This is a genomic window from Sphingobium jiangsuense, assembly GCF_014196495.1.
Classification (GTDB): domain Bacteria; phylum Pseudomonadota; class Alphaproteobacteria; order Sphingomonadales; family Sphingomonadaceae; genus Sphingobium; species Sphingobium jiangsuense.
Window position 1 is genome coordinate 1 of sequence record NZ_JACIDT010000022.1, and the last position, 52,095, is coordinate 52,095.

Here is a 52,095-nt window from a genome sequence, read left to right on the forward strand (position 1 = left end):
TCTCGGTCATGCACCTATCAATATGATAGGTACTAGCGCGGTGTCAATGAACAAAGCTTTAATGGCTGCTCCGAACTGGTACTGGCGAATTCGCGTGCTTGAGTTGGAGCGGCTAGATCAACACCCCCGCCCGCCCGTGTTCCATTTAGGAACATAAACCGCCATCTTGCGCCTTATCTGAACACAGGAGAGGTTCGCACCGTTCGCCCAGACATAGGCCAGTGTGCGCCCGTACCTGTCGCGGCCGTGGCGCTCGATCGTCAGGCGCTTGCCCTCGATCAGCTTGGCGAGGTGGCGCTTGCTGGCCTGACCATCCCCCGGCGCGCAGACGCGGCCCTTGCGGCAACCGTGGATCTCCGGGGCGTCGATACCGAGCAGGCGCACGCGTTCGGAGCCGCAGCGCAGCGTATCACCGTCGACAGCGTAACAGATCGGCGCCAGCGAAAGCAGGATGGGGAGGATCATTCAACCGGGACGATCAGCATCGGCCCCAGCACCAGCATGGCCCGCGCCAATGCCGCGCGCTTCAAGGACGGGTGCGGCAGCAGGATATCATCGACATTGACGGTGAGCGGCGCAAATGCCGCCCCATCGTCCAGATCATCCTGATCGCCGATGATGTCGTCCGCCGCCTGCTCGACCATCTCGAACAGGTCGGACAGGCGCTCGAACATCCATTGCTTGGCGGGGCGGTGTCCTGACGCGGCTTGCTTGATCGTGCCGACGCTCACGTCCAACAACTCTGCCGCGTCGGTGTGGCTCAGGCAGAGCGTCGAGAGGCAGGCGGAGAAGGCGGTCAACGATTGGCCTCCCACAGCGCGATGCCAGCGCGGTACAGTTCGAGCGTAGCGAGCGAGGATGGGCGCAAGTTGCCCTTGCCTTCCAGTTCCTTCACCGTCTTGCGAACCTGCCGGATACCAATGAAAGCGCGGCTACCGCCGTTGCTGATGAAAACCAGCTTGCCGTTTTCGATGACCGGGCGGGTTTCATTGTAGAAGTTGTCCATCTCAGCGTTCCTTTCGCTCTTGCAGTCGGCTAGTCCAACCGCGTTGATGACATATCTTTGTAACTTTTAGTTACGCATGTCAACAGGAAAATGCATTGCGCGAAATTATTTCAGCGCCGCGCGCGGGTGGCTCGTTCTAGGGCGGCCTTCATGCGTCAAGCTGCCAGCTTGTCGATCGCTTGCTTGGCAGAAGCGAACGGTAAAATAACTGCACCCGACATGTTCAGAAGGTTCAGGTCTGAGCTTTTCCATTCGACCCGATCGTCATAGACAATTTGCTGCACGATCTTGGGATCATGGGCCTTCGCTACGTCCAGATGCCGCACGACAGCCGAGCTGATGGCTGATTGGTCGGGAACGACTGCATCGAACAGCAGTTGCCTGTCATCACCAAGGCTGATCGAAAAATCAAAGGTATGCTTCTTGTTGCTGTGGCCGACAACCGCACGATCATGCGCCCATCGCTTAGGATATTCGTGCTCCAGCAAATCCTGCACGGCTTCCTTGAATTTCTTGCGGACAACAGGCTTCCAGCGATGCAGGAGATGATCGGAAGACTCGCGGGCGGCGTTGGCAACAACGGCGATTGTCGCCGCCAATTGCGGCAAGGTCACGCGTGGGGAGCTGATGACGCCGGTTCCCTTGTGAACATTCAACCCTCGGTCGCGAAGGAGCGAAGCCACCATCTTTGGTGCAGTTTTCAGATCGGCCCCGGCATCCTCGAATATGCGGATCGCAGCCCCATCGTCATGGACGACAAAGGAGTCATTGCCGCCCTCGACTACCACATGGATAATCTCTCCGCCGGACGTAATGCATTGCGTGGGCACGACAACGCGGGCGCCGAACGCCTTTGGAGCAGGCCAGCCTGCAAGCGCAGATTTTACCGTCTCGATCAGCATCACAACAACCTGTCTGGCAGCGGCAATATAGGCATTTGACCGTTTCCAATTTGTATATTCGTCTGGGTGCAAAACCACTCAAAGCAGGCGTTGAAATCGGTCAGTTCCGCCGGGAGAAAGTTCGCATATTTTAGATTCTTCGGCAATGCCGCATTGAGCGAAGCCGGTCGATTTTCTGCCCAAGGGTGATAATGCGGGGTATCGAAAGGGCCAAAAGGCAGGTGCGCCGGGCGGCTTAGCGGGTTCAGGTGGCCAGTGTCGGTTGCGTGGCAAATGCGCCAGACGCAGACCCCGTAGACAAGCATGATCGTGAATTTCAATTCCTCGTGATTGGGGAACGCCTTGATCACAATCCGCATATACGTGAGTTGACCACCCGCTGTCAGGGCCATCTCCGCTCGGCGTTCGTTATGCCGGTGATTGTCGGTCCACTCCCAAGTGCCAGCCATGACCTTCGTGGCGGCCAAGAGGGCATCAACTTCCTCGCATTGGCTCACCAAAAATCCCCCGCTTCATAGCCCCCCACCCCAATTTGACTACTATCTGGTCCCATTCCTCGTCCCGATTCGCAACAACAATCTGTGGATAACCCGAACCGGCCCGTTGCCTTTTGTTCCTCATTTGTTCCAATATCACTATGTCGATTCGCGGAGGGGGCATGCGGGAACAGGCACGCTATCGAGCAACATGTTTCGGTCGGGCAATCGGGCCTTGGCGATCGTCACGCGAGCGGGCGCGAGATGATCTTATTGCTGAAGATTTGGGCGATTATGACGAATGGGGAAATTTCTTCATCACCGTGCCGGGTGACATTGAATGTCGGTATGAGCGGGCTCAATCCAAGGCGGCCTGATCCGGGCGAGTAACAATAAGAACTACCCGCCCGACGATCGTGAAATCGCTGCTCGTAATCGGAATAACCTGATGCTCTGGATTTTTCGAGCACGGAACGAGGCGCGCCGGACCTTCTCTATATTGCTTGAATGTGACCTCGCCATCGCCATTCCGAACCACAAACAGGCGCTTGTCGAACAAATCCAAATCTTCTGGGTCAATGACAATCGTATCGCCATCATTGGCCAGTTTGTCCATTGAATCGCCCTTCACCTTTAGGGCGTAAGCGCTCTTTGGAGTATCGGAGATAGGGGTGGGAATCGACCGTCTCGACTTGGTAAGCGCCTCTCGCCACGGCCCGGCAGGAACATCGCCAAGCAGCGGGATATGTCGCACATCTTCCCTTTCCTCGCGTCGTTCGGTTGTCGCCGTCCCATCCAAAATGTCTCCGATGGCGACACCATAATGGGCGCAAATGACATTGAGAGATCGCGTTGATATCCCCTTCGCGCCTTCTGCCAGCATGTCACGGATGGCGGTTTCCCCCAACCCTAGCTTTTGAGCAAGCGGCTTGGGCTTGTCGCCCTTTTCTTCCATGAGGCGGCGAATTGCCTTCTGGGCATTCCGAATCGGGAATTCTGCTTTTGCCATGTGTGCCCTATCACACATGGTGAGCCCATCGGAGGATAGGTGTTCTTTCACACCTTGACGGTGTGATTTATCACACTTATAAACCTTCGCATGGCTGAAATTGTTCGAGACATTGAGCACTTCATTTCCTCCAACGGAATGGGGGCTGCGACATTTGGTGAGATGGCGATGAATGATCGCCATCTTGTCCGGCAGCTTCGCAATGGCCGCCGCCTCTGGCCCGAAACCGAGGCCAAAATCCGCGACTTCATGGCCCGATACGAAGCGCCCTCCCCCCACCGGGAGAGCGCGGGATGAGCGTGTGGCGCGTGGGTATGGAAGCCGTGTGTATTCACGATGGTCTTTGGCGATCCACAATCACCGGCGAAATATATCAGTCCATCGTCGAGAAGGGTGATGTGTTCATCGTCGCTCGTGTGATGAAGCGCCCCCGCGATCAGACCAGTTTGTGGAAGCGGACCTTCGGCAAGAAGGCGATCTATCTGGCCTTTAAAGCTTTCCCGGACACATGGTTCGAGGCCGTCGCCTTCCGCCCTGCTCAGCGCAGCAACAGCGAGATCATCGCGCGCATCAAAGCGTGCCGCCCCGCTCGCAAGCCGGTGGAGGCTTAGATGACCTGCCGCGCCTGCGCCTCCTCGGCTTACCTCTGCGACTGCAACCAGCTGGGCATAATCCCCCCGCCCGCGCGTAACGGGGCCGATACGTTCACCCCTGTTGGCATCGGCCCCGACCGTTCTCCGAATCGTCATGGCGCGCGCCGTACCACGCGGCCTTTTTTGCGGCCAAGCGCGCTAACCAAATCCGTTAATCCCATTTCGAAACAGGAGGTTAGCCAATGATCTTCGCTGTTATCTTCGTCGTGCTCATTCTCGGCGCTCTTGCTGGTCTGTGTGCGGGTTCACTGCTTGCCGGTGCAAAGCTCACCGAACTGGTGGAGGAGAACGTGGAACTGCGCGCTTCTCTGCCGGAGCGCGATGCTCGTGGGCGGTTCGTGTCGCGGAAGGCGGCGTAATGGCGAACCCTCATGCTAAAAAGCTGACTGAGGAGCAGGCTCGCGCGGTATTTGCGCGCTATGGCAATCCTGCGCCTGCCGGTTTTCGGAAGCCATCCTACAAAATGATTGGCAAGGAATTCGGCATCAGCGCCGTGATGGTCCACAAGATTGTTACGGGAAAAAGCTGGCGCGCTGCAATTGGTACCCCATCATGATGGGCCTCACCCCTCGCCAGTCCGAGCTGCTGGAGTTCATCCGCTCGACCTGGGAGAAATCCGGACGTGCGCCGCTGATCCACGAGATGATGGATCATCAGGACACCCGATCGATCAACAGCATTCAGCGCCGCCTGAGGGCGCTCGAAGCGCGTGGCCTGATCGAATGGGCCGGGCGCGGCTGGGGATGGAGGATACCGGAATGATGCAGCCTATCCTCGACCTATCCCCCTTCCTCGCCCCGACCAGCGTTCAGGGCTGGTGCGACGTTCTCAAGGCCCGCTCGACCGCCGCACGGCGCGGAGTGGCGCGGCGGACATCTTCACAACGAAAGGAAATCCAATGAGCGAAGGAAATGTTTCCGCTGAACGGTTGCGTCTGTTCATTGAGCGCATCATGCGGCTGGAAGAGGAAAAGAAGGGCGTAAGCGACGACATCAAGGATGTCTATCTGGAAGCCAAATCGACCGGCTACGACACAAAAACCATGCGCGCCATAGTCCGCCTGATGAAGCTGGCCCCGCATGATCGGCAAGAGGCCGAGGCACTGCTGGAAACCTACAAGAACGCGCTCGGCATCGACTGACCTGACCGGAGAGCGGGCCTCATGTCCGCTCCGAGGATCAGATCAGATCATGAGCGACAAGATGCAGGCAGATTTTCAACCTTGGCACGGCGACCGCCCTTTTCGGGGCGACAAGCTGTTGCGCGTGAAATTTCGCAACGGGCGCGTGTCGAAGGACGCGCTTCCGGCCTCGAAGTGGCGCGGGAAATGGGGAGAGCCTTTTCCTGACGGATGGGATTTTGATGTGGTGGGGGTGCAGCCGCAATGAGTCACATCCTCCTCCCGTGGCCCCCGCGCGTCGTCCACCCCAACCATCGCGGCCATTGGTCGCCAAAGGCCCGCGCGACGAAGCGCATGCGTCAGGATGCAGCATGGGCGGCGAAGTCGTCTGGCCTGACAGCGCCTGACGGTCCTCTGCATGTGGCCCTGACCTTCTATCCGCCCGATAAGCGCAGGCGCGACCTCGACGGCTGCATATCGGCCTGCAAGGCTTATCTGGACGGGTTGGCCGATGCGCTCGGTGTCGATGACAGCCGGTTCACCTTGTCGGCCAAGATGTCGGCCATTTGCGCGCATGGCGGGGAAGTGAAGGTCGAGGTGCGGGGATGAGCGGCTGGCTACGCCTCTGGCATGATATGCCCACCGATCCCAAATGGCGGACGATCGCGCGCAAATCAGGCCAGCGCATCGGCGATGTGATCGCCGTATTCAATTTCATTCTTGTCAACGCCAGCGAGAACGCAGCGGAACGCGGAGCGCTTTCTGCGTTCGATATTGAGGACGTTGCGAGCGCTTTAGACCTCGATGACAAGGACGTTCAGGCAATTATCGACGCCATGCAGGGGAAAGTCCTTGATGGCGACCGCCTTGCTGGATGGGATAAGAGGCAGCCGAAACGCGAGGATTCTACGGCTTCCGAGCGCAAAAAGGCATGGAAAGAACGCCAGAAGAACGCAGCGGAACGCAGCGGAACGCAAGGTAACGCACCAGATACAGATACAGATACAGATACAGATACAGAGTATCTGGAAGCTAAAGCTTCCTGTGCATCTGGCGAAGCACGCGAACCGGAAAATCCTGAATTTCAGTTGGAAGCTGAGCAGCAGACCGTCGATCGCCTCAAGCCTGAGCACTTTGTCGAGGCGTGGAATGACCTAGCTGGTCGCATCGCCAAGCCGAAAATCCGCGCGCTCACCCCAGAGCGGCGAACCCGGCTGAAAGCCAGAATTGCTGGATATTCGCTGGATGAGTTCCGGGAAGTGCTTGGGAACATAGAAAATTCCGCTTTTCTTCGTGGCGATAAGGGGTGGAGCGGCTGCACCTTCGACTGGGTGACGAAAAAGAACAATTTTCAGAAGATTCTGGAGGGCAATTACAATGCTTAACCCACTGAAAACAGGTGGCAACGGCAGTCGTAGCGGCGCAGGCGTGATAGATATTCGCGCCGGGGATCGCAGCTTTACGGTTGTTCGAACCGGCCGCGAATATTCGCAGGATTGGGCCGATGCGCTGAACGCAGCGAAAGCTCGTGATGATGTCGAGTGGGCAGTCGATACCAGCGGCAATGTCCGTCTGCGCGATGTGAAGGTGGTGACGCCGTTCGAGCAGTTCATGCATCGGGCCAAACTGCGCGTCCTTTCGCCCGACGAACTGCGCAATGCCAGTTTTCATTGGAAAAACATCGCGGTCGAGCGTGGTTATCTGCGCCATCTCGGAGACCATCGCTACGAGGTCCGGTATGAACCAAAGCGCGATTACGACGAAATGCAGGAGGCTGCGGCATAATGGCCAAAAAAAAACGGGGGAAAGCGCGGGCCAAAAAACTCGCGGCGCTGGACGGAAAAATCCGCCCGACCGATGAACAGCAGCAGCGAGGCCAGTTCGTAACCGCTGGCGCCTCTGTCCGCCGCGTCCCGGTCATCGAGACGCTGCACAAGACCGGGAGGCTGTCCGAGGACGAATATCGCGCGCTGGGCTATTACCGGGATCAGGCCAGCCTCGCGGACAGGTCTCCCACGCGGTCCTGTCTGGACGAGCATATCGGCGGTGGTCAGGGCCACGGACCCGGCGCTGCGGTCATATCGGCGATGCTGGAGACGGCCCGGATGGAGCGTGATCTGGGTAGCCTGCGCGACATAGCCCGCGCTGTCGCTGTCGATGACATGAGCCTCAGCCAGTGGTGCATCAGCCAGTATGGAGGCCGGGAGCGCTACAACGGCAAGGGCGAGTTCGTGGCGATGGTGCCGAATTTTGAAAGGAAAGCGATGAAGGTGGCGATCCTTGATATTCGGATGGCGGCGAGGAGGATTGTGCGATGACGATCTATGGTCGCCAGTCCGCTTGGAAAGGACTGGTCCCGTTCTTCGAGGCCGGGAAATTCTGCGCTCGCGCCACCTGTGAGACGTGTGGCGGTCATAACACCTGGAGGTCCGAACGCGGCGGCGATCCGTCCATATCCGTAAAGCGCGCCCGCCAGTCAGGGTGGAGGCTTGGGCGGATCACGTGTCCTGATTGCGTGGCAAAAGCGAAGGAGAAGAAAGTGAACACGAAGGCAAACGTCACACCGATAAAGGCTGATACCCAGATCCCCAGCCCAGACGCCCGCCAGAAGCGGCGAGACGCTCATGAGCTTATCGCATTGGCGTTCGACTTGGCTAATGGGATCTACAAGGATGGGTACTCTGACGCGCGCATCGCCAAGGAAACCGGGCTGTCGGAAGATTGGGTAGCCAAGCGCCGTGAAGATGAGTTCGGCCCACTGAAGGAGCCGGATGAATTGGCAGCGCTGCGGGCTGAACTGGTCGGTGCCGCGCAAACGATTGCGCAGGTGCAGGCCAAGTTCGAGGCGCTGAGCAAAAAGATGGGATGGGCCGCTTGACAGCTTGCGGTAAATATCGCAACACATAGCCATCGTGTCGAATTGCGACTTCAAAGGCTGGCCCTAACGGGCTGGCCTTTTTGCGTTGGAGGTGGATCGTGCGGAGGCGGCCATCTGTTCAGGTCCAGCCTCAACGTGTCGAGAGACTGCGTGGGCGCAAGGCTGTCGAGCAGAGGAAGCGCAGGCTGCAAGCGGAGCCGCTCTGCCGGGACTGCAAGGCCAAGGGCATCATCAGGGCCTCGACCGTGCCCGACCATATCAAACCGCTCGCATTGGGCGGCACGGACGAGGACAGCAACATTAGGTGCCTATGTGGCCCCTGCCATGAGGCACGGACCGCCGAGCAGTTCGGGCATCGGCAAAAGGCCCGGATCGGACCTGATGGATGGCCTGTTGTTGAGAGCCGGTCGCAATAATGGGAGGGGGTGGGTCAAAGTTGGAGGCCTTCCGGACGGGAAACCGGCGCCTCCCCTCCGAACCATTGCTAACACAGTTTTTCGGTCGCGCGCGGGCGCGCAGTGAGGTGGCTTGATGGCTCGAAAGCAGCGCGTCGACAGCACCACTGCGAAGGTCGCGATCATGACCAAGGCGGCGCTTGATTTGCAGCCCCCGGCGCATGTGCGGATGGACGACGAGGACCACCCTTATTGGGCGTCGGTGCTGGCGGAGTTCGCCCGGTCTGAGTGGACGAACCACCAGCTCGAACTGGCGGCGATGCTGGCGCGGACAATGGCCGACATGGAGCGTGAACAGTATCTGCTGCGTCAGGAGGGTTCGGTGATGGCGACGGAGAAAGGCACACCGGTCGTCAACCCGCGCAAGGCCATCGTCCAGATGCACGCAGGCACGATCCTGTCGATGCGCAAGAGCCTGAGCCTCCATGCTCGCGCCCAGCAGGGTGAGGCGCGCGATGTGGCGAAGCGGCGGGCGCAGGCGAAGGAAACCGAGGCGGGCAATCCGCTCGACGATGATCTGCTGGCGAGGCCTTCAGTCCAATGACGCGCGGCGAGAAGGTTATAGCCTTCATCGAACGATATTGCGTCGTGCCGGAGGGCAAGTTGGTCGGGCGCCCATTGCGCCTGGAGCCGTTCCAGAAGGACTTCATCCGGGCGGTATACGACAACGAGGCGGGGACACGGCGGGCGATCCTGTCGATCGCGCGGAAGAACGGAAAATCCGGCCTGATTGCCGCGCTCATCCTGGCGCATCTGGTTGGTCCTGAAGCTCGGTTGAATGCTCAGATTGTCAGCGGTGCCCGCTCGCGTGATCAGGCGGCGGTGGTATTCGGCCTCGCCAGCAAGATGGTGATGCAGAGTCCCGCCCTGTCGAAGATTGTCCGCATCGTCCCGTCGAACAAGCGGCTGATCGGCCTGACGATGAATACAGAGTACAAGGCGCTGGCGGCGGAAGGGAAAACCGCGCACGGCCTCAGCCCGGTTGTTGTGGTCCTGGACGAACTGGGACAGGTGCGCGGACCTTATGATGCTTTTGTGGAGGCGCTGGAAACCGCGCAGGGCGCGTATGATGATGGCCTGCAACTAGTAATTTCCACGCAGGCCCCGACTGACGCGGATATGCTGTCGATCTGGATAGATTCCGCGATCAGAACCGAGGACAAGAACACGATCTGCCACGTTTACGAGGCGGACAAGGAAGCTGATTTCATGGATCGGAAGGCATGGGCGGCGGCCAATCCGGCCCTCGGCTCATTCCGGTCCGATGTCGAGATGGAGCAGGCGGCGACACGCGCGACGCAGATGCCATCATTCGAGAACAGTTTCCGCAACCTGTATTTCAACCAGCGCGTCAACGTGGTGCAGGCGTTCGTGTCGCCGTCGGTCTGGAAACGCGGCAATCTGCCGGTCGATGACGAGGTATTCCTGCGAGGCCCTGTCTATGGCGGCCTCGATCTGTCGGCCACAACCGACCTTACCGCCTTCGTTCTGACGGCGCGGGATGGTGATGGCGTCCTGCATGTCCGCCCTTATTTCTGGATGCCGCAAAACAAGATCGCGGAAGCCACCAATCGGGACAAGGCACCCTATGATATCTGGGTGCGCGAAGGGCTGCTGCGCACGACGCCGGGGCAGGTCATCGATTATGCGTTCGTCGCGCGTGATATCGGCGTTCTGACGGCCGATCTGCCGATCGCGAAGATCGGCTTCGACCGCTGGCGGATGGACCGAATGCAGAGCGCTCTCGACGCTGCGGAGGTGATGCTGCCTCTTGAGGCGTTCGGACAGGGGTTCGTGAGCATGTCCCCAGCGCTCGATGCACTGGAGGCGGATCTATTGCAGAGCCGCCTGCTGCACGGCGGGCACCCGGTGCTTGCTCACTGTGCGCACAACGCGATTGCGGTGACGGACCCGGCTGAGAACCGGAAATTGGACAAGTCGAAAGCAACCGGCCGCATCGATGGGATGGTAGCGCTGGCGATGGCCGAAGGAGTTGAGGCGATGTACCAGGAAGCGCCCAGCTTTTCGCCGTGGGATGATCCCGATTTTTCATTGGTGCCGGCATGAGATTGTGGCCCTTCTCCCGCAGCACGGAAACGCGCAGCGCGAGCATAGAAAACCCGACCGTGCCGGTGAGCGCGGCGAACTTCCTGTCGTTCTTCGGCGTGCAGTCGGGCAATCTGCCGGTGGTGACGATCGACAGCGCGCTCACCGTGCCTGCGGTCTCGGCCGCCGTGACCTTTCTGGCGTCGAGCCTCGCCAATCTGCCGCTGCATGCCTACCGGGCTACAAAGGACAGCGGGGAGCGGACGGGCGGCACCCTGCAACGCATTCTGAACGAAGCGCCGAACGACGAATGGTCATCCTTCGGCTGGCGCAAATATTTCTGGTCGCAGGTCTTTACCGGCGGGCGCGCGTTCTCGTGGATTGAGCGCGCGGGGAACACGGTCATCGGCATCTGGCCGATGGACCCGGCGTCCACGCAGGTTAAACTGGTCAATGGCCGCCGCGTCTACACCTTCGGCGGGGTGAAGGACTATCCGGCGGCGGACGTGATTGACGTTCCGTTCCTGCTTAAGCGCGATCAGCTATCCTCCTATAGCCCGATCGTCATGGGCGCGAAGGCGATCCAGCTCGCGCTGGCGATGAACGACTATGGCAGCAATTTCTTCGCGGGCGGCGGGGTGCCGCCCCTGTCCCTGACTGGCCCCTTGCCGACCGGCCCCGATGCGATGAAGCGCGCCCAGGGCGACATCATGCGGTCGATATCGACGGCGCGAGAGAGCGACAGCCCGATCTTCCCGATCCCGCCGGGCTATGAGCTGAAACAGGTCGGTTTCGATCCGGACAAGGGCCAGATGACCGAGGCCCGGCTGTTCCAGATACAGGAGATTGCGCGGGTCTATAATATCCCGCCCGTGTTCCTTCAGGACTTGAGCCGGGGGACCTTCGCGAATGTCGAGCAGCAGGATTTGCACCTGATCAAGCACCTTATCGCACAGTGGGCGAAGGCCTTCGAGGATGAATTGAACCTCAAGCTTTTCGGGGCCGCGAACAACCGTCGCTATGTTGAGCATTCGCTGGATGGCCTGATGCGCGGTGATTTCCTTGGGCGGATGCAGGCGATGGCAATGGGTGTGCAGAATGGGCTCTTGATGCCGGATGAAGCGCGCGCGCTCGACAACCGGCCCGCCGATCCCTCAGGCAACGGGGCGCGGCTCTACATGCAGGGCGCAATGGCGCCGCTTGGCACGAACACCTATGGCGACCAGACGGACGCCGCCAATAATGGAGGCGTTGATGACGCTGGAAACTGAGCGTCGCTCGCTGGTTCTGCCGGTCGAACGGCGCGCCGATGGCGACGGCAAAGGCAACACGGTCGCGGGCTATGCGGTCGTTTTCGACAGCGAGGCGGATATTGGCGGATATTTCCGCGAGAAGGTCGCGCGGGGAGCCTTCACCGAGTCGCTCAAGACCTCTGACGTTCTCGCCTATTTCGATCATGACCGGGGGCGCGTGCTGGGCCGGTCCAGCGCTGGCACGCTCCGCCTCACGGAGGACGACAAAGGGCTGGCGGTGGAGATCGACCTGCCAGACACCACCGATGGCCGCGATGTGCGCGAGCTTATCGACCGGGGCGACATTTCCGGGATGAGCTTCGGCTTTATCGTGACCCGACAGGAATGGGACGAAACCGTCGATCCCCCCACCCGCACCATCCACGCGGTTGAATTGCGCGAGGTCAGCATCGTTTCTGAACCGGCATACGGAGATACGTCCATCGCCTTGCGTTCGCGTGATGCCGCGCGTCAGGAGCAGCGCGAACACCCGGCCAAGCGCCGCGTTGATGCGCGCCGCGCCGCGATGGAACAGCGTTTCCGCCGCATCTGATTCCCCGGCGACCGCCGGAGGCCGTGAGGGGCTGAAAACCTCGCCATCACATGAGGAGTGAAAACCATGAGCCTTGCAGATTTGCAGGAAAAGCGCGGTCGTCTTGTTACCGAGGCCCGCGCCGCCCTTGAGGAAATCAAGAGCAACACCGACGAAAGCCGCGCTGCCGAACTGGAACAGCGTCATGACGCGATCATGGCCGAGTTCGACCAGGTGGAGGCGAACATTGCGCGCGAAGAGCGTGTCGCCGCCGCCGAAGCCCGCGCTGCCGAGGCCCGCGAGCGCAACCGCCCCCACCAGCCCAATGGCGAAGCGCGCGGACAGGATCAGGGCGAGACGGTCGAGTATCGCACCGCCTTCGCCAAGGCGCTGTGCGGCCCGCTTGAGGACCTGACGGCGGAAGAGCGCGCCGTCCTGCAACAGGGGCGCGCCGAGTTCCGCGCTCAGACGGCAGGGACCACGACAGCGGGCGGCTTCACCGTCCCGACCGAACTGGCGAACCAGATCATCAAGTCGATGCTGGCCTATGGTCCGATGTATGACCCCGGCGTCACCACCGAGATGGTGACGGCCAGCGGCAATCCGATCAAAATCCCCACCGTCGATGATACGGCCGTGACTGCGGAAAAGCACACCGAGGCCACCGCGCTGACCGATGACGGCGGCAAGGACGTGACCTTCGGCCAGAAGTCGCTCGATGCCTATGCCTACGACACCGAGTTCGTCCGCTGGTCGTGGGAGCTGGATCAGGACAGCATCTTCAATATGGAGGCGCTGCTGGGCCAGCTGCTGGGCGAGCGTCTTGGTCGCATCGCCAACCGCGAACTGACCATCGGCGACGGGACTGGCGATCCGAACGGGATTGTCACGGCTTCTTCGCTGGGTGTCACCACCGCGTCGGCCACCGCCGTTACGGCGGACGAGTTGCTGGACCTGATCCACTCGGTAGATCCGGCCTACCGGATCGGCCCGAAGGTCGGCTTCATGTTCAACGACAGCACGCTGAAGGCGATCCGCAAGCTGAAGGACGGGCAGGGTAATTTCCTCTGGCAGATGGGCGACGTTCAGAAGGGCGTTCCCGGCAGCCTGCTGGGCTATAATTACCACATCAATCAGGCTATGGGTTCCATCCCCGCCGCTGCCGCCGCCACCCGCGTCGCGCTGTTCGGCGATTTCGGCAAATATTTCGTCCGGAAGGTCGGTTCGCCGGTCATCGGCGTGTTGCGCGAACGCTTCTGGCCCGACATGGGAATCGCCGGTCTGATCCGCTTCGATGGTGAATTGGGCGATACCGCCGCCGTCAAGCACATGATCACGAAAGCTACCTGATCAGGGAGGGCGGGGTTAGCCCCCCGCCCTTTTCTTGAATGGCGTGCGCGCCCTTCCAGAAAGGAGCATCCCATGAAGGTAAAGATGTTGGTGAGCGTTGCGGGTGCCGATTATGCGCTGGCGCCGGGCGATGAACATGAATTCTCGGCAGCCGAAGCGAAGAATATGATTGAGGCAGGTTATGCCGTGCCCGTTGCCGCCGAAAAGCCGGAAACCGCCGCCAAGAAAACCCTCGCGAAAGAAACGCGCTGATGTGGTTCCCAGCCCCGGATGCCGAACCAGTCACACTGGACGAGGCGAAAGCGCAGTTGCGCATCCTCGAAACCGATCAGGACGCGTTGATTTCGCGCCTGATCAGTGCGGCGCGGGCCTATTGCGAGGCCTATACCGGGCAACTGTTCGCCTCGCGCGACCTTGAGCTTGCCTCGGAGAGTTTCGCGGGTTTGGAGCGCCTGCCGGTTGCTCCGGTCACTGCCGTGACATCGATCGGCTATGTTGATAGCGCAGGCGAGGCCCAGACGCTTGACGCCTCGGTCTATGAGGTTCGGCTGAACGAATATCCGGCCTCGATTGTGCTGGCTCCCGGCCAGTCGTGGCCTGCCACGCAGAGCGGATCGCGCATTGCGGTGAATGTCACCGCCGGGCGCGCGCCGGAAGATGTGAAGCACGCAATCCTGCTGCACGTCGCAGAGAGCTTCGAGCGGGCCGAGAACGTCCCGGCGGAACGCTGGACGGCAGTTGACTGCCTGCTGGCCAACCACCGGGTGTATTTATGAAAGCGGGGCCGCGTAATCGCCGGATCAAGTTCGAGCGGTTCACCGAAACGCGCGACGCCTATAACGAGCCGGTCAAGGTATGGTCCGAGCATTGCAGGGAATGGGCCGCCGTCTATTTCGGCAGCGGGTCCGAGCAGCGCGAGGCCGCGCAGACGCAGGGGGCGCAGGCGGCCAGCTTTGAGGTGCTGTCGAACAGCAAGACGCGGGCAGTCACGGTGATGGACCGCATCCTGTTTGACGGCGGCGTATGGGACATCCGATCGATCGCGCCGATTGGCCTCAACCGAGGCGTGAAATTCAACGCTGTGCGGGCGGTGCCGTGATGGCGAGGAAATCGGGTCGGATCGAAGGCTTTCGTGAAGCCTCGCGGCAACTGAACACCATGAGCAAGGCCATGGCGCGGAGCATCGGCAAGCGTTCGCTGGCGTTCCCCGCCGAAATATTGGCACGCGCGGTTCGGGCGAATGTCGTTCCGCACAACCTCACCGGTGAAACCTATGAGAGTGTCGATGTCGAACCGGCCAAGCAGAAGCGCGGCGTCGCCGTTCAGGTCGTGCTCGCGGATATAGCCGGCGTTCAGTTGGAGTTCGGCAATGAGGACCAAATAGCGACGCCGGTTTTTCGTCCCGCCATCGATGCGAAGATGCGGGAAATGCAGGATGTTTTCGCCATTGCCCTTACCAGCGAGATCGATGACGGGGTAATCCGCAAAGCGAAGCGCGACGCCCGCAGGGCGGCGAAGGGATAGCATCATGGATTTTCAGGCCGGGCTGCTGGCCCGATTGCTTGCGGACCCGGCGGTCAGCGGCATTGCCGGAACGCGCGTCCACTGGCTGGATCGCCCGCAGGCCGAGGCTCTGCCCGCGATCAGCTTGCAGGTCATCAGCGACCCGCGTCCTCAGCATCTAAAGGGGTTCGATGGCGCGCGCGATACGACCGTGCAGGTCGATTGCTGGGCCGCCAGCTATGGCGAGGCGCTGGCGCTGGCCCGCGCCAGCATAGCTGCGCTTGCCCCACCGGCAACGATTTCGGGGAAGCGCTTCGGAGGCACGCAGGTCATCGGCCAGCGCGACCTTGGCGAGACGGTCGGCGGCGTCGGTTCTCGCTCAGGCGGAACATTCATCCACCGACAATCGGTGGATTTTCTTGTACGTCATATAGGAGATTGAAAAATGGCAGAAACGCAGGAAGCCACTGTCGGCTATATGGGGGAGGTCTGGCTGCATGACGGCACTTCCCTCTATGAACTTAATCAGGTGAAATCATTTCAAGTGCCGGGCGGCGGCCAGCGCGAGCAGGTGGAAACCACACATCTGAAATCACCGGGGTGGCGGCGCGAATATCTGTCCACCTTCTACGAGGACAGCGAATTCGAGGTTGTGCTGAACAGCCGCCCCATGTCGACCACGGACACGCTGCTCGAAACGGCCAGCAAGGCGGACGATGTTCGCGCGATGAAGGTTGTGCTGCCGGAGAATGGCGAGCCGGTGGCGCAGATCGAACTGACCGCCAAGTGCATCGGCTATGATCGCGGTGAAGTTACCCCCGATGGGGTGCTGGAAGCGACCGCGACTTTCCGCGTCGTCACCATCGAGGATATCGACGAATATGTCGCTCCCGGAGGAGGCGGCTGATGCCGAACATCCATAAGGGGGAGGCCTCTTTCACGACATCCGATGGAGAAACCTACCATCTGGTGATGGACTTCAACGCCTTCGCGATCGCGGAGGATGCGGCCGACATGGACCTGAACTCGCTGCTGAGGGCGGTGTCGCCGGACGTCGATCCCGCTACCGGAAAAGTTGTCCGGCAGCCTCGCATCAAGCATTTGGGAGCACTGCTCCATGGTGCGCTTCAGGCGCGCCATCCGGGCATCACCCACCGTCAGGCCATCAACCTGCTGGGTTCCGGTGAGGAAGTCGGAGCCGCGATCGCCAAGGCCCTTTCCGGCGCAATGCTGAAGGATGGCACCGAGAGTGCGGAGGGAAAGGCTCCGGCGGCGCCTGGGACTGGGACGAAGCCCAAGAAAGCTGGGCGCAGTCAGGACTAGACCCTGACGCCTTCTGGCGTCAGACGTTCCGATCCTACCACAATGTCCTGCGCGGTCGGCTGCGTGGCGAGCGGGAGCGCATCGTCACGCTGGCCCACCAGATCGAAGCGATGGCCCGCCAGAAGCATCTGCGAAAACTGTCGGCCTATCTGCCGCAGGAAAAGAAGCAGGGCGACGGGGCCGCATCGGTTCTGGCGATGCTGCGGCGGTTCAAGAAGCGGCAGGATGAAAAAAGGGGCGGAACATAGCCGCCCCTTAATCTCATTTTTCTTCTTTAATACCGACGCATTGCTTCCAGATGCCACCTATAGTCCCGAATTCCTTACGGTATTCGATACGGCTTCCTGTTCCTTCCGGGAAAACAGAAAAAGCCAGAGAGACGCCGCCGTAACCATTTTTGATGAGTACAACACGCGATCCATCGTCACGAGGCATCGGCGCGGTATTGTTCTTGTTCGCCAAGCAGAATGCTACTTCATCAGCGCTTTTCGGCGAGTGGAAAACTTCTGTAGGTGCTTTGCTCAACACCTTCTGAGTCGACGCGCACCCCTGAAGCGCAAGTCCGGCAACCGCTAAAAGTAAAACAATCCTCATATCGCCCCCAGTTGTTATTGGCGAAATTCGTGGAGACGATTTATGGCTCGAGGTCAAGGCCAAGGTGTCGTTCTTGGCTATCTCCGCTACATCCTCGGTTTCGACGCCCTCGCGTTCGAGGAAGGTCTGGCCGACGCGGAGAAGCGGATGAAGGCGGCGGAGCGCTCCATCCGCAAGATCGGCCAGAAGTTCGAGAGCGTCGGCAAGTCCCTGACCACCTATGTCACTTTGCCGGTGGCTGGCGCTGCTGCCGCTATCCTAAAGATGGGTGGAGATTTCGAAGCGAGCATGAACAAGGTCGCGATCTCGACGGAGGGGTCGGCGGCCGAGATGAAGGCCATGAACGACCTGGCCCTGAAGTTGGGCAAGGATACTGTTTTCGGCGCGACTGATGCTGCTGACGCTATGGACGAACTGGCGAAGAACGGCCTTTCCGCGCGCCAAATTCTCGATGGTGCAGCGACGGCTGCGGTCAATCTGGCCGCCGCCGCCGGTTCCGAATTGTCCCCAGCGGCACAGGCCGTCACCGACGTGATGCAGCAGTTCAAGCTCACAACCGATCAACTGCCTGATGCCGTCAACCAGATCACGGGCGCGGTGAACCAATCGAAACTGGATTTTTCGGATTTCGCGCAGGGCATCGCGCAAGCCGGTGGCGTTGCCGGCAGCGTTGGCGTTTCCTTTCAGGATTTCAATGCTGTGCTCGCCAGCACCTCCTCGCTCTTCGCCAGCGGATCGGACGCGGGGACGAGCTTCAAATCTTTTCTGACCGCCCTGCCCGGAAACTCGAAGCAGGCGATCGAGGCGATGAAGGAATATGGCCTACAATTCTATGACGCGCAGGGGAATATGCGTTCCATGGCGGAGATCGCCGAGGAATTGCGCACGAAGCTGGGCGGGTTGAATGATCAGGCGAAAACCAATGTCCTGAAAACTATTTTCGGCACCGACGCCATGAGGACTGCCATCGGCCTGATGGATCAGGGTGCAAAAGGCATCGACCTGATCAAGTCCAAGATCGCGGAAACCGATGCGGCCGCGCAGTCCGCCCAGCGTCTAAAGGGCTTTAATGGGCAGATGGAGCAGTTGAAGGGCGCAGTCGAGACGCTGGCGATCACCATCGCGCAGTCCGGCCTGCTGGAATTTGTTACGGGCATCGTCACCAGCCTCGGCAATTTCGTGGACAAGCTGGCCGAGGTGAACCCCACCATCCTGAAATGGGGATTGATACTCGCGGGCATTGCGGCGGTTGTCGGCCCCGTTGCCGTTGCCATCGGCGTCGTGGTCAATGCTCTGGCTCCGCTGGTGGCAATGATCGGCACCGCCGTGACGGCTGCCGGAGGAATAGGGGCGGTGATAGCAGCGCTTGCCCCGCCATTCTTAGCGGTCGCGGCGGCGGTCGCGGCGGTGTGGGTCGCGTGGAAAAATTGGGATAGTATCGGTCCTGTCCTCTCGGATATCGGGTCTGCGATCAAGGATGCCATCGGCCCGGCTGCGATTTCCATGTTCGAAGCATTGAAGGAGGCTGCCCTCGCGCTCTGGAACAGCGCGTTCATGGACCAGATCAGGCTGATAATCAGCGATATTGCAGCCTTCGGGAAGATCATTGCCAGCGTGATCGGCGCCGAAGCGCCTGGCGTCTTTCGGGCCTTTGCCAGCGCGGTCAGCGGCGTTTTCAATATCGTGGCAGAAGTCATCCGCGCCGTGGTCGCGTTACTGTCCGGCGATTTCGCCGGAGCGTGGCAGCATGTGCAGGGCGCCATTTCGGCGGGTGTGACGGCTATTCGCGGCGTGCTCGGCGGCCTCTACGATGCGGCGATAGCAGGCGTGAAGGCGTTGGTCGCAGGCATATCCGAATGGATGGGGGGCAAGCTGGACAAGATATGGGAAGGCGCCAAGCAAAAAATCCAGTCGGTTGCCGACAAGTTCAAATGGCTATGGGACGTGGTGGTCGGTCACAGCTACGTGCCTGACATGGTGGACGCCATCGGCGCGAACATGGCGCGCCTGAAAGGATTGATGGTCGATCCGACGGCGAAGGCGACCCAGACTGCGGCGGAAGCCTTTCGCGCCATGGCGGGCAAGATCGGTGATATTCTCGATGGCCTTTACCCCAAGGCGTCGGAGCTGCGCGAGGAACTGGAAAAGCTGGCGATCCTTCAGGCCGATACTACTCTTGATCCGAATGTTCGTCTGTCGGCAATCATCAAGCAGCAGCAGCGCATCGCCGCCGCGCGCACCGCCGCAAATGATGAAGTCAATCCGGCTCTGGTCGTCCCCGGTCTGGAAAGCGCCTATGCTTCTGTCGCCAAGGCCGGACAGGATGCCGCCGCGCAATTGCAGGCGGTGAACGACAATACCGGCCAGTCCTTCGTCGATATGGCGAACACAGCCCTGAATGCTCTCAGCAATCTGGCGCAGTCGATCAAGAACGGCGGCATTCTGGATATCATGTCGAACCTCTTCAATGCCTTCGGCTCGCTTGCCAAGACGGGTCTGCTCGGCAGTGGCCTTAAGGCAACCTTCACAGATTTCACCGGCATTTCCGGTTTTCGAGCGAATGGCGGGCCAGTGCGATCCGGCAGCAGCTATGTCGTAGGAGAAAATGGCCCGGAGTTGTTCACCGCCAATCGATCTGGCTATATCCATCCCTCGGCTGGTAACGATAATCCTCGGAGATTTTATTTCGACCTGCGCGGGGCAGTGATGACCGCCGATCTGGTAGCGCAGATGAACCGCATCGGCCAGACGGCGGCCGTCGGCGGCGCGCTGGCGGGATCGCAGCAGGCGCAGAGCAGCCTCGCCCGCCGCAGCCGGAACCGGATACCCTGATGGCGATCACCCTCCCTGCCGATCCCGCGCCCAACGGGGCGACGCCGTTCCTGCGCGATTTCGGGGGCGTGCTGACCCCGTCCCTTGGCGGCCCGGAACTGCGCATCAACCGGGTCGGAACCCGCTTCGGCCTGCGCGTGACGATGCCGCCGCTGCTGAGCGACGAGGCCGGGCGGCTGTTCGTCGCACGGCTGTTGCAGGCGCGCTTCGACCGCCTGTTGATGGAATGGCCGCTACTGGACTTCGACCCCGGCACGCCCGGCGCGCCGCTCATCAGCGCGGCGGTGTCGGGCGGCTCGGTCATCGGGATCAAGGGGCTGGCGGCGGGCTATCAGGTTCGGGAGGGCCAGTTCTTCAGCATCGTGCATGGCGGGCGGCGCTACATGCACATGTTCACTGCGGCGGCGACCGCCAGCGGGGCCGGAGTGATCGCTGCCGCGACCATTTTCCCGATGCTGCGCAGCAACCTTGCGGTCAATGACGTGCTGGAGATCGCGAAGCCGATGATCGAGGGCAATGTGCTGCCCGGTGATGAGCTGAGCTGGGAACTGGACGTTGCCCGGCTCGTGGGTTTGGCCTTTTCTGTGGTGGAGGCGGCGTGAATGATGTTTCCGAGGGTGCGGGCGTCCACCTCCGCACTGGCCGACCTTACCCGCTCCCATGCGCGGCGCCGCATGATCGTCGCATATCCCGCCTCCGGGCCTCGGAAGCGCGAGAATAGCTGAATTTCAGCATCATTGAAACTGACAGGGTCGCCCTCACCGGCGGCCCTTTTCTTTTTTGGGGGACCGTCTTGGACGCAGCATTGCAAGCCGCGCTCAGCCAGCCAGTTGTCTGGCTGTTCGGCGCGATCCGTATCGACATGGGCGGCATAGGCGGGCGGCTTTCGCCCCTGTGCCTGCTCGACGGCGCGGGGCAGCTCACGATCAACGGCGAAACCTATGTCGGCGCGGATGATTTCTTCGGCGCGATTGACAGCATCGATGTGATTTCGGAGGCGGACGGCGAGGAAGCACCGGAAATCCGCCTTTCCTTGCTGCCGCCCTCCACTTCCGCCGCCGCGCAGCTCGCCAGTCCGCTGATGCAGGGCCGGGAGGTCCGCGTGATGGTTGGCGCGATCGATCCCACGACCGGCCTGACGATCGGGCAGCCGGAAATCAAATTTCTCGGTGAAATCGACGTGCCGACGCTCTCCGTCTCCGAAGGGCAGCGGAGCCTCGAATTTACGGTGGTGAGCGCGTTCGAGCGGCTGTTCGAGGTCGAGGACGGCGTGCGGGCGCAGGATGGCTGGCACCAGTCGATCTGGCCCGGCGAGAAGGGCCTCGAATATATGACCGGCACCGACAAGAATTTATATTGGGGCGCGCGTCCTCCGGCTGCGTCCGGGCAGGTTGGCTGGAAGCAATATGCGATGGCGAACGCATGGGGGGCGAGCGCCAGCTTGCTGGCCCACCAATGACGCCGATCGAAAAGCGCCATCAGGCCACGACCCTCACGGTCGAGAAATACAAGGTTCGCGCTTTCCGCTGGGGTAGCTGCGACTGCGGCAAGATCGCGGCGTTCCATGCGCGCAAGTTCGGCTGGAAGGTACCGAAAACCGGGACGTACAAGAGCGCGATCGGCGCGGCGAAATATCTCAAATCGCTGGGTGTCGAGACGTTGCCGGAGCTGCTCGACCAGATCGGCTTTGCGCAGATCGCGCCTGCGGCCGCGATGATGGGCGATTTCGTGTCCTTCGCCTCCGACGATCCGATCGGCGGGGTAGGGATCGTGGTCGGAAACGGCAATATGATGGCGTTCCACGAGGCGCATGCCACCCCGGTCATCATGTCGATGGCGAACATCGATCGTGCATGGTCGATCCTGCCGGTGGAGATCGCCCATGGCTAAGGCGCTCAAGACGGTCGGCACAGTCGTGGCCGTGGTCGCGCTGGCGGCGACCGGCGTCGGCCTCGCCGCCGGTGGCGCGGTAGCAGCTGCGGCAGGATCGGCCACTGCGGCGACAGCGATGAGCGTCGCGGGCTATGCGGGCCTTGCTTCCGGCGTGCTCGGCGCGGTGTCGGCGCTGGCGTTCAAGCCGAAATTCACCTCGCAAGGCAGCCCGACACGGTTCACCACCAATCCGCAAAGCGGTATCCCCTATGCGTTCGGGCGCACCCGCATGTCGGGCCTGCGAATCTTCGCGGATACCTATGACGGCTTCAAGGTGAAGGCGGAGCATGACGTGCTGGCCTTTCTGGTTATGCTGTCGGCGGGCGGTCAGATCGACGCGATCGAGAAGTTCACCGCCGACAATGAGGTCGTGACGTTCAAGGCGAACGGAAACGCCAACGGCAAATTCGAAGATTATATGAATCAGGCTGTCCACCTCGGCGGCTATCAGGACACCGCGCTGCCATTCGCGTTCGGCGGCAAATCGCCTCCGGGCCTGACGGCCGCGCATAAGCTGTCCGGCATCACCCATGCGCGCTGGTCGCTGCGCTTCGATACGGACGGCAAGCTCTATGGCGCTGGCGTGCCGGAACCGGCGTGGATCGGGCGCTGGGTCCGGGTCTATGATCCTCGTCTCGACAGCGCCTATCCGGGCGGCTCCGGACCGTGCCGCGCGCTCGACGAGAGCACCTATGTCTGGTCGCGCAACCCGGCGCTGCACGCCCTGACATGGTGCCTTGGCCGCTGGCAGAACGGCAAGAAGGTGCTGGGCATCGGCGCTCCGGTCGCGAATATCCGCGTGGCCGATTTCGTCGAGGCGGCCAATGTAGCGGACGCTAATGGCTGGCATTGCGGCGGTGTCGAATGGTCCACTGACAGCAAATGGTCGATCCTGAAACGCATGCTTCAGGCGGGCGGCGCTGTGCCGACGATGACCGGCGCGATGATCGGCTGCCGGGCCGTGGCTCCGCGCATCTCCATCGCGACGATCACCAGTGCCGACCTGCTCGACGAATTGACCGTCGCGGCCACAAAGCCGCGCCGCGAGCGGTTTAACACGGTCATCCCGCGCTATCGCAGCGAGGCGCACGAGTGGGAGATCATCAGCGCCGCGCCGGTAAGCGTCCCGGCCTATGTGACGATGGACGGCGGCGTCCGGCAGAAGGAGATCGACTATCCGCTGGTACAGGCCGAGGTGGGACAGGCGGGCGTCGATGGCGATTTGCAGGCGGGGCAGCTTGCCGCCTATGATATCGTCAACAGCCGCGAGGCCGGGCCGATCAGTTGGACGACCGGGCCCAAGTTCATCGGACTGAAGACCGGCGATTGCGTCACGCTGCATGTACCGGACGAGGGCCTCGACAATCAGCCGGTCATCATCACCAGTGTATCGCTCGATCCCTCGACCGCGAAAATCAGCTTCACGGCGGAAACCGAGACGGCAAGCAAACATGCCTTTGCGCTGGGGCAGACGGCGGTTCCGCCCACCGCCTTCGCCCTGACGCCCCCGCCGGTGCCGTTGACGCCGGAAATCGAGGACTGGTCGCTATCGGCGGCGCTGGACGATAACGGGATGCCTTATCTCGCGCTGACCGGCGATGTGTCGGAAGTCTCGATTGGCAGCGTGCTGATACAATATCGCCGCGCAGCCGATCTGGAATGGAGCGCGGCGGGGATAGTCGTCATATCGTCCGATGATGAGGTGCACTACAGCATTTCAGGAGTGGACGGCGCGGCGGAATATCTGGTGCGCGTCGCCTATCAGACGGGCACCGCGCTTGGCGACTGGCTGGAATTGGGGCCTGTCACAGCGCCAGCCAACGCCATCACCGCGCTGATCGATGATCTGCAAACGACGATCGACGCGAAGCGCACCGTGTTCATCCAGCCCAACGCCCCCAGCGCGGCCGAGAGCGAGGAGAATGACTGGTGGCAGCAGACCACCGCCGACCGCTCGCAGGTCATCGCCACCTATCGGCGAGTGGCCGGGTCGGGGCTGTGGGGGCTTGGCGGCGATACATGGGCGATTGACGGCGACCATCTGGTGATGGCCTGGACGCCGGTCGAGGATGCACGCATCAGCGATGCATTGCAGGCGGCGACCGATGCCAGCAACCTTGCGGACAGCAAGGCGGTGGTGTTCACCATGTATTCGGCGGGCGATGCGGTGCCGGTCGGGACCGATATCGGCGACATGCTGGTGCGGGCCTATCTCTCGCCGGTGCAGGTCGATTACTGGAACGGCACGAACTGGGCTGCGGCTGCGACCTTCGGCGCGACCAGCGCGCAGGTGGCGAGCATCGCGCAGGCGCTGACCGACGCGGCCAATGCGCAGGCGACGGCGGATGGCAAGATCGACAGCTTCTATCAGGCGAGCGCGCCGTCGGGCGGAAGTCTCGGCGATCTGTGGTTCGACACCGACGACGGCAACAAGCAATATCGTCATGACGGGTCATCATGGGTCGCGGTGCAGGACGAAGCTATCGGCGCCGCGATCAGCGCCGCCGCTGGCGCTCAGGCGACGGCCGATGGCAAGGTCACGACATTCGTCGGGGAGGCCACGCCTACCCCCGAAGGCGATGGCGACCTCTGGTACAAGGCCAGCAGCCAGACGCTGAGCCGGTGGAACGGATCGGCCTGGGTGGTGGTGTCCTCGCTGGGCGCGCCCGCAGGCACGAATGTCGGCTCCACGCCCTCGACCACGGTCGAGAGCGGCGCCAATGCGGCAAATAACGGCGTCAACAGCGACGGGACGATCAAGACGGACAAGGTCGACACGCCCGCGATAGTCGACAATGCGGTGACATCGCTCCCCAGCGTGGCGGGGACATCCGTGTTTTTCACCAACAGCCCGACATTGGCGGCGTCCTACACGTTCACGCCTGCGGGGCCATCGAGCAACCTGCTCGTTTTGATCTCAGGCGTCGTTCGGCTCGACGGCGACAATGTGGCGGGGACGACCGCCTATGTCTCTCTGCTCCGTGACGGTGGCACGGACCTGATCGCTTCGCTCACCGTCACAGACGACCGCGACAGGCGAGTCCCCTTCTGCTTTTTCGCGACGATCAGTGGGCTGTCGGGGGCGCAGACCTTTTCGCTCTACGTCCGGAAAAGCACGTCGGGAAACACCAACGGACAAATTTCGCGGCCAGCGATCGCGATTGTGGAGGGTAAAAAGTGAGCGAATATTTCATAACCTATGAGATCGCCAGCGGAGAGGAACGGTGGCGCGGCAGTGGCGAGGCTGGTGTGACCGCCATTCAGAAGCTGCCGGTCGGTTTTGGCATTGTCGAAGTTTCGGCCGCGAGTTTCAGCCTCGGCCTAGAGGATATTCCTGTCACGGAAATCCGCGACGCATTGTGGCGTCAGATCAAGGCCCGCCGTGCGGCCGTGATCGACGGCGGCGCACCAACGCCGTTCGGACCGGTCGACAGCTGCGAGACGGAGGAGGTCCCCGCCCGCACCAACATCATGGGCGCTGTTCTGGCGGCCGTGATCGCCAAGATGGCGGACGCGCCATTCGCAAAGACATGGACGATGCTCGACAATAGCGTCCAGACTTTCGGCGCAGACGAGATGATCGCGGTGGGCCTTGCGGTGATGGCGCATGTCAATGCCGCCCATGACCGCGCGCGGGATTTGCGCGCCGCGATCGACGCGGCGGAGGACGCCGCGACGCTGCTCCAGATCGACATCGCCAGCGGGTGGCCCTCGCTATGATGGCGCGCCTCAAGAGCTGGCTGCTCTGCCTGTTCGTCGCGTCGGACCAGCTGGCGCACATGCTGTTGGCCGGGCCGAAATATGTGCTGGTCGGCGGGCCTCGGCCCGATCCTGACGAGACGATCAGCGGCAAGGTGGGCCGCCGCGCCAATGCGGGCGCGCGTTGGGCACTGGCCTGCGAATTCATCATCGACGCTCTGGTCCGGCTGCTGACCGGCGAGCGGGAGCATTGCCGCGCGGCCGCCGCGCGCGAGGCACGGAGAAAATGCAATGGCTGACACCAATCCTTTCGCCTATTCGGTCCCGGCGCTGGAATATGCGGCCGAGGACGATATCCTCGTGCTCGGCCGTGGCGCGGGGGCGGTTAACGTCTATGCGCGAGGCTTTCTGCGGCGTGACGGCAGCGGCGTGTACACCACAAGCGGAGAGGCGCTGGTCGCTGGCGCGATCGGCTGCACGGTCCTCACCCTGCGGGGACCCAGCACATCGGCCTGGCAACAGGCCGTCCAGTGGACGGATAGCGCAGGGGCGCTCAAGTGGAGCATCGGGCCTGACGTTCTGAATAACGGCGGCCGCAATTTCTATATCTGGGATGCGGTTGATTCGAATGTGCGGCTGCTCATCGAGGCAGATGATGCGCGCCTGCGCGCCAATCTCCTGCCCGCCTATGACAACGGCTTTAATCTCGGATGGTCCTCGCTGCGCTGGAAGGACACCTATCTGGTCAACAGCCCGACCGTCACCTCCGACGAGCGCGAGAAGCTGTGGATCGGCGTTCGGGAGGACAGCCGCGCCGTCTGGCTGCGCATCGCCGCACGGATATTCGAGGAGCTGGGTTTCTACCAGTGGCGCGATGCGGTCGAGGCCAAGGGTGAGGATGGCGCGCGGTGGCATTTCGGGGCGCGCGCGCAGCGCGTGTGGGCGATCGTCGCGGATGAGGGGATGGCGCCGCCGCTGATCGACGGTCTGCCCGATCCGGCATGGGCGGGGCCGCCCGCGCCTGCCTTCCTGTGCTTCGACCGGTGGGACGCGGAGCACGAGGAGGAGCCGGTCTATTCCGAGGCGCTGGTCGGCGAGGATGACAAGCCGCTTCAGATCGCCACGCGGACGGTCGTTTCGCGCGAGGCGGGTAACCGCTTCGGCTTTCGCGTCGATCAGCTGGGGCTGCTGCTCGACTGGTCGCTGCACATGGAGCGCGAGGCCGACCGGGTGGAGATAGCGGAATTGCACGCGCGGGTCGCGGTGTTGGAAGCGGCATAGGGGGAAAAGGGTGCATTGGGATGAATGGCTGGCGATCGTTCGCGCGAATATCTGGTGGATCATCGCCGGGATAGGAGGCCGCATGATCTTTCATGGACGCGAGGCGCAGGCCGGGCGGCGGCATTTCTGGGGCAAGGAACTGCCGTTCGAGATGCTGGTCGCCGTCGGCATGGCCTTTGTCGGCAAGGCCGTCGCCACCTATTCGGGCCTCGGCCCGGAACCTGCGACTGCGGCGGCTGGCATCGCCGCCTATCTCGGCCCCCGCGCCATCGACGCGCTCTACGACAGGGCCACGAAGCGGGCTTAGCGGCACGGCATCAGACAGGATTTCAGAGGCGCCGTGGGCGCTTTTTTTTATTGGCAGAAAGGATGTGAAGGATGGCGCAGAGCTTTCCCGATTTCGCACTGAGCGAGGGGTGGTCGGATATCGCCGCCACGGCCGGATATGAGGCCGTCGCGGGCCAGCAGGTCACGGTCCAGTACAAGGGCAGCTATCAGGCCTATGTCTATTTCGGCGGGGCCAGTGCGCCGGGCGCCGGGGATGGCGGCATGCTGCACGCCGGTGCGTCGGTGACCGGCACGGCCGATCATATCTGGGTGCGCGGGATCATGAGCGGCGCCGTCTATGTGCAGATCGAGGATTGAGAGATGGGCATGAGCAAGAGCATCAATTCGGGCGCGTTCAATCGCAGCGCAGCCGACCGCTGGGCGGCGGGTAATGGCCTGCCGTCGCTGAAATACCGCCTCGCCAGCCCGCGCAAGATCATGATCGCCGGTACAAGCATCGATGCGGGTTACAACACCGCGTTTCCCAGCGGAAATGCGCAGGGATATAAATGCGCGCCGATCCGGCGATTGAGGGATGCCATCCGCGCGCGCGGGTTCTATGCGCAGGATGAGTTTTTCGCAGGAACAATGGGTTACACTACCGCATCCTCTTTTCAGTCATTCGATCCGCGTTTCCAGAATGGTGCGGGCTGGGAATACAACGGCTTCTCGGGGGCGACGTGGAGCATATTGCAGAACAGCACCACGACAACCCCCTTCACCTATACGCCGGATGATCCGACGCAAACTTTCACGGTCTGGGTCCGGTCGGTGGCAGGAACCGGCTCGGTCACCGTCACCTGCGGCGCTGCGACAAAGACAGTGAGCATTCAGCAGACGCCGACCGATTTTATCGCGATCACACTCGGCGAAAGCGACGGCGTAACGCTCGGTCAGAATACCTATACCGTCGCCCGCGTTTCCGGGACGATCCAAGTTGTCGCCTGCTGGGCACGTAATGCCCGCCTACCCGCGTACCAGTTGCTCAACTGTTCGGCGTCCGGTGCGAGGATGCAGCATATCGCCAACAGCGCCGATCTGGCCCGGCCCCTCTATTTTCCCGAACAGATTTTGACCGCTGGGGACGAATATTGGATTGCGATGGGGCCAAATGATTGGCGGGATAACGCCAGTCCGATCGAAAGCCTGCCGACCTATCGGACGAACATGGAATCGGTGCTCGACCGCCGTATCGCGAACAATATCAAGCCGCGCGTCATCATTCCCGCGCGCACGTCTATCGCTGCTGCCTCGATCGCCAATCAGGACTTGTACAATGCGGCCATCCGCGAGGTCGCTGCGTCTCGCGGCGCACCGGTGTTTGACTTCAAGGATCGCTGGGGCGAGCATGCCGACGCACTCGCCGGCGGATACATGAACCCGGACCCCGACTATTTCCACCCCAACTGGCGGGGAGCGGAGGACATAGGGCAGATGTATGCGATGCTGGCGCTGGCTGCATAAAAGCAAACACTCTGTTTGTCGAGTCGGTCTGCGATTGTAGTTGCTCGCTGCTAAGTGCTTGAAATCATTGAGATGGGCTGTGGATTAGTCCAAAAGCGTACCATTCCGAAAGCAAAAGCCCGGCAGCGTGGGGGCTGCCGGGCAGTGAAAGGAAGATCGCTCTCCCTTCGGGTCGCGCCGGGAGCGTACCGCATCGGGCGGCGAGTCGCATTGTACAAAAGCGACGGATCACAGAAACAAGAAGGGCCTCTCCAGCAGAGAGGCCCTAGGGTATTTTCATGAAACTGCGTACTACACAGTCACGCGGTTCTTAGAAGTTGAAACCAACTGCGGCAAGAACATTGTGACGGCTGATGTCGCTTTCATAGTTGGAATAGCGATATTCGATCTTGCCGAACAGGTTCTGCCCGAAATTATGCTTGTAACCAGCGCCGAGACGCAGGCCGTCGCCATTTTCACCATAGGCGAAATTGTTGGCGCCAGTCGCACCGTCATCATAGGTCAAACGCAGACGGGCATTGGTGTAGCCTGCGAGAACATAGAGCTGGCCGGCTTCGGACAGGTTGGTGCCTACGCGAGCAACAACCGAAAGATCGCGGCCGGTGCGGAGGCAGGCTTTGTCGCCCACCACATCGATGCTGCGGATGCAGTATTTGGTCGAGCTGTCGTCAACGCTACCCTCAACGCCCACGAACATATTGGAGCTGACCGGAACATCGTAGCCAACCGCCGCGCCGTAAGCGAAACCCTCTTTGGATTCATCGAGAGCGGAGACAGCATCGAGACCGCCCTGAACCTGAATGTAACCGCCAGCGTGCGCAACAGCAGGCAGAGCAAAAACAGACGCGGCAAGCGCGGCAACAGCAATTTTCTTCATAATTTCCTCACGTTTAACTTGGTCAATCTCTGTTATTTTTGTGACCCGCTGAGTGTTTAGTCCGCTAGTTCTGAAACTGTCAATTCAGCGCACCGACTTGTCACATCAAATTATCCTTATGTGATATTTTCAACACAACAACTTGCAACGGGCGGTCCTTTCGGGCCGCCCTTTTTCATTGGGGGACAATGATGAGCATTGAGACGCAGATAGACGAGCTGATCGGCCGCGAGGGCGGCTATAGCGATCATCCGGCGGATCGGGGCGGCCCGACGCGCTGGGGCGTAACCGAACAGGTCGCCCGCGCCTATGGCTATAAGGGCGACATGCGCGCGCTGCCGCGTACCACGGCCGCAGATATCTACCGCCAGCGTTATTGGTTGCAGCCTCGCTTCGATCAGGTCGCGGCGGTCTCGCCCGCATTGGGTGAGGAGCTTTTCGATACTGGCGTCAATATGGGTCCTGCGGTGGCGGCGAAGTTCCTTCAGCACGCGCTCAATGCGCTCAACCGGCAGGCAAGCGATTATCCTGATATCGCGGAGGATGGACAGATCGGCGCGATGACGATCGCGGCGCTGAAAGGCTATGCGGCCAAGCGCGGCGCGGCGGGTCTCAGGGTGCTGATCCGCGCGGTCGATGCATTGCAAGCTGCGCGGTACATGGAGATCGCGGCCAAGAACCCGTCGCAGGAGGCTTTCCTGTACGGCTGGCTGCTCAACCGCACCGGGCCGCTCGCATGAGCTGGTCGGCCCGCGACTGGCGACAGTTCTCCGCGCTGCTGCTGATGGCGCTGGCGGCGATCCCGCTCACCATGGTCATGGCGGCGGCGCTGTGGATCGTCCAGATCGACCCGCGCAATCATTATGCGTTCTGGCTGGGCCAGAGCGCCGCCGCGCTGATCGCGCTCGACCTGCTGGGCCTGTCGGCGATCCTCGGTCGGCGGACGTTCAAGTTCAAGGTTGGCGATAACTCGGTCGAGGCCACCGGCGAGGAAGCCGACCGCATCATGGAGCAGACGAAATGATCGCAGCCCTTATCAATTATGTGCGCGGCTCGACGGGGGCCAGGATCGTGCTGGCCGGGCTGGCGGTAGCGCTGCTGGTGGGCCTGCTGATCCGCTGGATCGACCGGGCGCAGGACCATGCGGTGACGCAGGCAACCGAAACAGGACGGGCGGAGCAGCGCGCCGACGATCAGGCCGAAGTCCTCAACAAGGTGGAGAAAGCGAAAGATGCTCAGGAAGCTATCCGGCGCGATGACGATGCTGCTCGCGCTCAGTGCGTGCGGTACAGCCGAACCCCCGAAAACTGCTAGCGACAGCTATTGCCTGATCGCGCGGCCGCTCAGCTTCGCCAATGCGCCTGCCGGGCTGGTGCATGATGATGGCAACCGGTTCGATACGGGCGAGACAGTTGCCGAGATCATGCAGCATAATGCGGCTTATGACGGGGCGTGTGGCTCGGGACAATAGCGGGTCGCCATCAGCGGACGTTTGATCCACCGCCAGGCTTCGCCTCAATGTGTTCACGCAACAGGTCCACGACGAAATCGAACACATCTTGTTCTGGCCACAGACCGTTGCTGGCGAACCGTCCCGCAATCTCGCCGCCTTTCAGGGCCTCGACCCAAGCGTAAGCGCGCCGCCCTTCTTTCCACACGCGATATTTCCCGGTCAGCCCATGCTTTTTCGCAACGGCACGAAGGGCGCTGTCATCTACCTTTCCCATGAGAACGTAAAGAGAACAAACGGCGCGAGTCGGTCAAGCGGCTTGCGACGGTTTGATGTCAACGAAACCGCCTCTCGTGAGAGACAAAGGCGGTTGGTGCTATTTCGTGAGAGGCAAAGCGCGCTTTAGCTCAGCGATGCGGGCGCGGATTTCATCCGCCTGAATATGGTAGATCGAGCGAAGATCGTTGTCGATCTCACCCATCCGCGCTTGAACAATAACTTCACCCGCCACCCTCGCGCATTCCTCCCCGATCGCATCCAGCGCGACGGACAGGGCGGTGGTAGCCTCTGGAACCCACCCGCCCCACGCATAATCGACGGAGGCGGATAACTGCCGCTCGATTTCCTCTGGCGTCCGATCGAATCTCCGAATTTCGCGAATGCGCAATTCACAAATCGCCCGCGCCATCTTCTCAATCAGGTCGGGGGTCATTGGGTGGGTTCCTTTCTCAGCCGAGGTGGCCACGGACGCCACTTGCCGCGCTCATGCGCCTGAATTTTCACCGGGCCGTCCTGTGAATAGACGACAGCATAGTGCATGATCTCGTCATACGCCCTTGGGCCTTCCGACCATGCGACCGGGATACCGCCCTGAACCAGACGGAAGCGGAGCCGCTCGCTCATCAAAACATCTCCATCTGCTTGGCGGCGGGCTGGATAGTCATCGCCTCACGTCTGGCGCGGGCGGCGCCTGCGATCATCCAGTCTACATTCTGACCCCTGCGACTCCGGGCCTCGCGCAGAAGCACGCGGGCATAGTAGAGGAGGAAGGCGCGCCGCTTCTCTGGCGGTTTCACGTCGCGGGGCGTCATCTGTGCCCCTCCGGTCCATACTTGGCGCGGCGGGTAGCCCACGCGCGGGCGCGAATTCCCGCCATCTCAGCCGCGCTCTTTGGGGCAGGCCGCTTTCGCGGCGCTTCGCCGGGGAGGAAGACGCCACAATCAAGGCCGTCGCATGGATCGTGGCCGCAGACGCATTCGCCGACGACACCCCCAACGGTGATGGCCTTGCCCATCACCGCACCCCCGAAATGGCCGGAGCGGATTGCACATCGCCTGCTATGCTATTGATTCCAGAGAGGGCCGTTTGCACATCTGTTCGCCCGCGATCGGCGAAAAATATCGATTTAATCTTAATCAGCTTTTTACCCAGCGCTGCTACTCCACGGCCGTTGAACGAGGTTTTATCAGATGGCGCTGGACGGTTCCCCTTTATTGATGCTCATTGACGACGAACCGGCGCAAAAGCGGCTGATTTCGGCGCTTGCGTCGCGCGCGGGATGGCGCACGATCTTCGCGGGCGATCATATTTCCGCGCTGTCCATGCTGGGCACCCATGAAGGATTGCGGCTGGACGCGGTGCTGGTCGACCAATGGAATCCCCACATCAAGCCCGCCGACATCATCCGCGAGATTCGCGAGCGGCGGCCCGACATGCCGGTGCTCGTCCTCACCTCGCAGAACGACGTCAGCGACGCGGTGGAGGCGATGCGCGCGGGCGCGTGCGACTATCTGGCCAAGCCGATCGCGCCGGACCGGCTGATCGCCGCGCTCAACGCCACGCTCGACCGGTCGGACGGCAAGCAGGGCGAGCTGCGCCCGCTGACGGAAAAGCTGACCGCGCCGCTCGCCTTCAACGAAATCGTCGGCAGCGCGCCGCAATTCCTCGCCGCGCTCGCGATCGCGGCGAAGGCCGCGCGCACCCGCGTTCCCGTCCTTATCGAAGGGGAAAGCGGCGTCGGCAAGGAAGTGATCGCGCAGGCGATCCACGCCGCCTCCCCCCGCCACCGCAACACGCTGGTCGCGGTCAATTGCGGGGCGATTCCCGGAAATCTGGTCGAATCGGTGCTGTTCGGGCATGAACGCGGCGCCTTCACCGGCGCGTTCGAGCGGCAGACCGGCAAGTTCGTCCATGCCGACATGGGCACCATCTTCCTCGACGAGGTAAGCGAAATGCCCCTCGACACGCAGGTCAAGCTGCTACGCGTGCTCCAGGATGGCGAGGTGCAGCCGGTCGGCGCCCGCATTCCGGTGCGCGTCGACGTACGCGTGATCGCCGCCACCAACAAGGTGCTGGAGGAGGAAGTGCGCGCCGGGCGCTTCCGCGAGGACCTCTATTACCGCCTCAACGTGATGCATGTCGCCGTGCCGCCGCTACGCGACCGCAAGAGCGACATTCCCGCGCTCGCCCGCCATCTGCTGATGCGCCTCGCCGACCAGCCGGGCATGCGCAGTCTGGGCATCACGTCCGAGGCACTGGCGCTGCTGATGCAGCATGACTGGCCGGGCAATGTGCGCCAGTTGCAGAATGTGCTGTTCCGCGCCGCCGTGCTGTGCGAGGGGCAGGCGCTGACGCCGCAGGATTTCCCGCAGATCTCGGCGCAGCTGTCCATGGGCCGGGGCAAGGGCGCCGAAGCGGTGACCGACCTCAACCGGCCGCGCCTGACCGCCAGCCCCAACGGCGTGACGCTGTTCGAGAATAACGGCCATATCCGCCAGCTTTCGGACATAGAAGCGGACGTGATCCGCCTCGCCATCGGCCATTATCGCGGCCGCATGACGGAAGTGGCGCGGCGGCTGGGCATCGGCCGCTCGACGCTCTACCGCAAATTGTCGGAACTGGGGATCGACAACGCGGCTTGAGGCGCGCAGCTGACCATTATCGCCAATCTCGTCATGCCAGCGCAGGCCGGCATCGTTTTCGATAGCGCGGAACCCACCTCCAGAGATGCCAGCCTGCGCCGGCATGGCGGGCAGGGGCTCAGCCACTCACCAAAGCCGCGTCGCGCAGGCCGCGCCAGACATGCACCATCTGCACCGTTTCCGACACGTCATGGACACGCAGCATCTGCGCGCCGGACTGGACGCCGCGCTGCGCCAGCGCCAGCGATCCGCCCAGCCTCTGCGCCGCCGGCGCCTCGTTCGACAGCGCGCCGATCAGCCGCTTGCGGCTGACGCCGAGCAGCAGCGGCACGCCCAGCGCCTGATAGATCGCCAGCCGGTTCATGATCGCGAGATTGTCCTGCAACGACTTGCCGAAGCCGATGCCGGGATCGATCATGATCTTGTCCCGCCCGATGCCTGCCGCCTCGCAGGCCGCGATCCGCGCCTCCAGCCAGTCGTACACATCGGTCACCGCGTCCTGATAGACCGGGTTGTCGTGCGGATTGTCCCCCACGGCGGACGCATGCATCAGCACCACCGGGCACTCCGCCGCCGCAACCACCTCCATCGCGCGCGGGTCGTGCAGCAGCGCGGACACATCGTTGACGAGGCCCGCGCCCGCCGCCAGCGCGGCCTCCATCACCGCCGCCTTGCGCGTGTCGATGGAGACGGGCGTGCCGCTCGCCGCCAGCTTCTCGATCACCGGGACGACGCGGGCGATCTCATCGCCTTCCCACACCTTGTCGGCGCCGGGACGGGTCGATTCCCCGCCGACATCGACGATCGCCGCGCCCTGCGCCATCATCGCGAAACCGCTGTCCGCCGCCGCAGCCGGATCGCCGATATGCTTGCCGCCGTCGGAAAAGCTGTCCGGCGTCATGTTCAATATGCCCATGACCTGCGGCACGTCGAAGCGGATCATCCGCGCGCCCAGCGCCAGCGGCGGGCGGATCGCGGCGATATTGGCGGCAAGCGCCCGTGCCCGCTCCGCCAGCGGCTCGACCAGATAGGAGCACCAGCCGTCGAAATCGGCGATCGTCACCCGGTCGCGCTGGAGGACGCCGTCCAGCCTCGCCGTGACTTCATAGCCCTGGAACCAGATCAGCCCGCCGCCCATGCGCGCGGTGCGCCCGTCCAGCCCGACCGGGCTTTCCGCGAACCAGATCGGCCGCAGATAGAACTTCGTGTCCGGTTCGAGCAGCGATGGATCGATCATGGCTCCGCCTGTCGGCTCAGGGCTGCGTCGCGAGCAGATAGGTCTGGCGCAGCGTGTCGATGGGTTTCAGCCCATCCTTCGTCTCGATCTGCCAGAAAGTCCAGCCGTTGCACGACGGCGCGCCCTGCACCTTCGACCCGACGCCATGGATGGAGCCCGCATGCCCCTCTCCCTCCAGCGATCCGTCGGCGCGCACCACCGCCTTCCAGCGGCGCTTCGTGTCGGTGAGCATCGTGCCCGGCGCGATATAGCCGGTTTCGACCAGCGTGCCGAAGGCGACCTTCGGCTGCTGCTTCGGGCTCTGCATGATGGAAAGCGCGCTTTCGTCGAGCGGCAGCGCCGCCTCGATCCGTTCCAGCGCCGCCTCGCAATAGCCTTCCTCGCGCTCGATGCCGATCCATTTGCGCCCCAGCCGCTTCGCCACCGCGCCGGTGGTGCCGGTGCCGAAGAACGGGTCCAGCACCACGTCGCCCGGCCTGGTGCAGGCGAGCATCACGCGATAGAGCAGCGCCTCCGGCTTTTGCGTCGGGTGGACCTTGGTGCCGCCCTTCTTCAGCCGCTCCTGCCCGCCGCAGATCGGCAGCACCCAGTCGGAGCGCATCTGAAGCTCGTCGTTCAGCGTCTTCATCGCGCGATAGTTGAAGGTATAGCGCGCATTCTCGTTCTGGCTCGCCCAGATCAGCGTCTCATGCGCGTTGGTGAAGCGGGTGCCCTTGAAATTGGGCATCGGGTTCGCCTTGCGCCAGATGATGTCGTTGAGGATCCAGAAACCCTGATCCTGCATCGTAGCGCCGACGCGGAAGATATTGTGATAGCTGCCGATTACCCAGATGGTGCCGTTGGGTTTCAGGATACGCCGCGCCTCGCGCAGCCAGTCGCGGGTGAAGCTGTCATAGGCGGCGAAGCTGTCGAACTTGTCCCAATCGTCGGTGACGGCATCGACATGGCTGCCGTCGGGCCGGTTGAGGTCGCCGCCGAGCTGGAGGTTGTAGGGCGGATCGGCGAAGATCATGTCGACGCAGGCATCGGGCAGCTTGCGCATTTCCGGGATGCAGTCGCCCCGGATCAGGCGATCGGTTTCGATCGCGATTTGCGGCGCGATGGCGGCCTTGCGCTTTCGTGTGCGTGTGCCGATCTGCTCCATAACACCCATATTCTACCCCCCGAAACCTGTCCGAAGGACCGGAATGAGTCCTCGGCGACTCCGCGTCAAGGGGCGTAACAATGGTTAACGACTCGGCGGATTCCCGTGCAGATCGATGAGTCGAGCGCCAGGCACGAGATATTGAGTCCTTCGAGTCGCAAGGGACTCAATATGCTGTACTGTTGCCGGAAAGACTCACCCGATCGAGAGGGTGAAATTTTTTTGGCGATCCGCTTTCACGCCATGCGAGCGCAGACCGGCATCTCAGGAGACGGCGCGCGACATGGCCTGAGGCCCCGCCTGCGCATGGGCGACGGTCTGGAAGACGACGCCTGGCCGCCCTCTTACAGCAACGCCAGTTGCGCCACCGGGGCGAAGCTGCGCCGGTGCAGCGGGCACGGTCCATGCTCCCGCAACGCCTCAAGGTGCACCGCGCTGCCATAGCCCTTGTTGCTGTGCCAGCCATAATGGGGATAGCGCCGCGCCGCCTGCACCATGAAGCGGTCGCGCTCCTCCTTGGCGATGATCGACGCCGCCGAGATGCAGCCGTGCAGCGCGTCGCCCCCGATCACCGCCTCCGCGCTGTAGCGCCAGCGCGGCAGGCGGTTGCCGTCCACCAATATATGCGGCGGGTCGAAGGCCAGCGCCTCGACCGCGCGGGTCATAGCGAGGAAGGTCGCCTGCAATATGTTGATCGCGTCGATCTCCTCGACGCTCGCCATGCCGACGCCGACATGCAGCGCGCGGGCGCGTATCTCCCCCTCCAGCACCGCGCGGCGGGCGGGGGTCAGCTTCTTGCTGTCGTCGAGGCCATCGATCGGATCATCGGGGTTCAGGATGACCGCCGCGGCCACCACCGGCCCCGCCAGCGGCCCGCGCCCGGCCTCGTCCACCCCTGCGATCAGCGAGAGGATCGTCATGGCCGGAACGGCTCCAGCGGAAAGCCCATCGGCCCGCGCCCGGCGCCCAGCCCCGGCGCCACGGACAGGGCCGCGCGCACATAGGCGCGCGCCCGCTCCACCGCTTCGGGCAGCGGCCGCCCCTCGGCCAGACCGCAGGCGATGGCGCTCGCCAGCGTGCAGCCGGTGCCGTGGTCGGCCCGCGTATCGATGCGGCGGCCGCGCCAGACATGCTCCGTCCCGTCCGCCTCGATCAGCCGGTCGGTGATCTCGTCGCCTTCCGCATGGCCACCCTTCACCAGCAGCGCGCAGCCATGGGCACGCACCGCCGCCTCGCCGCCCAGCGCGGCCAGTTCGGGCAGATTGGGCGTGGTCAGCGTCGCGCGGCGCATCAGGCGGCCGAAAGCGGCGATGGTCGCCTCGTCCGCCAGCACCGAGCCGCTGGTCGCCACCATCACCGGGTCGAACACCACCGGCACGCCCGGCATCGCCTCCAGCCGGTCGGCGACCGCATGGACGATATCCGGCCCGCCGATCATGCCGATCTTCACCGCATCGACACCGATGTCGGAGAGCACCGCATCCATCTGCGCCAGCACGAACTCCACCGGCACCGCATGCACGCCGGTGACACCCAGCGTGTTCTGCGCGGTCAGCGCGGCGATCGCCGTCATCGCGAAGCCGCCCATGCCGGTGATCGCCTTGATATCCGCCTGTATCCCCGCGCCGCCGCCGCTGTCCGACCCGGCGATGACGAGGACGCGGCCGATGGCCCCCCGCCTGTTTCCTGGCCGCTCGCTCATCCCTTGTGATGCCTCCGCGTCGAGGCCGGATAGCGCGACAGCACATCGCCGACACGCGCCGGGCGGTCCATCAGTTCGCCGCCGCAATTGGGGCAGCGGTCGTCCAGCTCCTCCGCGCACTCCGCGCAGAAGGTGCATTCCATCGAGCAGATGAACGCACCGCCCGCGTCGGCGGGCAGGTCGCAGCCGCAGCGCTCGCAATCGGGGCGCATCTCCAGCATCAGGCGGCGGCCCTCTCGATCTCGGCGCAGATGCGCTCCACCACGTCGCGCACCTGGTCGTCGCGGTCGCCCTCGGCCATCACGCGGATCACCGGTTCGGTGCCGGACAGGCGGATGACGAGCCGCCCGCTGCCCTGCAATTCGGCCTCGGCCTGCGCGATGACCTGCCGCACGGCATCCGCCTCCAGCGGCTTGCCGCCGGAAAAGCGCACATTCTTGAGCAGTTGCGGCACCGGGTCGAACTGATGGAGCAGCGCGCTCGCAGTCTTGCCGGAACGGACCAGCGCCGCCAGCACCTGCAACGCCGCCACCGTGCCGTCGCCGGTGGTGCCATAGTCGGAGAGGATCATGTGCCCCGACTGCTCGCCGCCGACATTGTAGCCGCCCTCGCGCATCTTTTCGAGCACATAGCGGTCGCCGACCCTGGTACGCACCAGATCGATGCCGAGCCCCTGCACGAAGCGCTCCAGCCCCAGGTTGGACATGACCGTCGAGACGAGGCCGCCGCCGGTCAACCGCCCATCCTTCGCCCAGCGCGCGGCGATCAGCGCCATGATCTGGTCGCCGTCGACCACCTTGCCCTTTTCATCGACGATGATCAGGCGGTCCGCGTCGCCATCCAGCGCGATGCCGATATCCGCGCCCGCCGACACCACCGTTTCCTGGCAGAGCAGCGGCGCGGTCGATCCGCAGCCTTCGTTGATGTTGGTGCCGTTGGGCGTGACGCCGACCGCGATCACCTCCGCGCCCAGTTCCCACAGCGCGCTGGGCGCCACCTGATAGGCCGCGCCATTGGCGCAATCGACCACGATCTTGAGCCCGTCGAGCCGCAGGTCGGCGGGGAAGCTGGACTTGACCGCATGGATATAGCGCCCGCGCGCATCCTCCACGCGCCGCGCCCGGCCGATATCCTGCGAGGCGGCGAGCGGGATGTCCTGATCCAGCAGCGCCTCGATCTTCAGTTCGTCCTCGTCGGACAGCTTGTAGCCGTCCGGGCCGAACAGCTTGATGCCGTTGTCGTGATAGGGGTTGTGGCTGGCCGAGATCATCACGCCGAGGTCGGCCCGCATCGAATGGGCGAGCATCGCGACGGCGGGCGTCGGGATCGGGCCGAACTGCACCACGTCCATGCCGACCGAGGTGAAGCCGGCGACCAGCGCATTTTCCACCATATAGCCCGACAGCCGCGTATCCTTGCCGATGACGACGCGATGGCGATGCTTGCCGCGCAGGAAATGCGTGCCCGCCGCCATGCCGACCTTCATCGCCAGTTCGGCGGTCATCGGCCATTTGTTGGTGCGGCCGCGAATGCCGTCGGTGCCGAAATAGTTGCGCGTGCTCACCCTGCTTCCCTCGCCAGCCATGCCCTTCTGCGCGCCATAGCGAAAAGGAGGGGAAGCGAAAAGGCTTTGCAGCGGGCGGCCGGGCGAATAAGCGGGACGGATCGCCCCTAATTCCGGGTAAGATCCTGATGCGCAAGGCCCTGTTGATCCTCGGCAGCCTCCTCCTCGGCCTGATGCTGGGCATGGCGACGCAACCGGCGGCGCCCTTCTGGGGGCAGGCCGCCGATATCATCGGCACGCTCTGGCTCAACGGACTGCGGATGAGCGTCATTCCGCTGATCGTCGCGCTGCTGGTGACGGGCATCGCGCAGACGGCGCAGGCGGCGCGCGGCGGCAGGCTGGCGGCGCGGGGCATCGCACTGATGCTGGCGCTGCTGGCGCTCTCCTCGCTGAGCGCGGCGCTGTTCGTGCCCGCGATCCTCGCGCTGTTCCCGATCCCGGCGGAGGCCGCGCAGGCGCTGCGCGCGCTGCTCGTCCGGCCGCAGGAGGTCGGCGCGGTGCCGGGGCCGGGCGCGTTCCTCACCGGCCTCATACCGACCAACCCCTTCGCGGCCGCCGCGGAAGGGGCGATCCTGCCGCTGCTCGTCTTCACCTTCGCCTTCGCCTTTGCGGCGAACCGCCTGCCGGAGGGGCAGCGCGCGCTGCTCACCGGATTTTTCGATGCGGCGGCCAATGCGCTGATCATCGTCGTCGGCTGGGTGCTGTGGCTGGCGCCCGTCGGCGTGCTGGCGCTCGCCTATACGCTGGGCCGGGCGACCGGAGGGGCGGCGTTCGGGGCTCTCGCCCATTATGTCGCGGTGCTGGTGGTGACCGGCGCGCTAGTGTGGATCGCCGCCTTCTTCCTCGCCGCCTTCGGCGCGCGGATCGGGCCGCTGCGCTTCTTCCGCGCGGCCATTCCCGCGCAGGCGGTCGCCATCTCCACCCAGTCCTCACTCGCCTCGCTGCCCGCGATGTTGCAGGGGCTGGACCAGCTCGGCACGCGCCGCCCGGTGTCGGAGGTGATCCTGCCCATTGCCGTCGCCCTGTTCCGCGCGACCGGCCCGGCGATGAACCTCGGCGTCGCGCTCTATGTCGCGCACTGGCTGGGCGTGCAGCTGTCGCCGTGGCAGGTCGCGCTCGGCGTGGCGGTGGCGACCGTCACCACCATCGGCTCGGTCAGCCTGCCGGTCCCACGCGGCCTCCGGCGATCCGCCTGCTCCGACGGTCAGCGCGTGGCGGGGGCTGAGCGACAGCCGGTCGGTGTCGACGACCGCCGCCGCCGCGTCGATCAGCGCGACCAGATCGTCGGGATCGGGCAAATGCGCGGCATGCGCGTCGAACAGCCCCAGCACCGCATCGGCCTCGGCCGGCAGCAGCGACAGGAACGCGAAATCGCCCTTCGCAGCGCCGCCGCAATCGAACAGGAAGCGGTTGGCGCCAACGCCGTGGAACAGCCGCTCGGCGGCGGCCGGGTCCAGATCCTTCGCGAACGGCGCGGTGGCAGCATCGTGCCGGTCGTGCAGGCACAGCGCCAGTTTCACCCCCTCCTCCGGCCGCAGCGCGCCGAGCACGGCCGCATCGGCGGCGATCTGCTCCGCCAGCCGCGCATCGGGATCGCCCCCGGCCGCGCGGATCGCCTCGCGCCCGGCCTTGTGGACCAGCGGCGTATAAGCCGAGCCGTCGATCTGGATATAGCGCACGCCCATTTCCAGCAGACGCCGGATCGTCTCGCCATCGGCTGTTCCGGGCGCTCCCTCGCGGCGCGGCAGGCACAGCTTGGGCGTCATCGGGCCGTGGGCGAAAATAAAGGCCGCCTCGGCCGCCGGATCGCAGGCCCGCGCGCCCTCTCCGCCCGCACGATAGCGGCGGCGCAGTTCGCCGTCGGTCGCGAGGCTGATCCATGCATCCTGCTGGAGGATCAGCAATTCCTCGATCGCCCTGTCGATCGCCTCCTCCAGCGCCGTGCCGGAAAGGCCGGGCGCGGCGGCGAGGAAGGCGGGCGGCGGCAGTAGCGCGCCATGATGGTCTGTCGGAAAACGTCTGGAAACGGCCATGCTATCCGTCCTGAAAATGAGAGGAATGGAGGGGGTGCACGCCGCTCAGTCGAGCAGCGGCGAGGTGTCGACGTGCAGCTTCCCGTGCCAGGTCAGCTCGACCATGTTGCCGTCCGGGTCGTGGATGTAGCAGAAGCGGGAATCATTTTGCGGTCGCGCTACGGGCCGCGTGTGGCGCACGCCGATCGCATCCAGATGATCGAGGAAGCCGTCGAAATCCTCGACTTCTATCGCAAAATGCAGCGGCTTCAGGCGCTTGAACCGCTCCTTCGGAAAGGGCGTGAAATGGAGGTCGAAATGGCCGGTCGTCATCAGCAATATCTTGCTGTTGCTCTTGGGATCGACATGCCGCATCCCGAAAACCTTCCGATACCATTGCTTCGTGCGTTCCGGGTCGGACGTGGGGAAATTGACATGGTGAAGGGAATGGGGCCTGTTGCTCACGATCCTGCCTTTCCGGGGAGACTGCCTGTTGGTCCTGATGCCGGACTGTCGTCTTTCCTCCGCCCTGCCCGCGTTGACGCAGATCAAGGGGTCGCGTGACCGTTAAGATGCGTGACCGGCAACAATTGGCTGGCCGCGGCGGTATATGAAGAAGGAGCCCCGGCCGGTCTTGGCCGAGGCTCCTTCTTCAGAGTGGCGATCGGGAACCGCCCTTAGGCACCGACCGAATATCGGGAGATCAATATCCTGCGGTAAAGCGCGTGCGGCTGTGCTGCGGCGTTTCGATCTCGTCGACAAGGGCGATGGCATAATCCGCATAGGAAATGCTGCTGTTGCCATCGGCATCGACCAGCAGTTGATCCGTGCCGAGCCGGAAGGCGCCCTTGCGCTCGCCCACGAAGAACAGCGCGGAGGGCGACAGGAAGGTCCAGTCGATATCCGTTACCCCGCGCAGATAATCGAGAAAGGCCGCGCCCCGGCCCGCTTCCGCCTTATAGGCTTCGGGAAATTCCGGCGTGTCGATCAACCGCACGCCCGGCGCCACCTCCAGGCTGCCCGCGCCGCCGACCACCAGATAGCGCGGCACGCCCGAAGCGCGCACCGCGCCGACCAGCGACGCCGGGTCGGTATCGGAAAACATCACTGCGCTCACCACCGCGTCATGGCCGCGAATAGCTTCGGTCAGGGCGGCGGGATCGTTGACGTCGCCCTTGATCGCTATGACCGCGGGATCGGCCAACGCCTGTTCGGGATGCCGCGCGATCGCCGTCACCTGATGCCCCCGGCGCGCCAGTTCGGCGCTGATTTCCCGCCCGGCGCGGCCGGTGCCGCCGATGATTGCTACCTTCATGCCTGTTTCCTTTGACAGTTTCCAATGGAAACCAGATAGCGAACAGGATATCAACAGAACAAGAAGGCACCTTGCCTTCACCTGGTTACGCAAAGGATACCGCCATGCCCGCCCCGCTCCCGCAATTGCAGCCCGGCGACGCCTATAATCCCGATTGCCCGACCCGCCACATCCTCGACCGGATCGGTGACAAATGGGCGGTGCTGGTGCTGCTGACGCTGAAGGACGGGCCGGTGCGCTTCAACCTGCTGCGCCGCCGGATCGGCGCCATATCGCAGAAGATGCTGTCGCAAACGCTGAAAAGCCTGGAGCGCGACGGACTGGTCAGCCGCGCAGCCTTTCCCACCGTGCCGGTGACGGTCGAATATGCGCTGACGCCGCTGGCGGACGGGCTGATCGGCCTGCTGGACGACATCACGCGCTGGGCCGAAGCCCATGTCGGCGACATCATGGCCGCGCGGCGCGCGCATGATGCGATGGCCGCGCGGCGCGCGCATGATGCGGAAGCGCATGGCCGGCAAGCCGCCGCGCGGGCCTATGGCTGAGCACGGCGGATTTCGATCCGCCGCCGGTAGAAGGGGTCAGGGTCGCTCCTGATTTGCAGCATATCGCGATGCCCCACGGCTCCGGGATGATCGGCGGCGTGGCCAGTTGGTCATCCAATACGCCGCAACATTTCATCAAGCGACGGCTCTCACCACGAGAGCCGCGACAACAGCTCCATCCCTCTTCGCGTCAACCAACAAGCGGAAACACCCCCAATAAATTAAAACATGGTTCCGTTTGACAGAATACATACATAAATGTATCTGGATTCGATAATGAATGTTAGAGGACAGGATGAAGCGCCTGAGTCGAGCGGAAAGCCGGGAGATTACACGCCAGCGCATACGGCTGGCAGCCAGCGAGGAAGTAGCGACGCGCGGCGTCAATGGCGTATCCATCGATCGCATCGCGGAAGCCGCCGGTTTTTCACGCGGCGCCTTCTACGCCAATTATCGCAGCAAGCAGGAGCTGCTGATCGAATTGCTGGAGGAAAGCGTCGAGGCAGAGATCGCGATGCTCCAAGGCCTGCTCAGCCAGGCATCCGATCTGCGCACCTTTCTGCCCCTGATGGAGGAGAGCTTCAACCGCTTCATTGCCCAGCGGGAGCGCCGCCTGCTGAGTGTGCAGTTGCTGGTCGAGGCAGAGGCCGACCCGACCTTCGGCGCTATTTATCGCCAGCATTCGACGCGGATAGTCGAGGCCATTCAACCGCTGATCCTCGAACTCATCTCCAAATCGCCCAACCCCCACAAGCTATCGGCGGACACGCTCGGCATAACCTTTCGCACGCTGGTGCTCGGACTGATGATGGAATGCCACCGGGGCAATGTGCAGCCCGACAAGACGCCGGGCGCCATCCTCACCGGCATCCTCGAAGCCATTCTTTGCTGAACGGAGAAATTTATGAGCGAGGCTCACGCCGCAGGCCACACCCATGCCATGTGGGCCGATCTGCTATTCGATTATGATATTTACGGCGGCAGCGGGCTGGATGCCGATTATCAGCTCAACGCCCGCCGCCAGCTGCATCAGGATAGCGTGCCGGATATTTTCTGGACTCCGCGCCATGGCGGCCATTGGGTGGTGACACGCGCCGAGGATATTCGCGCGATCATCAAGGATCATGAGCATTTCTCGTCGCGTTCGATCACCGTGCCCAAACCGCCGGAGACGCAGCCCAAGATGCTGCCGCTGCAAGCCGATCCTCCACACCACACGCAATATCGCGATCTGGTGAAGCCCTTCCTCTCACCCCAGGCGGTTAATGCGCTGACCGAAGATGTGCGCCGGCTCGCCATCCATCTGATCGAGGGCTTCAGGCCCGAAGGGCGCTGCGAATTCATCGGCGATTTCGCGACCCATTTGCCGGTCGCGATCTTCATGAAGATCGCCGGATTGCCGGAGGAGGACCGCCCCTATCTGCTGCACTGTTGCGAGGAGACGATCCGGGGCGCGAGCGATGCGATCCGGATGGAGGGGCGGCGCAAGCTCGGCGCCTATGCGTTCGCCCGCGCGCTGGAACGGCGCGGTGGCGATGGCGCCGACATGATATCCGCCGTCGCCAATGCGAAATTCGACGGCGCTTATATGGACGATATCGCGCTGACCGGCATGGTGACGCTGCTGCTGCTGGGCGGGCTGGATACGGTGGCGTCCAATATGGGCTTTTCCGCGCGCTTTCTGGCAATGAACCCGGCACACCGCCGCCAGTTGATCGACAATCCGAAGCTGATCCCCGGCGCGGTGGAGGAATTGCTGCGCCGCTTCGGCGTCATCAATCTGGGCCGCGAGGTGATCGCCGACCGCAGCTACAAGGGCGTGGACTTCCGCGCGGGCGACATGGTCATCATGCCGACCTATCTGGACGGGCTGGACGAACGCCAGTTCCACGATGCCGCCAGCGTCGATTTCGAACGACGCGGCAATGTGATGCACTCCACCTTCGGCGGCCATGTGCATCGCTGCATGGGAGCGATGCTGGCCCGCGTGGAATTGCGCATCTTCGTCGAGGAATGGCTGAAACGCCTCCCCGATTTCGAGGTGAACGCGCGGGAGGACATCCACGTCAGCGCCCGCGGCGTCGTCACCATAGAGCGGTTGCCGCTGGTGTGGCGGCCATGAGCGCGGGGCCGTGGCGCCGATATCTCTGCTATTATTGCGGTTATGTCTATGACGAGGCGCTGGGCGATCCCGATGGCGGCATCCCGCCCTTCACCCGGTTCGACGCCATTCCCGACGGCTGGATCTGCCCCGAATGCGGGGTGACGAAGGAAGATTTCGTCCTTCAGGATTTTTGAAGGCATAAAGCACAGGAGAGCAGGATGCAGGATGCGCCCAGAAACCACTGGTATCTCGCGGCATGGTCGCATGAGGTTGGAGATCGCCCGCTGCGCCGCCATTATTTCGGCGTGCCCACGGTGCTGTTTCGCGACCAGGAGGAACGGATCGCGGTGCTGCTGGACATCTGTCCCCACCGCTTCGCCGCGCTCAGCGACGGGCGGGTAGTAGCGGGCGGCATCGAATGTCCCTATCATGGCCTGCGCTTCGGCCGCGACGGGCGCTGCGTCGACAGCCCGCTGACCCAGGCGCCGCCCCATACCGCCGTGCGGAGCTTTCCGGTGGTTGAACGGGACGGCTTCATCTGGTTCTGGCCCGGCGATCCCGACCGGGCGGAGGGCGTTTCCCCGCCCGACTACAGCCATTTGAAGCAGCATGAGGGCTATCGCTTCCTGATGATGTACATGCGCCAGCACTCCAGCTTCCTGCTGGGCGTCGACAATCTGATGGACCTGAGCCATGCCGCCTTCCTCCACCGGTCCAGCCTTGCGCAAGGGACGGACGCAATCGTCGATCGCTATCGCCGGGCACGCTACAGCGCCCGCACCGAGGACGGGAAGGTCGTCTCGCGCTGGGAGTTTCTGGAGGAGGATGGCAGCTTCCAGCCGCATCGCTGGATCGAATCGGTATGGGAAGCCCCCGCGCGCATCGTCATTTCGCAGGGTTTCGACCGGCGTATCCCACCGCGCATCCGCCGGTTGGACGGCCTCCACCTGCTGACCCCGGCGACGGAAGGGGAAGCGCATTATTTCACCATCGAGGCCTATGATCCGGCGTTCGAACCGGACGATTTCGAGGACCGGATGCGCATCATGCTGACTCACAATGTCTTCGGCGCCGAGGACGATGTCGCCATGATGCGCGTGGCCGAACATATGGCCGGGCGCGGGCTCATGGAGATGGAGCCAGTGATCCTGCCCTCCGACAAAGGTGCGATCCTGGCGCGGCGGCATCTGACCCGACTGGTGAAGCAGGAGACGGGCATTTAAGGCCGGACATTTTAGCAGGCAGAGCCGGACGACTGGCAAAAGCGCCCAAGTCCTTTGGAGGAGAAGGTGTCGGCAAACAGGATGTTGGTAGCGGAGGACCGAACCCGACGATACAGCGCCACTTGGTCGTCCGTGGTAAGCGCGCCCGTCCGAGCGCAACCACGCCCTCGTCTTACCCGATCAGTTTCATAGGCAATACCCCTGGAATGAAAAACCCCACCGTTGGCGCGGTGGGGCCTTCAGGAGCGCCGGAGACGCTGGTCGTTAGCGAACTCTACACCCGGCGCTCCTCCACCGCAAGCAGAGGAGGACTTCATCATGAAGTCGAATACCGCCGTACATCTGATGTCCGCCCCCGGAGAAATTTTCTCACATGACGCGACATCGCAGGACCATGAGAAAATCGTCGCAACGCCAGCAATCGCGCCTGTTCCGGCCTGCGACACGGCAGGCGACGTCACGCTCATGAGTAAACCCGATCATACTTGTCCCCCCGTTGAGAAAATGCAGGATGCCGAGTTCGTGCATAATCTCCAGCATCTGACGAAGATGCAGCTTCGGGCGCAATATGTGGCGGAGGCCAACTCGCACCGGAACATGCTGACCCGGAGCAAGCAGAAGGGTGACAAGGTGCATCCCGATTTTCGTGAGTTTCGGAATTTCCTGCGGCTCGTCGGCCCAATGCCTGTGTCCGGTGCCACCCTCGACAGGATCGACAACACTGATCGCGAATATGCTCCCGGCAAGGTGCGCTGGGCCGACAAGCGGACGCAGAATAACAACAAGGGCGACACCCTGACGATCTACGATCAGCGGACCGGCGAAGTCTTCACGGCCTCCCGTATCGCAAAATTGCAGGGCGTGTCCGCATCCGCCATCCGTCACCGGCTGACACGGGGCTGGTCCGACGCCCAGATCATTGCAGGCACTCGTTCCTCGCCTCTCCCGACCAGCGACAAGCAGCTTCCTCCGGTCCCGCCGACCCAATCGGTCGAACCCAGGGCGAAAACGCAGCAGATCGTTCCAACCCGTTCACGGTCAGCCCGAGAAATCCAGTTCGAGCGGATGGCCGAATATATTGCCCTCTGTCGGGAGCGAGATGGTGAGGAAGCCCTTCCGGCCCCTCACTACGTTATTAACGAAGGCGAACCCGAAGCATGGCATGTAACGGAGGAGCAGTGGTTGGCCCGCTTTGAACGGCTGTGGCCAGAGTATCGCCCGCATATCATCTTTGAACGGGCCGATCCCTACCACCAGCGGGCAATCGAATTGATCGACCCCGAATATGTCAGGCGTGAACGCGCCAAGATCGCACGTCGGGAGGAATTGAAGGCGCTGCTCTGATCGCCCACCATGATGTGTGCAATTAATTGCAATCTATCTTTCGTTAGGATCAGGGTGGCATATTCCGTCCTACCGACACAGGTCGCGGCAACTGTCAGGTCGATCACGCCCAGGACAGACCAGGCTAGCGGAGGCATGATCGTCCCTTGCCCGGCTGCGTCTTTCACATAGGCTTCTGGTCCCAACAACTACGAAAGTTTCACAGATGGAAGGGATCAACAAAACAGCGGCGGAGGTGCCCCAGGACTTGATCGACCACAGCAAGTCTCGGCTCCTCGACACGGCGAGCTTCTTGCGAAAAGTGCGGGACGAAAATCGCGACGAGTTCAGGTCGGTCGCTCGAAAATTGAAGATCAACCTTCGCAAGGCGTATCATCTGGCCCAGATCGACGAGGCGCTCAGTGAAATGGATGTTTCCGCCGAAAGGATACAACGTCTTGGCTGGACCAAGTTGTCCCTTCTCGCGGCACACGTCCAATCCGATACGATCGACGATCTGCTCGACGTGGCCGAGAGCTGCACCGCGCACAAGCTGAAGATGTATCTCAGCGAAGGAGGGTTCGATCCCGACGGTCGCACCGTCGTCCTGCATTTCGACAAGGAGCAATATGCGCTGCTTGATCAGGTTCTGCGCGCCAGGGGTGCCGAGCCGCATTCCAGGGGGCTTTTGGGCAAGGAGACGGCGCTCATGCGACTTGTCACCGAAAGTCTGGCGACCCCGGCGCCTGCATCGAAGCAGGGCACGGGGACGGGCTGATCGACAAGGGCAATGCTCTTGTGCGGCTTGCGTGTTCAGCCACCCAGCGACGACGCAGTGACACGCACCTTGTCCGCCAGGGCCGTGACCGGCACCGCCGAGGTCAACGTGCTGATCGTCGCCAGTCCGAGTTTCTTCACGTCAGGCAGGGCCTGCGACGGCACGACATAGAACTGCCACTGCGTCGGATCGCGATGATCGGCATCATCGCCGTAGGTGCAATGGTGGGCGAAGACATACAGATGAGCAGGTCGGCCTGGCTGGGCGATCCACCGCGTCCCGCTTTCCCAGTATCCAGTGCGCGCCGCGACATCGAAGATCGCCTTGCTCGGCTTGCCGGTGCTCCAGGACTGCATCGCCGCCGATTGCTTAACCTCCAGTCGGAGACCGTCTGATCGCTCGAAGTCCCATCCGGCATAGTCCGCACTACTCCATCTCCATTCCGGTTCCAGGGCGAGCGCGATGATCGCCTCGGCCACATGTCCGCGTAAGACATTCGTGACCAGCGGCTTGCCGAACGCCACCTGTGAAACCTTGGCGATCACGTCGCCGATCCCGAACGCCGGTGTCCCGGCCTGTTGTGATGTCGTGCTGATGTTGCCCCTCCGTCGCCCCTGTTTGATCCTGGGGCGACGGCCAAAGCCGGATGTTGGAAACCCGCTGAGACAACGAGCGCATGCGCCTTTACCGGCGAACCGGCTGGACATGCGCGCATGCCACCCGGCCTCCGAAATCGGCGACCGAGGTGTCTCAAGAGGGGTTTCCACGCCCCGCTCCCGCGTATCTCGGGAGCGGATCGGTAATAGCGAAGCCCATCGAAGATAGGAAGGTGTCGGATGCGGCGGGATTGCTGAAAAGTATTTAAGTATTTGAAAATACTGTTTTTATTGAGATTTTGAACATAGGGTCATCTTTGTTCTGAAAGGATAAAGATGATTAATGTTCTTAGCTTGGGCCATTCCAATATCGGCTGGGATGAGTTCCACTACGCACTCGACCAATTCGATGTCGGTTGCGTGATCGACGTGCGGTCGTCGCCCCGTTCGCGCTGGCAGCACTTCAACAAGCCGCAACTGCGGGTCCGGCTGAACCGGGTTGGCATCGCCTACGTCCACCTGGGCGACGATCTGGGCGGGATACCCACGAGCGGCCCCACCGACTATGCAGCGCGGCATCGAACCTCCGCCTTCGCCACAGGGATCGAGAGGGTTCTGGGGATCGCTGCCCGATGCACACCTGCCCTATTGTGTTCGGAGCGCGACCCGCTGCACTGCCACCGCTTCCTGCTGATCTCCCGTCACCTGCACAGCCTGCCCGATGTCCGGGTCGCACACATTCGCCACAACGGCACGCTGGAATGCCACGACGCTGCCGAGGAACGTCTGCTCGCCCTGCACAAGCTGTCCGGCGATCTGTTGTCGGATCGCAGTCAGCGACTGGCTGACGCCTATGCCCGACAGGAGCGGAAGCTGGGCTGAAAGCGGTGATCCTTAAACCCCCGTTTTGGGGCCAGAGAACTTCGCCCATCATTTTGAAATCGCGTGAGGATTTTCCGATCATGAAAACATTTAATTGTCCAAACCAAGATCACGAGAACGACCATGTGTGGTGGGTGGCACACTGCGGTCAGCTGAACCGATCCACCGCCTCCCACATGGGCAAATTGGGCTGAAGTCGTGACTTTCAGAACCCCCTTTTTCTGCACAGCGATATTCCACCATCCTTCTGAAATCACAGGGAGAATTGCGAAATGCAAAATACAAAAATTGTACAAGAAACGAGTGATCCGATTTGTGCAATTAATTGCAAATCGGGCGATCAGACGGGGCAGAAAATCCAGCTCATAGGGTTGCTTTCAGAGCCGATCCGTCACCTTTTATCCCATTCCCTATCCGCCAACAGCAAACGCGCCTACGCATCCGATCTGGCCCATTTCCGGGCGTCCGGCGGGGACATCCCCTGTTCGCCCGAAGCGGTCGCGGGCTACCTCGCCGAGATTGTCGACACACATGCCGTCGCGACGATCCAACGAAGGCTTGCCGCTATCGCCAAGGCGCATCGGGCATCCGGCCATGACGATCCTTGCCGGGCGGAAATCGTGAAAGCGTCGATGCGCGGGATACGTCGGATCAAGGGTGTCGCGCAGCGCGAGGCTCAAGCTCTGCAACGCGATGACCTGTTCCTGGTATTGGAGCGGATGGGCGGCCGGCCTATCGACATACGGGACAAGGCCCTGTTGCTCATCGGCTTCGCCGCTGCCTTCCGCCGCTCGGAACTTGTCGGGCTGGACTGCGATGATGTCGCGCATGTCCGGCAAGGGATCGTGCTACACCTGCGCCACTCGAAAACCGACCAGGACGGGCAGGGCCGTAAGATCGCCATCCCCCACGGACGCACCCGGTGGTGCCCGGTGCATTACCTCACTGGCTGGCTCGCTCATGCTGGGATCGAGCAAGGACCGATCTTCCGCAGCATCGACCGGCACGGGCATATCTCCCCTGATCGCCTGTCCGGGGATGCAGTAGCGACGATCATGAAAAAACGGGTGGAGGCTGCGGGCTTCGATCCTGCAACCTTTTCCGGCCATTCCCTGCGCGCCGGACTTGCCACCAGTGCCGCAATGGCCGGGGCGTCGTCTTGGAAAATCCGTCAGCAGACCGGCCACAAGAGCGACGCTATGCTCGCCCGCTACATTCGAGACGGCGACATATTCGTCAATAATGCCGCAGGCGCAGTGCTGTGAATGAGCGCGAACATCACGCCATCGAAGTCACAGTAGCCGGCCTTCCCATAGCAACCGAAATTGCTTGGTCGGTACGCACACTTCACAGAGTTGATCGCCATTTCATCCCGGCGCCAAAGCCTCAATGATTCTGCACTCGGCGATAGTTCCCTGACTGCATTGATTGAGCAGGCTGGCCAGCTCCCGTTGCAGCGCCTGCAAATCTTCGATCTTCCGCTCAACTGAACGAAGTTGCTCTCGGGCGAGTTCGTCCACGGCGCCGCAGGAACGCGAATGATCATCGGAGAGATCGAGCAATGCTCGCACCTGGTCGAGCGTAAATCCCAGATCACGGGATCGGCGGATGAAGGACAGGCGATTAAGGTGGGCCTGGTCATAGACCCGGTAATTGCCGCCGGTTCGGCTAGGTGCGGGAATCAGCCCCTCCTTCTCATAGAAGCGGATGGTTTCGACGCGGGTGCCAGTCAGGCGGGAAAGATCGCC

The 52,095-nt window shown here is 62.6% G+C and carries 72 protein-coding genes (1 of these 72 only partly in view); 49 read left to right on the forward strand and 23 right to left on the reverse strand.

Translation table 11 applies throughout. From position 1 onward, the window contains the following. Positions 1–117: 117 nt before the first annotated feature. From GGR43_RS19965 to GGR43_RS19990, 6 genes are all read right to left on the reverse strand, one after another. Positions 118–465, reverse strand: a complete 348-nt coding sequence (locus tag GGR43_RS19965; RefSeq protein ID WP_188073573.1) for a thermonuclease family protein — start codon at positions 463–465, stop codon at positions 118–120. Further along, the gene (locus GGR43_RS19970; protein WP_188073574.1) at positions 462–800 is read right to left on the reverse strand and encodes a MerR family transcriptional regulator; all 339 of its coding nucleotides are present in this window, start codon (positions 798–800) and stop codon (positions 462–464) included. The genes GGR43_RS19965 and GGR43_RS19970 overlap by 4 nt, the downstream gene beginning before the upstream one ends. Then, the gene (locus tag GGR43_RS19975; RefSeq protein ID WP_188073575.1) at positions 797–1,006 is read right to left on the reverse strand and encodes a hypothetical protein; all 210 of its coding nucleotides are present in this window, start codon (positions 1,004–1,006) and stop codon (positions 797–799) included. Before GGR43_RS19975 ends, GGR43_RS19970 begins: the two co-directional genes overlap by 4 nt. A 155-nt stretch (positions 1,007–1,161) precedes the next feature. After that, entirely contained in the window at positions 1,162–1,908 is a 747-nt protein-coding gene (locus GGR43_RS19980; RefSeq protein ID WP_188073576.1) for a hypothetical protein, read from the reverse strand. Beyond that, complete coding sequence (locus tag GGR43_RS19985; RefSeq protein WP_223177537.1) at positions 1,908–2,405, reverse strand: hypothetical protein; 498 nt, start codon at positions 2,403–2,405, stop codon at positions 1,908–1,910. The genes GGR43_RS19980 and GGR43_RS19985 overlap by 1 nt, the downstream gene beginning before the upstream one ends. A gap of 337 nt (positions 2,406–2,742) precedes the next feature. Beyond that, on the reverse strand, positions 2,743–3,576 hold the full coding sequence (locus GGR43_RS19990) for a LexA family protein (protein WP_223177538.1): 834 nt from the start codon (positions 3,574–3,576) through the stop codon (positions 2,743–2,745). 110 nt (positions 3,577–3,686) lie between these two features. Here GGR43_RS19990 and GGR43_RS20000 point away from each other — a divergent pair, with 110 nt between their 5' ends. From GGR43_RS20000 to GGR43_RS20115, 24 genes are all read left to right on the forward strand, one after another. Beyond that, positions 3,687–4,004: a hypothetical protein gene (locus GGR43_RS20000; protein ID WP_188073579.1), complete on the forward strand. Its 318-nt coding sequence runs from the start codon at positions 3,687–3,689 to the stop codon at positions 4,002–4,004. A gap of 224 nt (positions 4,005–4,228) precedes the next feature. Then, a complete protein-coding gene (locus GGR43_RS20005) occupies positions 4,229–4,405 on the forward strand; it encodes a hypothetical protein (protein ID WP_188073580.1) in 177 nt (58 codons plus the stop codon). After that, a complete protein-coding gene (locus GGR43_RS20010) occupies positions 4,405–4,602 on the forward strand; it encodes a hypothetical protein (RefSeq protein ID WP_188073581.1) in 198 nt (65 codons plus the stop codon). The genes GGR43_RS20005 and GGR43_RS20010 overlap by 1 nt, the downstream gene beginning before the upstream one ends. Further along, complete coding sequence (locus GGR43_RS20015; RefSeq protein ID WP_188073582.1) at positions 4,599–4,808, forward strand: LexA family protein; 210 nt, start codon at positions 4,599–4,601, stop codon at positions 4,806–4,808. The genes GGR43_RS20010 and GGR43_RS20015 overlap by 4 nt, the downstream gene beginning before the upstream one ends. A gap of 136 nt (positions 4,809–4,944) precedes the next feature. Next, complete coding sequence (locus tag GGR43_RS20020) at positions 4,945–5,187, forward strand: DUF2312 domain-containing protein (protein WP_188073583.1); 243 nt, start codon at positions 4,945–4,947, stop codon at positions 5,185–5,187. Positions 5,188–5,236: 49 nt separating this feature from the next. Next, on the forward strand, positions 5,237–5,434 hold the full coding sequence (locus GGR43_RS20025; RefSeq protein WP_188073309.1) for a hypothetical protein: 198 nt from the start codon (positions 5,237–5,239) through the stop codon (positions 5,432–5,434). Positions 5,435–5,586: 152 nt separating this feature from the next. Next, a complete protein-coding gene (locus tag GGR43_RS23410) occupies positions 5,587–5,775 on the forward strand; it encodes a RusA family crossover junction endodeoxyribonuclease (protein WP_223177539.1) in 189 nt (62 codons plus the stop codon). After that, positions 5,772–6,551, forward strand: a complete 780-nt coding sequence (locus GGR43_RS20035) for a hypothetical protein (RefSeq protein WP_188073585.1) — start codon at positions 5,772–5,774, stop codon at positions 6,549–6,551. Before GGR43_RS23410 ends, GGR43_RS20035 begins: the two co-directional genes overlap by 4 nt. Beyond that, entirely contained in the window at positions 6,544–6,951 is a 408-nt protein-coding gene (locus tag GGR43_RS20040; RefSeq protein WP_188073586.1) for a hypothetical protein, read from the forward strand. The genes GGR43_RS20035 and GGR43_RS20040 overlap by 8 nt, the downstream gene beginning before the upstream one ends. Continuing rightward, complete coding sequence (locus GGR43_RS20045; RefSeq protein ID WP_188073587.1) at positions 6,951–7,484, forward strand: hypothetical protein; 534 nt, start codon at positions 6,951–6,953, stop codon at positions 7,482–7,484. Before GGR43_RS20040 ends, GGR43_RS20045 begins: the two co-directional genes overlap by 1 nt. Beyond that, positions 7,481–8,044 (forward strand): hypothetical protein, encoded by a 564-nt coding sequence (locus GGR43_RS20050; RefSeq protein ID WP_188073588.1) that lies wholly within the window; start codon positions 7,481–7,483, stop codon positions 8,042–8,044. Before GGR43_RS20045 ends, GGR43_RS20050 begins: the two co-directional genes overlap by 4 nt. 98 nt (positions 8,045–8,142) lie before the next feature. Further along, a complete protein-coding gene (locus GGR43_RS20055) occupies positions 8,143–8,460 on the forward strand; it encodes an HNH endonuclease signature motif containing protein (protein ID WP_188073589.1) in 318 nt (105 codons plus the stop codon). Between the two features lie 115 nt (positions 8,461–8,575). Further along, positions 8,576–9,043, forward strand: coding sequence for a hypothetical protein (locus GGR43_RS20060; RefSeq protein WP_223177540.1), 468 nt, complete (start codon positions 8,576–8,578; stop codon positions 9,041–9,043). Beyond that, positions 9,040–10,566 (forward strand): terminase large subunit, encoded by a 1,527-nt coding sequence (locus GGR43_RS20065; RefSeq protein ID WP_188073591.1) that lies wholly within the window; start codon positions 9,040–9,042, stop codon positions 10,564–10,566. The genes GGR43_RS20060 and GGR43_RS20065 overlap by 4 nt, the downstream gene beginning before the upstream one ends. Beyond that, positions 10,563–11,816 (forward strand): phage portal protein, encoded by a 1,254-nt coding sequence (locus GGR43_RS20070; RefSeq protein ID WP_188073592.1) that lies wholly within the window; start codon positions 10,563–10,565, stop codon positions 11,814–11,816. Before GGR43_RS20065 ends, GGR43_RS20070 begins: the two co-directional genes overlap by 4 nt. Continuing rightward, positions 11,800–12,390: an HK97 family phage prohead protease gene (locus GGR43_RS20075; protein WP_188073645.1), complete on the forward strand. Its 591-nt coding sequence runs from the start codon at positions 11,800–11,802 to the stop codon at positions 12,388–12,390. The genes GGR43_RS20070 and GGR43_RS20075 overlap by 17 nt, the downstream gene beginning before the upstream one ends. 66 nt (positions 12,391–12,456) lie before the next feature. After that, on the forward strand, positions 12,457–13,719 hold the full coding sequence (locus tag GGR43_RS20080) for a phage major capsid protein (protein WP_188073593.1): 1,263 nt from the start codon (positions 12,457–12,459) through the stop codon (positions 13,717–13,719). A 72-nt stretch (positions 13,720–13,791) separates the two neighbouring features. Continuing rightward, positions 13,792–13,971 (forward strand): hypothetical protein, encoded by a 180-nt coding sequence (locus GGR43_RS20085; RefSeq protein WP_188073594.1) that lies wholly within the window; start codon positions 13,792–13,794, stop codon positions 13,969–13,971. Then, positions 13,971–14,495, forward strand: a complete 525-nt coding sequence (locus tag GGR43_RS20090; protein ID WP_188073595.1) for a head-tail connector protein — start codon at positions 13,971–13,973, stop codon at positions 14,493–14,495. The genes GGR43_RS20085 and GGR43_RS20090 overlap by 1 nt, the downstream gene beginning before the upstream one ends. Then, the gene (locus GGR43_RS20095; protein ID WP_188073596.1) at positions 14,492–14,818 is read left to right on the forward strand and encodes a phage head closure protein; all 327 of its coding nucleotides are present in this window, start codon (positions 14,492–14,494) and stop codon (positions 14,816–14,818) included. Before GGR43_RS20090 ends, GGR43_RS20095 begins: the two co-directional genes overlap by 4 nt. Beyond that, on the forward strand, positions 14,815–15,243 hold the full coding sequence (locus GGR43_RS20100; protein ID WP_188073597.1) for a hypothetical protein: 429 nt from the start codon (positions 14,815–14,817) through the stop codon (positions 15,241–15,243). Before GGR43_RS20095 ends, GGR43_RS20100 begins: the two co-directional genes overlap by 4 nt. A gap of 4 nt (positions 15,244–15,247) precedes the next feature. Continuing rightward, the gene (locus tag GGR43_RS20105) at positions 15,248–15,664 is read left to right on the forward strand and encodes a DUF3168 domain-containing protein (RefSeq protein WP_188073598.1); all 417 of its coding nucleotides are present in this window, start codon (positions 15,248–15,250) and stop codon (positions 15,662–15,664) included. Positions 15,665–15,667: 3 nt separating this feature from the next. Further along, a complete protein-coding gene (locus GGR43_RS20110; RefSeq protein WP_188073599.1) occupies positions 15,668–16,129 on the forward strand; it encodes a phage tail protein in 462 nt (153 codons plus the stop codon). Continuing rightward, entirely contained in the window at positions 16,129–16,545 is a 417-nt protein-coding gene (locus tag GGR43_RS20115) for a hypothetical protein (protein ID WP_188073600.1), read from the forward strand. The genes GGR43_RS20110 and GGR43_RS20115 overlap by 1 nt, the downstream gene beginning before the upstream one ends. On the opposite strand, the gene GGR43_RS20120 is transcribed toward GGR43_RS20115, so the two are convergent. Beyond that, positions 16,542–16,850 (reverse strand): hypothetical protein, encoded by a 309-nt coding sequence (locus GGR43_RS20120; protein WP_188073601.1) that lies wholly within the window; start codon positions 16,848–16,850, stop codon positions 16,542–16,544. The two genes, GGR43_RS20115 and GGR43_RS20120, sit on opposite strands and share 4 nt — an antisense overlap. Then, on the reverse strand, positions 16,807–17,070 hold the full coding sequence (locus GGR43_RS20125; RefSeq protein WP_188073646.1) for a hypothetical protein: 264 nt from the start codon (positions 17,068–17,070) through the stop codon (positions 16,807–16,809). Before GGR43_RS20125 ends, GGR43_RS20120 begins: the two co-directional genes overlap by 44 nt. Positions 17,071–17,181: 111 nt before the next feature. Between GGR43_RS20125 and GGR43_RS20130 the strand changes: the two genes are divergently transcribed. The 11 genes from GGR43_RS20130 (at position 17,182) to GGR43_RS20180 (ending at position 28,674) form a co-directional block, all read left to right on the forward strand. Further along, entirely contained in the window at positions 17,182–19,971 is a 2,790-nt protein-coding gene (locus tag GGR43_RS20130; RefSeq protein WP_188073602.1) for a phage tail tape measure protein, read from the forward strand. Beyond that, positions 19,971–20,573 (forward strand): hypothetical protein, encoded by a 603-nt coding sequence (locus tag GGR43_RS20135; RefSeq protein ID WP_188073603.1) that lies wholly within the window; start codon positions 19,971–19,973, stop codon positions 20,571–20,573. The genes GGR43_RS20130 and GGR43_RS20135 overlap by 1 nt, the downstream gene beginning before the upstream one ends. Before the next feature lie 191 nt (positions 20,574–20,764). After that, complete coding sequence (locus GGR43_RS20140; RefSeq protein ID WP_188073604.1) at positions 20,765–21,430, forward strand: hypothetical protein; 666 nt, start codon at positions 20,765–20,767, stop codon at positions 21,428–21,430. Then, the gene (locus GGR43_RS20145; protein WP_188073605.1) at positions 21,427–21,861 is read left to right on the forward strand and encodes a DUF6950 family protein; all 435 of its coding nucleotides are present in this window, start codon (positions 21,427–21,429) and stop codon (positions 21,859–21,861) included. Before GGR43_RS20140 ends, GGR43_RS20145 begins: the two co-directional genes overlap by 4 nt. After that, positions 21,854–25,084, forward strand: coding sequence for a phage tail protein (locus GGR43_RS20150; RefSeq protein WP_188073606.1), 3,231 nt, complete (start codon positions 21,854–21,856; stop codon positions 25,082–25,084). The genes GGR43_RS20145 and GGR43_RS20150 overlap by 8 nt, the downstream gene beginning before the upstream one ends. Continuing rightward, positions 25,081–25,623, forward strand: coding sequence for a DUF4376 domain-containing protein (locus tag GGR43_RS20155; protein WP_188073607.1), 543 nt, complete (start codon positions 25,081–25,083; stop codon positions 25,621–25,623). Before GGR43_RS20150 ends, GGR43_RS20155 begins: the two co-directional genes overlap by 4 nt. Beyond that, positions 25,620–25,901, forward strand: a complete 282-nt coding sequence (locus GGR43_RS20160; RefSeq protein ID WP_188073608.1) for a hypothetical protein — start codon at positions 25,620–25,622, stop codon at positions 25,899–25,901. The genes GGR43_RS20155 and GGR43_RS20160 overlap by 4 nt, the downstream gene beginning before the upstream one ends. Then, positions 25,894–26,883 carry a tail fiber domain-containing protein gene (locus tag GGR43_RS20165; protein ID WP_188073609.1) on the forward strand — a complete coding sequence of 330 codons (990 nt, stop codon included), beginning with the start codon at positions 25,894–25,896 and terminating at the stop codon, positions 26,881–26,883. Before GGR43_RS20160 ends, GGR43_RS20165 begins: the two co-directional genes overlap by 8 nt. Positions 26,884–26,893: 10 nt before the next feature. After that, positions 26,894–27,190: a phage holin family protein gene (locus GGR43_RS20170; protein ID WP_284278363.1), complete on the forward strand. Its 297-nt coding sequence runs from the start codon at positions 26,894–26,896 to the stop codon at positions 27,188–27,190. A 71-nt stretch (positions 27,191–27,261) separates the two neighbouring features. Next, positions 27,262–27,528: a hypothetical protein gene (locus GGR43_RS20175; protein WP_188073610.1), complete on the forward strand. Its 267-nt coding sequence runs from the start codon at positions 27,262–27,264 to the stop codon at positions 27,526–27,528. A 9-nt stretch (positions 27,529–27,537) separates the two neighbouring features. Continuing rightward, positions 27,538–28,674 carry an SGNH/GDSL hydrolase family protein gene (locus GGR43_RS20180; protein ID WP_188073611.1) on the forward strand — a complete coding sequence of 379 codons (1,137 nt, stop codon included), beginning with the start codon at positions 27,538–27,540 and terminating at the stop codon, positions 28,672–28,674. Between the two features lie 310 nt (positions 28,675–28,984). Here the strand turns inward: GGR43_RS20180 and GGR43_RS20185 are convergent, their stop codons facing one another. After that, positions 28,985–29,551 carry a porin family protein gene (locus GGR43_RS20185; RefSeq protein WP_188073612.1) on the reverse strand — a complete coding sequence of 189 codons (567 nt, stop codon included), beginning with the start codon at positions 29,549–29,551 and terminating at the stop codon, positions 28,985–28,987. Positions 29,552–29,742: 191 nt separating this feature from the next. On the opposite strand from GGR43_RS20185, the gene GGR43_RS20190 reads away from it, so the two are divergent. Genes GGR43_RS20190 through GGR43_RS20200 form a run of 3 tightly spaced genes read left to right on the forward strand, consistent with a single transcriptional unit; the run spans position 29,743 to position 30,865 of the window. Next, complete coding sequence (locus GGR43_RS20190) at positions 29,743–30,291, forward strand: glycoside hydrolase family 108 protein (RefSeq protein WP_188073647.1); 549 nt, start codon at positions 29,743–29,745, stop codon at positions 30,289–30,291. Continuing rightward, the gene (locus GGR43_RS20195) at positions 30,288–30,575 is read left to right on the forward strand and encodes a hypothetical protein (RefSeq protein WP_188073613.1); all 288 of its coding nucleotides are present in this window, start codon (positions 30,288–30,290) and stop codon (positions 30,573–30,575) included. The genes GGR43_RS20190 and GGR43_RS20195 overlap by 4 nt, the downstream gene beginning before the upstream one ends. Then, on the forward strand, positions 30,572–30,865 hold the full coding sequence (locus GGR43_RS20200) for a hypothetical protein (protein ID WP_188073614.1): 294 nt from the start codon (positions 30,572–30,574) through the stop codon (positions 30,863–30,865). Before GGR43_RS20195 ends, GGR43_RS20200 begins: the two co-directional genes overlap by 4 nt. Before the next feature lie 167 nt (positions 30,866–31,032). On the opposite strand, the gene GGR43_RS20205 is transcribed toward GGR43_RS20200, so the two are convergent. From GGR43_RS20205 to GGR43_RS20220, 4 genes are all read right to left on the reverse strand, one after another. Then, positions 31,033–31,278: a hypothetical protein gene (locus GGR43_RS20205; protein ID WP_188073615.1), complete on the reverse strand. Its 246-nt coding sequence runs from the start codon at positions 31,276–31,278 to the stop codon at positions 31,033–31,035. A gap of 99 nt (positions 31,279–31,377) precedes the next feature. After that, positions 31,378–31,713, reverse strand: coding sequence for a hypothetical protein (locus GGR43_RS20210; RefSeq protein WP_188073616.1), 336 nt, complete (start codon positions 31,711–31,713; stop codon positions 31,378–31,380). Next, entirely contained in the window at positions 31,710–31,904 is a 195-nt protein-coding gene (locus tag GGR43_RS20215; protein ID WP_188073617.1) for a hypothetical protein, read from the reverse strand. Before GGR43_RS20215 ends, GGR43_RS20210 begins: the two co-directional genes overlap by 4 nt. Beyond that, positions 31,904–32,092 (reverse strand): hypothetical protein, encoded by a 189-nt coding sequence (locus tag GGR43_RS20220; RefSeq protein WP_188073618.1) that lies wholly within the window; start codon positions 32,090–32,092, stop codon positions 31,904–31,906. The genes GGR43_RS20215 and GGR43_RS20220 overlap by 1 nt, the downstream gene beginning before the upstream one ends. Before the next feature lie 378 nt (positions 32,093–32,470). Between GGR43_RS20220 and GGR43_RS20225 the strand changes: the two genes are divergently transcribed. Further along, the gene (locus GGR43_RS20225; RefSeq protein ID WP_188073619.1) at positions 32,471–33,922 is read left to right on the forward strand and encodes a sigma-54-dependent transcriptional regulator; all 1,452 of its coding nucleotides are present in this window, start codon (positions 32,471–32,473) and stop codon (positions 33,920–33,922) included. A 118-nt stretch (positions 33,923–34,040) separates the two neighbouring features. Here GGR43_RS20225 and folP read toward each other — a convergent pair whose 3' ends face one another. The 6 genes from folP to glmM all read right to left on the reverse strand — a co-directional run bounded on the left by folP (position 34,041) and on the right by glmM (position 39,569). Then, entirely contained in the window at positions 34,041–35,159 is a 1,119-nt protein-coding gene (folP, locus tag GGR43_RS20230) for a dihydropteroate synthase (protein WP_188073620.1), read from the reverse strand. Between the two features lie 16 nt (positions 35,160–35,175). Beyond that, positions 35,176–36,312: a site-specific DNA-methyltransferase gene (locus tag GGR43_RS20235; protein ID WP_188073621.1), complete on the reverse strand. Its 1,137-nt coding sequence runs from the start codon at positions 36,310–36,312 to the stop codon at positions 35,176–35,178. 335 nt (positions 36,313–36,647) lie between these two features. Next, positions 36,648–37,223 (reverse strand): ribonuclease HII, encoded by a 576-nt coding sequence (locus GGR43_RS20240; protein WP_188073622.1) that lies wholly within the window; start codon positions 37,221–37,223, stop codon positions 36,648–36,650. After that, positions 37,220–38,005: a bifunctional hydroxymethylpyrimidine kinase/phosphomethylpyrimidine kinase gene (gene thiD, locus GGR43_RS20245; RefSeq protein WP_188073623.1), complete on the reverse strand. Its 786-nt coding sequence runs from the start codon at positions 38,003–38,005 to the stop codon at positions 37,220–37,222. The genes GGR43_RS20240 and thiD overlap by 4 nt, the downstream gene beginning before the upstream one ends. Further along, positions 38,002–38,226, reverse strand: coding sequence for a DUF1272 domain-containing protein (locus GGR43_RS20250; protein ID WP_188073624.1), 225 nt, complete (start codon positions 38,224–38,226; stop codon positions 38,002–38,004). The genes thiD and GGR43_RS20250 overlap by 4 nt, the downstream gene beginning before the upstream one ends. Continuing rightward, on the reverse strand, positions 38,226–39,569 hold the full coding sequence (gene glmM, locus GGR43_RS20255; protein ID WP_284278054.1) for a phosphoglucosamine mutase: 1,344 nt from the start codon (positions 39,567–39,569) through the stop codon (positions 38,226–38,228). Before glmM ends, GGR43_RS20250 begins: the two co-directional genes overlap by 1 nt. Before the next feature lie 128 nt (positions 39,570–39,697). Between glmM and GGR43_RS20260 the strand changes: the two genes are divergently transcribed. Beyond that, on the forward strand, positions 39,698–41,560 hold the full coding sequence (locus GGR43_RS20260) for a cation:dicarboxylate symporter family transporter (protein WP_188073626.1): 1,863 nt from the start codon (positions 39,698–39,700) through the stop codon (positions 41,558–41,560). Between the two features lie 87 nt (positions 41,561–41,647). On the opposite strand, the gene GGR43_RS20265 is transcribed toward GGR43_RS20260, so the two are convergent. Together GGR43_RS20265 and GGR43_RS20270 are read right to left on the reverse strand one after the other, a co-directional pair. Next, positions 41,648–42,046 carry a VOC family protein gene (locus GGR43_RS20265; RefSeq protein WP_188073627.1) on the reverse strand — a complete coding sequence of 133 codons (399 nt, stop codon included), beginning with the start codon at positions 42,044–42,046 and terminating at the stop codon, positions 41,648–41,650. A gap of 238 nt (positions 42,047–42,284) precedes the next feature. Next, on the reverse strand, positions 42,285–42,896 hold the full coding sequence (locus tag GGR43_RS20270; protein WP_188073628.1) for an NAD(P)-dependent oxidoreductase: 612 nt from the start codon (positions 42,894–42,896) through the stop codon (positions 42,285–42,287). A gap of 104 nt (positions 42,897–43,000) precedes the next feature. On the opposite strand from GGR43_RS20270, the gene GGR43_RS20275 reads away from it, so the two are divergent. The 7 genes from GGR43_RS20275 to GGR43_RS20305 all read left to right on the forward strand — a co-directional run bounded on the left by GGR43_RS20275 (position 43,001) and on the right by GGR43_RS20305 (position 48,869). Next, positions 43,001–43,441, forward strand: coding sequence for a winged helix-turn-helix transcriptional regulator (locus GGR43_RS20275; protein WP_188073629.1), 441 nt, complete (start codon positions 43,001–43,003; stop codon positions 43,439–43,441). A 295-nt stretch (positions 43,442–43,736) separates the two neighbouring features. Next, positions 43,737–44,333 (forward strand): TetR/AcrR family transcriptional regulator, encoded by a 597-nt coding sequence (locus tag GGR43_RS20280; RefSeq protein WP_188073630.1) that lies wholly within the window; start codon positions 43,737–43,739, stop codon positions 44,331–44,333. A 12-nt stretch (positions 44,334–44,345) separates the two neighbouring features. Next, the gene (locus GGR43_RS20285) at positions 44,346–45,563 is read left to right on the forward strand and encodes a cytochrome P450 (RefSeq protein ID WP_188073631.1); all 1,218 of its coding nucleotides are present in this window, start codon (positions 44,346–44,348) and stop codon (positions 45,561–45,563) included. Then, positions 45,560–45,739 (forward strand): rubredoxin, encoded by a 180-nt coding sequence (locus GGR43_RS20290; RefSeq protein ID WP_188073632.1) that lies wholly within the window; start codon positions 45,560–45,562, stop codon positions 45,737–45,739. Before GGR43_RS20285 ends, GGR43_RS20290 begins: the two co-directional genes overlap by 4 nt. Positions 45,740–45,763: 24 nt before the next feature. Next, on the forward strand, positions 45,764–46,768 hold the full coding sequence (locus GGR43_RS20295) for a Rieske 2Fe-2S domain-containing protein (RefSeq protein WP_188073633.1): 1,005 nt from the start codon (positions 45,764–45,766) through the stop codon (positions 46,766–46,768). Between the two features lie 318 nt (positions 46,769–47,086). Continuing rightward, positions 47,087–48,112, forward strand: a complete 1,026-nt coding sequence (locus tag GGR43_RS20300) for a hypothetical protein (RefSeq protein WP_188073634.1) — start codon at positions 47,087–47,089, stop codon at positions 48,110–48,112. A 205-nt stretch (positions 48,113–48,317) separates the two neighbouring features. Next, on the forward strand, positions 48,318–48,869 hold the full coding sequence (locus GGR43_RS20305; RefSeq protein WP_188073635.1) for a hypothetical protein: 552 nt from the start codon (positions 48,318–48,320) through the stop codon (positions 48,867–48,869). A gap of 35 nt (positions 48,870–48,904) precedes the next feature. Here the strand turns inward: GGR43_RS20305 and GGR43_RS20310 are convergent, their stop codons facing one another. Continuing rightward, positions 48,905–49,576, reverse strand: a complete 672-nt coding sequence (locus GGR43_RS20310) for a hypothetical protein (RefSeq protein ID WP_188073636.1) — start codon at positions 49,574–49,576, stop codon at positions 48,905–48,907. A gap of 225 nt (positions 49,577–49,801) precedes the next feature. On the opposite strand from GGR43_RS20310, the gene GGR43_RS20315 reads away from it, so the two are divergent. Together GGR43_RS20315 and GGR43_RS20320 are read left to right on the forward strand one after the other, a co-directional pair. Continuing rightward, the gene (locus GGR43_RS20315) at positions 49,802–50,347 is read left to right on the forward strand and encodes a DUF488 domain-containing protein (RefSeq protein WP_188073637.1); all 546 of its coding nucleotides are present in this window, start codon (positions 49,802–49,804) and stop codon (positions 50,345–50,347) included. Positions 50,348–50,619: 272 nt separating this feature from the next. After that, complete coding sequence (locus GGR43_RS20320; protein ID WP_246343943.1) at positions 50,620–51,612, forward strand: site-specific integrase; 993 nt, start codon at positions 50,620–50,622, stop codon at positions 51,610–51,612. A gap of 102 nt (positions 51,613–51,714) precedes the next feature. Here GGR43_RS20320 and GGR43_RS20325 read toward each other — a convergent pair whose 3' ends face one another. Next, a protein-coding gene (locus GGR43_RS20325) for a MerR family transcriptional regulator (RefSeq protein WP_188073638.1) crosses the window boundary here: on the reverse strand, positions 51,715–52,095 show its 3' portion. Its footprint extends 9 nt past the window's final position; the window shows 381 of its 390 coding nt (coding positions 10–390); its start codon lies beyond the right edge, outside the window; the stop codon is at positions 51,715–51,717.

What these genes read in the sequence shown, in the direction of transcription:
- GGR43_RS19965 (WP_188073573.1), bottom strand. Translation starts at nt 465, where the DNA reads ATGATCCTCCCCATCCTGCTTTCGCTGGCGCCGATCTGTTACGCTGTC.
- GGR43_RS19975 (WP_188073575.1), bottom strand. Translation starts at nt 1,006, where the DNA reads ATGGACAACTTCTACAATGAAACCCGCCCGGTCATCGAAAACGGCAAG.
- GGR43_RS19980 (WP_188073576.1), bottom strand. Translation starts at nt 1,908, where the DNA reads ATGCTGATCGAGACGGTAAAATCTGCGCTTGCAGGCTGGCCTGCTCCA.
- GGR43_RS19990 (WP_223177538.1), bottom strand. Translation starts at nt 3,576, where the DNA reads ATGGCGATCATTCATCGCCATCTCACCAAATGTCGCAGCCCCCATTCC.
- GGR43_RS20000 (WP_188073579.1), top strand. Translation starts at nt 3,687, where the DNA reads ATGAGCGTGTGGCGCGTGGGTATGGAAGCCGTGTGTATTCACGATGGT.
- GGR43_RS20005 (WP_188073580.1), top strand. Translation starts at nt 4,229, where the DNA reads ATGATCTTCGCTGTTATCTTCGTCGTGCTCATTCTCGGCGCTCTTGCT.
- GGR43_RS20010 (WP_188073581.1), top strand. Translation starts at nt 4,405, where the DNA reads ATGGCGAACCCTCATGCTAAAAAGCTGACTGAGGAGCAGGCTCGCGCG.
- GGR43_RS20015 (WP_188073582.1), top strand. Translation starts at nt 4,599, where the DNA reads ATGATGGGCCTCACCCCTCGCCAGTCCGAGCTGCTGGAGTTCATCCGC.
- GGR43_RS20020 (WP_188073583.1), top strand. Translation starts at nt 4,945, where the DNA reads ATGAGCGAAGGAAATGTTTCCGCTGAACGGTTGCGTCTGTTCATTGAG.
- GGR43_RS20025 (WP_188073309.1), top strand. Translation starts at nt 5,237, where the DNA reads ATGAGCGACAAGATGCAGGCAGATTTTCAACCTTGGCACGGCGACCGC.
- GGR43_RS20035 (WP_188073585.1), top strand. Translation starts at nt 5,772, where the DNA reads ATGAGCGGCTGGCTACGCCTCTGGCATGATATGCCCACCGATCCCAAA.
- GGR43_RS20040 (WP_188073586.1), top strand. Translation starts at nt 6,544, where the DNA reads ATGCTTAACCCACTGAAAACAGGTGGCAACGGCAGTCGTAGCGGCGCA.
- GGR43_RS20045 (WP_188073587.1), top strand. Translation starts at nt 6,951, where the DNA reads ATGGCCAAAAAAAAACGGGGGAAAGCGCGGGCCAAAAAACTCGCGGCG.
- GGR43_RS20050 (WP_188073588.1), top strand. Translation starts at nt 7,481, where the DNA reads ATGACGATCTATGGTCGCCAGTCCGCTTGGAAAGGACTGGTCCCGTTC.
- GGR43_RS20060 (WP_223177540.1), top strand. Translation starts at nt 8,576, where the DNA reads ATGGCTCGAAAGCAGCGCGTCGACAGCACCACTGCGAAGGTCGCGATC.
- GGR43_RS20065 (WP_188073591.1), top strand. Translation starts at nt 9,040, where the DNA reads ATGACGCGCGGCGAGAAGGTTATAGCCTTCATCGAACGATATTGCGTC.
- GGR43_RS20070 (WP_188073592.1), top strand. Translation starts at nt 10,563, where the DNA reads ATGAGATTGTGGCCCTTCTCCCGCAGCACGGAAACGCGCAGCGCGAGC.
- GGR43_RS20075 (WP_188073645.1), top strand. Translation starts at nt 11,800, where the DNA reads ATGACGCTGGAAACTGAGCGTCGCTCGCTGGTTCTGCCGGTCGAACGG.
- GGR43_RS20080 (WP_188073593.1), top strand. Translation starts at nt 12,457, where the DNA reads ATGAGCCTTGCAGATTTGCAGGAAAAGCGCGGTCGTCTTGTTACCGAG.
- GGR43_RS20085 (WP_188073594.1), top strand. Translation starts at nt 13,792, where the DNA reads ATGAAGGTAAAGATGTTGGTGAGCGTTGCGGGTGCCGATTATGCGCTG.
- GGR43_RS20090 (WP_188073595.1), top strand. Translation starts at nt 13,971, where the DNA reads ATGTGGTTCCCAGCCCCGGATGCCGAACCAGTCACACTGGACGAGGCG.
- GGR43_RS20095 (WP_188073596.1), top strand. Translation starts at nt 14,492, where the DNA reads ATGAAAGCGGGGCCGCGTAATCGCCGGATCAAGTTCGAGCGGTTCACC.
- GGR43_RS20105 (WP_188073598.1), top strand. Translation starts at nt 15,248, where the DNA reads ATGGATTTTCAGGCCGGGCTGCTGGCCCGATTGCTTGCGGACCCGGCG.
- GGR43_RS20110 (WP_188073599.1), top strand. Translation starts at nt 15,668, where the DNA reads ATGGCAGAAACGCAGGAAGCCACTGTCGGCTATATGGGGGAGGTCTGG.
- GGR43_RS20115 (WP_188073600.1), top strand. Translation starts at nt 16,129, where the DNA reads ATGCCGAACATCCATAAGGGGGAGGCCTCTTTCACGACATCCGATGGA.
- GGR43_RS20130 (WP_188073602.1), top strand. Translation starts at nt 17,182, where the DNA reads ATGGCTCGAGGTCAAGGCCAAGGTGTCGTTCTTGGCTATCTCCGCTAC.
- GGR43_RS20135 (WP_188073603.1), top strand. Translation starts at nt 19,971, where the DNA reads ATGGCGATCACCCTCCCTGCCGATCCCGCGCCCAACGGGGCGACGCCG.
- GGR43_RS20145 (WP_188073605.1), top strand. Translation starts at nt 21,427, where the DNA reads ATGACGCCGATCGAAAAGCGCCATCAGGCCACGACCCTCACGGTCGAG.
- GGR43_RS20150 (WP_188073606.1), top strand. Translation starts at nt 21,854, where the DNA reads ATGGCTAAGGCGCTCAAGACGGTCGGCACAGTCGTGGCCGTGGTCGCG.
- GGR43_RS20160 (WP_188073608.1), top strand. Translation starts at nt 25,620, where the DNA reads ATGATGGCGCGCCTCAAGAGCTGGCTGCTCTGCCTGTTCGTCGCGTCG.
- GGR43_RS20165 (WP_188073609.1), top strand. Translation starts at nt 25,894, where the DNA reads ATGGCTGACACCAATCCTTTCGCCTATTCGGTCCCGGCGCTGGAATAT.
- GGR43_RS20175 (WP_188073610.1), top strand. Translation starts at nt 27,262, where the DNA reads ATGGCGCAGAGCTTTCCCGATTTCGCACTGAGCGAGGGGTGGTCGGAT.
- GGR43_RS20180 (WP_188073611.1), top strand. Translation starts at nt 27,538, where the DNA reads ATGAGCAAGAGCATCAATTCGGGCGCGTTCAATCGCAGCGCAGCCGAC.
- GGR43_RS20185 (WP_188073612.1), bottom strand. Translation starts at nt 29,551, where the DNA reads ATGAAGAAAATTGCTGTTGCCGCGCTTGCCGCGTCTGTTTTTGCTCTG.
- GGR43_RS20190 (WP_188073647.1), top strand. Translation starts at nt 29,743, where the DNA reads ATGAGCATTGAGACGCAGATAGACGAGCTGATCGGCCGCGAGGGCGGC.
- GGR43_RS20195 (WP_188073613.1), top strand. Translation starts at nt 30,288, where the DNA reads ATGAGCTGGTCGGCCCGCGACTGGCGACAGTTCTCCGCGCTGCTGCTG.
- GGR43_RS20200 (WP_188073614.1), top strand. Translation starts at nt 30,572, where the DNA reads ATGATCGCAGCCCTTATCAATTATGTGCGCGGCTCGACGGGGGCCAGG.
- GGR43_RS20205 (WP_188073615.1), bottom strand. Translation starts at nt 31,278, where the DNA reads ATGGGAAAGGTAGATGACAGCGCCCTTCGTGCCGTTGCGAAAAAGCAT.
- GGR43_RS20210 (WP_188073616.1), bottom strand. Translation starts at nt 31,713, where the DNA reads ATGACCCCCGACCTGATTGAGAAGATGGCGCGGGCGATTTGTGAATTG.
- GGR43_RS20215 (WP_188073617.1), bottom strand. Translation starts at nt 31,904, where the DNA reads ATGAGCGAGCGGCTCCGCTTCCGTCTGGTTCAGGGCGGTATCCCGGTC.
- GGR43_RS20220 (WP_188073618.1), bottom strand. Translation starts at nt 32,092, where the DNA reads ATGACGCCCCGCGACGTGAAACCGCCAGAGAAGCGGCGCGCCTTCCTC.
- GGR43_RS20225 (WP_188073619.1), top strand. Translation starts at nt 32,471, where the DNA reads ATGGCGCTGGACGGTTCCCCTTTATTGATGCTCATTGACGACGAACCG.
- folP (WP_188073620.1), bottom strand. Translation starts at nt 35,159, where the DNA reads ATGATCGATCCATCGCTGCTCGAACCGGACACGAAGTTCTATCTGCGG.
- GGR43_RS20235 (WP_188073621.1), bottom strand. Translation starts at nt 36,312, where the DNA reads ATGGGTGTTATGGAGCAGATCGGCACACGCACACGAAAGCGCAAGGCC.
- GGR43_RS20240 (WP_188073622.1), bottom strand. Translation starts at nt 37,223, where the DNA reads ATGACGATCCTCTCGCTGATCGCAGGGGTGGACGAGGCCGGGCGCGGG.
- thiD (WP_188073623.1), bottom strand. Translation starts at nt 38,005, where the DNA reads ATGAGCGAGCGGCCAGGAAACAGGCGGGGGGCCATCGGCCGCGTCCTC.
- GGR43_RS20250 (WP_188073624.1), bottom strand. Translation starts at nt 38,226, where the DNA reads ATGCTGGAGATGCGCCCCGATTGCGAGCGCTGCGGCTGCGACCTGCCC.
- GGR43_RS20260 (WP_188073626.1), top strand. Translation starts at nt 39,698, where the DNA reads ATGCGCAAGGCCCTGTTGATCCTCGGCAGCCTCCTCCTCGGCCTGATG.
- GGR43_RS20270 (WP_188073628.1), bottom strand. Translation starts at nt 42,896, where the DNA reads ATGAAGGTAGCAATCATCGGCGGCACCGGCCGCGCCGGGCGGGAAATC.
- GGR43_RS20275 (WP_188073629.1), top strand. Translation starts at nt 43,001, where the DNA reads ATGCCCGCCCCGCTCCCGCAATTGCAGCCCGGCGACGCCTATAATCCC.
- GGR43_RS20280 (WP_188073630.1), top strand. Translation starts at nt 43,737, where the DNA reads ATGAAGCGCCTGAGTCGAGCGGAAAGCCGGGAGATTACACGCCAGCGC.
- GGR43_RS20285 (WP_188073631.1), top strand. Translation starts at nt 44,346, where the DNA reads ATGAGCGAGGCTCACGCCGCAGGCCACACCCATGCCATGTGGGCCGAT.
- GGR43_RS20290 (WP_188073632.1), top strand. Translation starts at nt 45,560, where the DNA reads ATGAGCGCGGGGCCGTGGCGCCGATATCTCTGCTATTATTGCGGTTAT.
- GGR43_RS20295 (WP_188073633.1), top strand. Translation starts at nt 45,764, where the DNA reads ATGCAGGATGCGCCCAGAAACCACTGGTATCTCGCGGCATGGTCGCAT.
- GGR43_RS20300 (WP_188073634.1), top strand. Translation starts at nt 47,087, where the DNA reads ATGAAGTCGAATACCGCCGTACATCTGATGTCCGCCCCCGGAGAAATT.
- GGR43_RS20305 (WP_188073635.1), top strand. Translation starts at nt 48,318, where the DNA reads ATGGAAGGGATCAACAAAACAGCGGCGGAGGTGCCCCAGGACTTGATC.
- GGR43_RS20310 (WP_188073636.1), bottom strand. Translation starts at nt 49,576, where the DNA reads ATGTCCAGCCGGTTCGCCGGTAAAGGCGCATGCGCTCGTTGTCTCAGC.
- GGR43_RS20315 (WP_188073637.1), top strand. Translation starts at nt 49,802, where the DNA reads ATGATTAATGTTCTTAGCTTGGGCCATTCCAATATCGGCTGGGATGAG.
- GGR43_RS20320 (WP_246343943.1), top strand. Translation starts at nt 50,620, where the DNA reads ATGCAAAATACAAAAATTGTACAAGAAACGAGTGATCCGATTTGTGCA.